This window comes from Streptomyces sp. R-74717 (assembly GCF_047305335.1).
Classification (GTDB): Bacteria; Actinomycetota; Actinomycetes; order Streptomycetales; family Streptomycetaceae; genus Streptomyces; species Streptomyces atratus.
The window spans coordinates 6,737,993-6,794,733 of sequence record NZ_CP102361.1 but is presented as its reverse complement, the minus strand read 5'-3'; the positions used below and the strand labels follow the sequence as shown (position 1 = coordinate 6,794,733).

51 protein-coding genes, 3 tRNA genes and 2 pseudogenes (2 of these 56 running past the window's edge) are annotated in these 56,741 nt (G+C 70.1%); 31 read left to right on the top strand and 25 right to left on the bottom strand.

All coding sequences use genetic code 11. The features are described from left to right. From NRF20_RS31130 to NRF20_RS31120, 3 genes are all read right to left on the bottom strand, one after another. On the bottom strand, positions 1-492 hold the 5' portion of the coding sequence (locus NRF20_RS31130) for a TerD family protein (RefSeq protein ID WP_327119004.1). 84 nt of this gene lie to the left of the window's left edge; the window shows 492 of its 576 coding nt (coding positions 1-492); it begins with the start codon at positions 490-492; its stop codon lies beyond the left edge, outside the window. A 147-nt stretch (positions 493-639) separates the two neighbouring features. Beyond that, complete coding sequence (locus NRF20_RS31125; protein WP_093895495.1) at positions 640-1,098, bottom strand: peroxiredoxin; 459 nt, start codon at positions 1,096-1,098, stop codon at positions 640-642. A 207-nt stretch (positions 1,099-1,305) separates the two neighbouring features. Further along, the gene (locus tag NRF20_RS31120) at positions 1,306-1,743 is read right to left on the bottom strand and encodes a DUF3052 domain-containing protein (protein ID WP_114244351.1); all 438 of its coding nucleotides are present in this window, start codon (positions 1,741-1,743) and stop codon (positions 1,306-1,308) included. 469 nt (positions 1,744-2,212) lie between these two features. Here NRF20_RS31120 and aceE point away from each other — a divergent pair, with 469 nt between their 5' ends. Then, positions 2,213-4,954 carry a pyruvate dehydrogenase (acetyl-transferring), homodimeric type gene (aceE, locus tag NRF20_RS31115; protein WP_398634231.1) on the top strand — a complete coding sequence of 914 codons (2,742 nt, stop codon included), beginning with the start codon at positions 2,213-2,215 and terminating at the stop codon, positions 4,952-4,954. 65 nt (positions 4,955-5,019) lie between these two features. On the opposite strand, the gene NRF20_RS31110 is transcribed toward aceE, so the two are convergent. Together NRF20_RS31110 and NRF20_RS31105 are read right to left on the bottom strand one after the other, a co-directional pair. Continuing rightward, positions 5,020-5,382, bottom strand: a complete 363-nt coding sequence (locus NRF20_RS31110) for a peptidase inhibitor family I36 protein (protein WP_398634232.1) — start codon at positions 5,380-5,382, stop codon at positions 5,020-5,022. Positions 5,383-5,557: 175 nt separating this feature from the next. Then, the gene (locus NRF20_RS31105; protein WP_398634233.1) at positions 5,558-7,168 is read right to left on the bottom strand and encodes an MFS transporter; all 1,611 of its coding nucleotides are present in this window, start codon (positions 7,166-7,168) and stop codon (positions 5,558-5,560) included. Between the two features lie 117 nt (positions 7,169-7,285). Between NRF20_RS31105 and NRF20_RS31100 the strand changes: the two genes are divergently transcribed. The 6 genes and pseudogenes from NRF20_RS31100 (at position 7,286) to NRF20_RS31075 (ending at position 14,156) form a co-directional block, all read left to right on the top strand. Beyond that, positions 7,286-7,957, top strand: a complete 672-nt coding sequence (locus tag NRF20_RS31100; protein ID WP_398634234.1) for a TetR family transcriptional regulator — start codon at positions 7,286-7,288, stop codon at positions 7,955-7,957. Positions 7,958-8,189: 232 nt separating this feature from the next. Further along, entirely contained in the window at positions 8,190-9,401 is a 1,212-nt protein-coding gene (locus NRF20_RS31095; RefSeq protein WP_398634235.1) for an alpha/beta hydrolase, read from the top strand. Positions 9,402-9,486: 85 nt separating this feature from the next. Next, positions 9,487-10,449, top strand: coding sequence for a DUF4429 domain-containing protein (locus NRF20_RS31090; protein WP_266361688.1), 963 nt, complete (start codon positions 9,487-9,489; stop codon positions 10,447-10,449). Positions 10,450-10,554: 105 nt separating this feature from the next. Next, the gene (locus NRF20_RS31085; RefSeq protein ID WP_398634237.1) at positions 10,555-11,877 is read left to right on the top strand and encodes a sensor histidine kinase; all 1,323 of its coding nucleotides are present in this window, start codon (positions 10,555-10,557) and stop codon (positions 11,875-11,877) included. Further along, positions 11,874-12,557 carry a response regulator gene (locus NRF20_RS31080; RefSeq protein WP_413753703.1) on the top strand — a complete coding sequence of 228 codons (684 nt, stop codon included), beginning with the start codon at positions 11,874-11,876 and terminating at the stop codon, positions 12,555-12,557. Before NRF20_RS31085 ends, NRF20_RS31080 begins: the two co-directional genes overlap by 4 nt. Before the next feature lie 556 nt (positions 12,558-13,113). After that, positions 13,114-14,156, top strand: a pseudogene (locus NRF20_RS31075) (alpha/beta hydrolase). A gap of 61 nt (positions 14,157-14,217) precedes the next feature. Here the strand turns inward: NRF20_RS31075 and NRF20_RS31070 are convergent. Both NRF20_RS31070 and NRF20_RS31065 read right to left on the bottom strand, forming a co-directional pair. Further along, a complete protein-coding gene (locus NRF20_RS31070; protein WP_413753702.1) occupies positions 14,218-15,234 on the bottom strand; it encodes an aldo/keto reductase in 1,017 nt (338 codons plus the stop codon). Further along, positions 15,234-15,695, bottom strand: a complete 462-nt coding sequence (locus NRF20_RS31065; protein WP_398634241.1) for a MerR family transcriptional regulator — start codon at positions 15,693-15,695, stop codon at positions 15,234-15,236. Before NRF20_RS31065 ends, NRF20_RS31070 begins: the two co-directional genes overlap by 1 nt. A gap of 117 nt (positions 15,696-15,812) precedes the next feature. On the opposite strand from NRF20_RS31065, the gene NRF20_RS31060 reads away from it, so the two are divergent. Continuing rightward, the gene (locus NRF20_RS31060) at positions 15,813-16,634 is read left to right on the top strand and encodes a serine hydrolase domain-containing protein (protein WP_398634242.1); all 822 of its coding nucleotides are present in this window, start codon (positions 15,813-15,815) and stop codon (positions 16,632-16,634) included. 6 nt (positions 16,635-16,640) lie between these two features. Here the strand turns inward: NRF20_RS31060 and NRF20_RS31055 are convergent, their stop codons facing one another. Then, positions 16,641-17,078: an ATP-binding protein gene (locus NRF20_RS31055; RefSeq protein WP_413753701.1), complete on the bottom strand. Its 438-nt coding sequence runs from the start codon at positions 17,076-17,078 to the stop codon at positions 16,641-16,643. Positions 17,079-17,162: 84 nt separating this feature from the next. Here NRF20_RS31055 and NRF20_RS31050 point away from each other — a divergent pair, with 84 nt between their 5' ends. Next, positions 17,163-18,011: a helix-turn-helix domain-containing protein gene (locus tag NRF20_RS31050; RefSeq protein ID WP_413753700.1), complete on the top strand. Its 849-nt coding sequence runs from the start codon at positions 17,163-17,165 to the stop codon at positions 18,009-18,011. Then, entirely contained in the window at positions 17,971-18,234 is a 264-nt protein-coding gene (locus NRF20_RS31045; protein ID WP_413753699.1) for a DUF397 domain-containing protein, read from the top strand. The genes NRF20_RS31050 and NRF20_RS31045 overlap by 41 nt, the downstream gene beginning before the upstream one ends. A gap of 89 nt (positions 18,235-18,323) precedes the next feature. On the opposite strand, the gene NRF20_RS31040 is transcribed toward NRF20_RS31045, so the two are convergent. Together NRF20_RS31040 and NRF20_RS31035 are read right to left on the bottom strand one after the other, a co-directional pair. After that, positions 18,324-18,998, bottom strand: a complete 675-nt coding sequence (locus NRF20_RS31040) for a C39 family peptidase (protein ID WP_398628623.1) — start codon at positions 18,996-18,998, stop codon at positions 18,324-18,326. 183 nt (positions 18,999-19,181) lie between these two features. Further along, a complete protein-coding gene (locus tag NRF20_RS31035) occupies positions 19,182-20,186 on the bottom strand; it encodes an ArsR/SmtB family transcription factor (RefSeq protein ID WP_398628624.1) in 1,005 nt (334 codons plus the stop codon). Positions 20,187-20,535: 349 nt separating this feature from the next. Between NRF20_RS31035 and NRF20_RS31030 the strand changes: the two genes are divergently transcribed. Beyond that, a complete protein-coding gene (locus NRF20_RS31030; protein WP_398628625.1) occupies positions 20,536-21,126 on the top strand; it encodes a GNAT family N-acetyltransferase in 591 nt (196 codons plus the stop codon). A 26-nt stretch (positions 21,127-21,152) separates the two neighbouring features. Here NRF20_RS31030 and NRF20_RS31025 read toward each other — a convergent pair whose 3' ends face one another. Then, positions 21,153-21,809, bottom strand: coding sequence for a pirin family protein (locus tag NRF20_RS31025; RefSeq protein ID WP_398628626.1), 657 nt, complete (start codon positions 21,807-21,809; stop codon positions 21,153-21,155). Between the two features lie 115 nt (positions 21,810-21,924). Here NRF20_RS31025 and NRF20_RS31020 point away from each other — a divergent pair, with 115 nt between their 5' ends. The 5 genes from NRF20_RS31020 (at position 21,925) to fabF (ending at position 26,795) form a co-directional block, all read left to right on the top strand. Next, the gene (locus NRF20_RS31020) at positions 21,925-23,124 is read left to right on the top strand and encodes a PucR family transcriptional regulator (protein WP_093895541.1); all 1,200 of its coding nucleotides are present in this window, start codon (positions 21,925-21,927) and stop codon (positions 23,122-23,124) included. Between the two features lie 89 nt (positions 23,125-23,213). Further along, a complete protein-coding gene (locus NRF20_RS31015; RefSeq protein ID WP_266361672.1) occupies positions 23,214-24,128 on the top strand; it encodes an ACP S-malonyltransferase in 915 nt (304 codons plus the stop codon). Positions 24,129-24,141: 13 nt separating this feature from the next. Continuing rightward, positions 24,142-25,143, top strand: a complete 1,002-nt coding sequence (locus NRF20_RS31010) for a ketoacyl-ACP synthase III (RefSeq protein WP_266361671.1) — start codon at positions 24,142-24,144, stop codon at positions 25,141-25,143. Positions 25,144-25,206: 63 nt separating this feature from the next. Continuing rightward, entirely contained in the window at positions 25,207-25,455 is a 249-nt protein-coding gene (locus tag NRF20_RS31005) for an acyl carrier protein (protein ID WP_024490626.1), read from the top strand. Positions 25,456-25,532: 77 nt separating this feature from the next. Beyond that, positions 25,533-26,795, top strand: a complete 1,263-nt coding sequence (fabF, locus tag NRF20_RS31000; protein WP_398628628.1) for a beta-ketoacyl-ACP synthase II — start codon at positions 25,533-25,535, stop codon at positions 26,793-26,795. Between the two features lie 264 nt (positions 26,796-27,059). Here the strand turns inward: fabF and NRF20_RS30995 are convergent, their stop codons facing one another. Further along, positions 27,060-27,554 (bottom strand): DUF3145 domain-containing protein, encoded by a 495-nt coding sequence (locus NRF20_RS30995; RefSeq protein ID WP_114244370.1) that lies wholly within the window; start codon positions 27,552-27,554, stop codon positions 27,060-27,062. A 351-nt stretch (positions 27,555-27,905) separates the two neighbouring features. On the opposite strand from NRF20_RS30995, the gene NRF20_RS30990 reads away from it, so the two are divergent. Both NRF20_RS30990 and NRF20_RS30985 read left to right on the top strand, forming a co-directional pair. Beyond that, the gene (locus NRF20_RS30990) at positions 27,906-28,823 is read left to right on the top strand and encodes an SGNH/GDSL hydrolase family protein (RefSeq protein WP_413753698.1); all 918 of its coding nucleotides are present in this window, start codon (positions 27,906-27,908) and stop codon (positions 28,821-28,823) included. Positions 28,824-28,834: 11 nt separating this feature from the next. Then, a complete protein-coding gene (locus NRF20_RS30985) occupies positions 28,835-29,833 on the top strand; it encodes an aldose epimerase family protein (RefSeq protein WP_413753697.1) in 999 nt (332 codons plus the stop codon). 71 nt (positions 29,834-29,904) lie between these two features. Here the strand turns inward: NRF20_RS30985 and NRF20_RS30980 are convergent, their stop codons facing one another. Continuing rightward, on the bottom strand, positions 29,905-32,376 hold the full coding sequence (locus tag NRF20_RS30980) for a beta-glucosidase (protein ID WP_413753696.1): 2,472 nt from the start codon (positions 32,374-32,376) through the stop codon (positions 29,905-29,907). 151 nt (positions 32,377-32,527) lie between these two features. On the opposite strand from NRF20_RS30980, the gene NRF20_RS30975 reads away from it, so the two are divergent. Beyond that, on the top strand, positions 32,528-33,124 hold the full coding sequence (locus NRF20_RS30975) for a TetR/AcrR family transcriptional regulator (RefSeq protein ID WP_398628632.1): 597 nt from the start codon (positions 32,528-32,530) through the stop codon (positions 33,122-33,124). Between the two features lie 119 nt (positions 33,125-33,243). Then, complete coding sequence (locus NRF20_RS30970) at positions 33,244-35,202, top strand: flavin monoamine oxidase family protein (RefSeq protein ID WP_398628633.1); 1,959 nt, start codon at positions 33,244-33,246, stop codon at positions 35,200-35,202. 37 nt (positions 35,203-35,239) lie between these two features. Here the strand turns inward: NRF20_RS30970 and NRF20_RS30965 are convergent, their stop codons facing one another. The 4 genes from NRF20_RS30965 to NRF20_RS30950 all read right to left on the bottom strand — a co-directional run bounded on the left by NRF20_RS30965 (position 35,240) and on the right by NRF20_RS30950 (position 38,297). Continuing rightward, on the bottom strand, positions 35,240-35,851 hold the full coding sequence (locus tag NRF20_RS30965) for a LysE family translocator (protein ID WP_398628634.1): 612 nt from the start codon (positions 35,849-35,851) through the stop codon (positions 35,240-35,242). A 15-nt stretch (positions 35,852-35,866) separates the two neighbouring features. Then, on the bottom strand, positions 35,867-36,652 hold the full coding sequence (locus tag NRF20_RS30960) for an EI24 domain-containing protein (RefSeq protein WP_398628635.1): 786 nt from the start codon (positions 36,650-36,652) through the stop codon (positions 35,867-35,869). A 107-nt stretch (positions 36,653-36,759) separates the two neighbouring features. Next, positions 36,760-37,188, bottom strand: a complete 429-nt coding sequence (locus NRF20_RS30955) for an organic hydroperoxide resistance protein (protein ID WP_266361662.1) — start codon at positions 37,186-37,188, stop codon at positions 36,760-36,762. 89 nt (positions 37,189-37,277) lie between these two features. Then, positions 37,278-38,297: an NADP-dependent oxidoreductase gene (locus tag NRF20_RS30950; protein WP_413753695.1), complete on the bottom strand. Its 1,020-nt coding sequence runs from the start codon at positions 38,295-38,297 to the stop codon at positions 37,278-37,280. 151 nt (positions 38,298-38,448) lie between these two features. On the opposite strand from NRF20_RS30950, the gene NRF20_RS30945 reads away from it, so the two are divergent. Further along, entirely contained in the window at positions 38,449-38,892 is a 444-nt protein-coding gene (locus NRF20_RS30945) for a MarR family winged helix-turn-helix transcriptional regulator (RefSeq protein WP_398628637.1), read from the top strand. Positions 38,893-38,933: 41 nt separating this feature from the next. Here NRF20_RS30945 and NRF20_RS30940 read toward each other — a convergent pair whose 3' ends face one another. Continuing rightward, positions 38,934-39,605, bottom strand: coding sequence for a hypothetical protein (locus tag NRF20_RS30940; RefSeq protein ID WP_413753694.1), 672 nt, complete (start codon positions 39,603-39,605; stop codon positions 38,934-38,936). A 171-nt stretch (positions 39,606-39,776) separates the two neighbouring features. Here NRF20_RS30940 and NRF20_RS30935 point away from each other — a divergent pair, with 171 nt between their 5' ends. The 3 genes from NRF20_RS30935 (at position 39,777) to NRF20_RS30925 (ending at position 43,175) form a co-directional block, all read left to right on the top strand. Next, a complete protein-coding gene (locus tag NRF20_RS30935; RefSeq protein ID WP_398628639.1) occupies positions 39,777-40,343 on the top strand; it encodes a hypothetical protein in 567 nt (188 codons plus the stop codon). 148 nt (positions 40,344-40,491) lie between these two features. After that, the gene (locus NRF20_RS30930; protein ID WP_398628640.1) at positions 40,492-41,529 is read left to right on the top strand and encodes a rod shape-determining protein; all 1,038 of its coding nucleotides are present in this window, start codon (positions 40,492-40,494) and stop codon (positions 41,527-41,529) included. 125 nt (positions 41,530-41,654) lie between these two features. Then, positions 41,655-43,175, top strand: a complete 1,521-nt coding sequence (locus NRF20_RS30925) for a GAF domain-containing protein (protein WP_398628948.1) — start codon at positions 41,655-41,657, stop codon at positions 43,173-43,175. Here NRF20_RS30925 and NRF20_RS30920 read toward each other — a convergent pair. Continuing rightward, positions 43,153-43,584 (bottom strand): Lrp/AsnC family transcriptional regulator, encoded by a 432-nt coding sequence (locus NRF20_RS30920; RefSeq protein ID WP_093897145.1) that lies wholly within the window; start codon positions 43,582-43,584, stop codon positions 43,153-43,155. The genes NRF20_RS30925 and NRF20_RS30920 overlap by 23 nt on opposite strands. A 146-nt stretch (positions 43,585-43,730) precedes the next feature. Here NRF20_RS30920 and NRF20_RS30915 point away from each other — a divergent pair. The 3 genes and pseudogenes from NRF20_RS30915 to NRF20_RS30905 all read left to right on the top strand — a co-directional run. Then, positions 43,731-43,853, top strand: a pseudogene (locus NRF20_RS30915) (MFS transporter); the annotation flags it as partial. A gap of 130 nt (positions 43,854-43,983) precedes the next feature. Further along, positions 43,984-45,369 (top strand): acyl-CoA synthetase, encoded by a 1,386-nt coding sequence (locus NRF20_RS30910; RefSeq protein ID WP_398628949.1) that lies wholly within the window; start codon positions 43,984-43,986, stop codon positions 45,367-45,369. Further along, entirely contained in the window at positions 45,362-46,723 is a 1,362-nt protein-coding gene (locus NRF20_RS30905) for a carboxyl transferase domain-containing protein (protein ID WP_398628641.1), read from the top strand. The genes NRF20_RS30910 and NRF20_RS30905 overlap by 8 nt, the downstream gene beginning before the upstream one ends. 4 nt (positions 46,724-46,727) lie before the next feature. Here NRF20_RS30905 and NRF20_RS30900 read toward each other — a convergent pair whose 3' ends face one another. The 6 genes from NRF20_RS30900 to NRF20_RS30875 all read right to left on the bottom strand — a co-directional run bounded on the left by NRF20_RS30900 (position 46,728) and on the right by NRF20_RS30875 (position 51,299). Beyond that, on the bottom strand, positions 46,728-47,993 hold the full coding sequence (locus NRF20_RS30900) for an MFS transporter (protein ID WP_398628642.1): 1,266 nt from the start codon (positions 47,991-47,993) through the stop codon (positions 46,728-46,730). 125 nt (positions 47,994-48,118) lie between these two features. Beyond that, positions 48,119-50,005, bottom strand: a complete 1,887-nt coding sequence (locus tag NRF20_RS30895) for an ABC transporter ATP-binding protein (RefSeq protein ID WP_398628950.1) — start codon at positions 50,003-50,005, stop codon at positions 48,119-48,121. Positions 50,006-50,133: 128 nt separating this feature from the next. After that, entirely contained in the window at positions 50,134-50,340 is a 207-nt protein-coding gene (locus NRF20_RS30890; protein ID WP_398628643.1) for a hypothetical protein, read from the bottom strand. A gap of 500 nt (positions 50,341-50,840) precedes the next feature. Next, positions 50,841-50,914: transfer RNA gene (locus tag NRF20_RS30885), tRNA-Ile, on the bottom strand. 234 nt (positions 50,915-51,148) lie between these two features. Then, positions 51,149-51,221, bottom strand: a tRNA-Asn gene (locus NRF20_RS30880). A 5-nt stretch (positions 51,222-51,226) separates the two neighbouring features. Beyond that, positions 51,227-51,299, bottom strand: a tRNA-Asn gene (locus NRF20_RS30875). A gap of 181 nt (positions 51,300-51,480) precedes the next feature. Here NRF20_RS30875 and NRF20_RS30870 point away from each other — a divergent pair. From NRF20_RS30870 to NRF20_RS30855, 4 genes are all read left to right on the top strand, one after another. Beyond that, complete coding sequence (locus tag NRF20_RS30870) at positions 51,481-51,780, top strand: YtxH domain-containing protein (protein WP_383962527.1); 300 nt, start codon at positions 51,481-51,483, stop codon at positions 51,778-51,780. Between the two features lie 70 nt (positions 51,781-51,850). Further along, on the top strand, positions 51,851-53,296 hold the full coding sequence (locus NRF20_RS30865) for an FGGY family carbohydrate kinase (protein WP_413753693.1): 1,446 nt from the start codon (positions 51,851-51,853) through the stop codon (positions 53,294-53,296). Between the two features lie 169 nt (positions 53,297-53,465). Further along, complete coding sequence (locus NRF20_RS30860) at positions 53,466-55,199, top strand: ABC transporter ATP-binding protein (RefSeq protein WP_398628645.1); 1,734 nt, start codon at positions 53,466-53,468, stop codon at positions 55,197-55,199. Further along, on the top strand, positions 55,199-56,741 hold the 5' portion of the coding sequence (locus tag NRF20_RS30855; protein WP_413753692.1) for an ABC transporter ATP-binding protein. Its footprint extends 389 nt past the window's final position; 1,543 of the gene's 1,932 nt are visible here — the first part of the coding sequence; it begins with the start codon at positions 55,199-55,201; its stop codon lies off the right edge, out of view. The genes NRF20_RS30860 and NRF20_RS30855 overlap by 1 nt, the downstream gene beginning before the upstream one ends.

Sequence of the window (56,741 nt, the reverse complement as noted above, 5' to 3'; positions counted from 1 at the left end):
CCCATTGCGGTACAGCTCGCCGAAGACCATGGCGGTCTCCGTCGAGGCGTCCTCGCTCAGGTCGTAACGCGCCAGCTCGGTGTTGTCGGCCTGGTTGACCACGCGGATGTACGCGTTGCGCACCTGGCCGAAGCTCTGCTGGCGGGTCTCGGCCTCGTAGATCGAGACCGGGAAGACGATCTTGTCGACATCGGCCGGAACGCCGGCCAGGTTCACCTTGATGACCTCGTCGTCGCCCTCGCCCTCACCGGTGAGGTTGTCACCGGTGTGCTCGACGGATCCGTCGGGGCTCTTGAGGTTGTTGAAGAAGACGAAGTTGCCGTCGCTGCCGACCTTGCCCTCGGCGTTCGTCAGCAGGGCGCTGGCGTCGAGGTCGAAGTCACCACCGGTGGTGGTACGAGCATCCCAGCCCAGACCCACGATGACCGCGGTCAGGTTGGGCGCGGCCTTGGTCAGCGAGACGTTGCCGCCCTTGCTGAGGCTGACTCCCACGAGTCCTCCCATTGGTTTCCTTGGGGGCCGGCGGGCGCCGGCGCCTCCACGTTGCGTTGGCATCCGATGAACGAGTGGATCCTAGTGACCGGTTCCCGGCCAAAGCAGGCTTTTGGCCAGGACGCCCGCAGATCCTCCGCTCCCGGATCAGAGCGTGTCGAGCGCCTTGATGTAGTCGTTGAGGTCGCGCGCGTCGGGCAGACCGTTGACGACGGTCCAGCGCACCACGCCCTCCTTGTCGATGATGAAGGTGCCGCGCACCGCGCAGCCCTTCTCCTCGTCGAAGACGCCGTATGCCCGCGAGGTCTCGCCGTGCGGCCAGAAGTCCGAGACCAGTGGGTACTCGAGACCTTCCTGCTCGGCGAAGACGCGCAGGGTGTGGATGGAGTCATTGGAGACGGCGAGCAGCTGCGTGTCGTCGTTCTCGAACTTCGGCAGCTCGTCGCGGAGCGCGCAGAGCTCACCCGTGCAGACGCCGGTGAAGGCGAACGGATAGAACAGCAGCACGACATTCTTCTCGCCGCGGAAGTCGGAGAGCTTCACGGTCCGGCCGTGGTTGTCCTTCAGCTCGAAATCCGGGGCCTGGGTGCCGACCTCGATCGCCATGAAACGCGTCCCTTCGCTACGTTCACCGGGCTGGGCTGTCCGGGTGGCTCCCACCCTACGCAGAGCCCGCAGCAGGCCACGCAGCGCCCGCACGGGGGCAACCTGCACCCCAGCCGTACGGACAGGGCGCCCGGCAAGCGCACGAAGAAGGCCCCCGGCGGCTCATGCCGTCGGGGGCCTTCAGGGCGAGTGCGTGGCGAATGCGGTTCAGCGCTTGGCTTTGGCCGCCTTCGGTGTGACCAGACGGCTTCCCGTCCAGTCCTTGCCCGCATTGATGCTCTTGGTCTGGGAGAGACCGGCCGTCTGTGCAGCCTCGTTGATGTCGCTCGGTTCGACGTATCCGTCACGGCCGGTCTTCGGCGTCATCAGCCAGACCGCACCGCCGTCCTCGATCAGACCAATGGCATCCACCAGCGCGTCCGTAAGGTCGCCGTCCTCGTCGCGGAACCACAGCAGGACGACGTCTGCGACGTCGTCGTAGTCCTCATCGACGAGATCCTGGCCGGTAGTGGCCTCAATGCCCTCACGGAGCTCCTGCTCGACGTCGTCGTCGTAGCCGATCTCCTGGACCACTTGTCCGGGCTCGAACCCCAGGCGTGCTGCCGGGTTGGTCCGCTCCTCCGCGTGGTCCGCGGTCGCGCTCACGGGTTGCCTCCTGATCATGTTTCGGAAAATGCTTCAGCCACGCGCGTGCGCGGGGCGTTGGCCGTAGTCCACACGGGAGCGGCGGATCGCGCAAGTACCCAGCGTGCGAGACCGCCTAAACGGTGACGTTCCCTGCCACGTCGCCGCACTGTCGGCAGGTCCCCTGCGGGGGCCGGCGCTACCGTCACACCCTTTACGTCCTTCCACAGCTTATGCCGTTTCGGTCCGCCATTCGGAGTCGGACATCCTTTGGGAACGCTTGGACGGGTTGGGCGTATGGTTGCGGTTTGGACCAGCCCATCCCCGCGCTACGGACGCGATGTCTCGCAACACGGCGGTTACCCCTCGGTAGAGATGACGTTTGCGCCTCTGCGGTACACGATGGTGATGGCGTACATGCATACATCCCGGGGGCATGTTCTCCCGTAACCAGGCCCCGTAGAGCAGCACCTAATAGCGAAGGAACAGCGTGGCTTCCGGATCCGATCGCAACCCGATCATCATTGGCGGCCTGCCGAGCCAGGTCCCGGACTTCGATCCCGAAGAGACCCAGGAATGGCTCGACTCGCTCGACGCCGCCGTCGACGAGCGAGGCCGTGAGCGGGCCCGTTATCTGATGCTCCGGCTCATCGAGCGTGCGCGCGAGAAGCGCGTCGCCGTGCCGGAGATGCGCAGCACGGACTACGTGAACACGATCGCCACGAAGGACGAGCCGTTCTTCCCCGGCGACGAGGAGATCGAGCGCAAGATCCTCAACGCGACCCGCTGGAACGCGGCCGTGATGGTGTCGCGCGCCCAGCGTCCGGGGATCGGTGTCGGCGGCCACATCGCCACCTTCGCCTCCTCCGCCTCGCTGTACGACGTGGGCTTCAACCACTTCTTCCGGGGCAAGGACGACGGTCTGGGCGGCGACCAGATCTTCTTCCAGGGGCACGCGTCCCCGGGTATCTACGCCCGCGCCTTCCTGCTCGACCGACTGAGCGAGGCGCAGCTCGACGCCTTCCGCCAGGAGAAGTCGAAGGCGCCGAACGGCCTGTCCAGTTACCCGCACCCGCGGCTGATGCCGGACTTCTGGGAGTTCCCGACCGTCTCGATGGGCCTCGGCCCGCTCGGCGCGATCTACCAGGCCCGGATGAACCGCTACATGGAGGCGCGCGGCATCGCCGACACCTCCCAGTCCCACGTCTGGGCATATCTGGGCGACGGCGAGATGGACGAGCCCGAGTCGCTCGGCCAGCTCTCCATCGCCGCCCGTGAGGGCCTGGACAACCTGACCTTCGTGGTCAACTGCAACCTGCAGCGCCTCGACGGTCCGGTACGCGGCAACGGCAAGATCATCCAGGAGCTGGAGTCGCAGTTCCGCGGCGCCGGATGGAATGTCATCAAGCTGGTCTGGGACCGTTCCTGGGACCCGCTGCTCGCGCAGGACCGCACGGGCATCCTGGTCAACAAGCTGAACACCACGCCGGACGGCCAGTTCCAGACGTACGCCACCGAGTCCGGCTCGTACATCCGTCAGCACTTCTTCGGGGACGACCCGCGGCTGCGCGACATGGTCAAGGACATGACCGACGACCAGATCCTGCACCTGGGCCGCGGCGGCCACGACCACAAGAAGGTCTACGCGGCCTATGCGGCGGCCAAGGCCCACAAGGGCCAGCCGACGGTGATCCTGGCGCAGACGGTCAAGGGCTGGACGCTGGGGCCGAACTTCGAGGGCCGCAACGCGACCCACCAGATGAAGAAGCTCACGGTCGAGGACCTCAAGAGGTTCCGCGACCGGCTGCACATCCCGATCACGGACAAGCAGCTGGACGAGGGCTACCCGCCCTACTACCACCCGGGCCGTGACTCGGAGGAGATCCAGTACATGCACGACCGCCGCAAGGGTCTGGGCGGTTACGTCCCGACCCGTGTGGTGCGCGCGAAGCCGCTGGCCCTCCCCGAGGACAAGACGTACGCGACCGCGAAGAAGGGTTCGGGCCAGCAGTCGATCGCCACGACCATGGCGTTCGTCCGCATCCTGAAGGACCTCATGCGGGACAAGGAGATCGGCAGGCGTTTCGTGCTGATCGCACCCGACGAGTACCGCACCTTCGGTATGGACGCGTTCTTCCCGAGCGCGAAGATCTACAACCCGCTGGGTCAGCAGTACGAGGCGGTGGACCGCGATCTGCTGCTCGCGTACAAGGAGTCGCCGACCGGTCAGATGCTGCACGACGGCATCTCCGAGGCCGGCTGCACGGCGTCGCTGATCGCCGCGGGTTCGGCGTACGCCACGCACGGCGAGCCGCTGATCCCGGTGTACGTCTTCTACTCGATGTTCGGTTTCCAGCGCACCGGCGACCAGTTCTGGCAGATGGCCGACCAGCTCGCGCGCGGCTTCGTGCTGGGTGCGACCGCCGGTCGTACGACGCTGACCGGTGAGGGTCTCCAGCACGCGGACGGCCACTCGCAGCTGCTCGCCTCGACCAACCCGGGCTGTGTCGCGTACGACCCGGCCTTCAGCTACGAAATCGCGCACATCGTCAAGGACGGTCTGCGGCGGATGTACGGCGGGACCCCCGACGAGAACGAGGATGTCTTCTACTACCTCACCGTCTACAACGAGCCGATCCAGCACCCGGCCGAGCCCGAGAACGTGGATGTCGAAGGCATCCTCAAGGGCGTGTACCGCTACAAGAGCGCCGAGCGGGGCGAGATCCCGGCCCAGATCATGGCGTCCGGTGTGGCGGTCCCGTGGGCGGTGGAGGCTCAGCGGATCCTCGCCGACGAGTGGAACGTCAGGGCGGACGTCTGGTCGGCGACCTCCTGGAACGAGCTGCGCCGCGAGGCCGTGGACGTGGAGCGGTACAACCTGCTGCACCCCGAGGAGGAGCAGCGCGTCCCGTACGTCACGCGGAAGCTCTCCGGCTCCGAGGGCCCGTTCGTGGCGGTCTCGGACTGGATGCGTTCCGTACCGGACCAGATCGCGCGCTGGGTGCCCGGTGCGTACCAGTCGCTGGGTGCGGACGGCTTCGGCTTCGCCGACACCCGTGGTGCGGCCCGCCGGTTCTTCCACATCGACGCGCAGTCGATCGTCCTCGCGGTGCTCACCGAGCTCGCGAAGGAGGGCCGGATCGACCGTTCGCTGCTGAAGACGGCGATCGACCGGTACGAGCTGCTGGATGTGACCGCGGCCGACCCGGGCGCGGCCGGCGGCGACGCGTAAGCACGACGAACCACGGTTGAAGGGCGGCGGGATCTCCTGGTCCCGCCGCCCTTCGGCGTGTCCGGTCAGTTCTCCCAGACCTTGAAGGCCCTGACCTGGTACGGGGACCGGGGCACCCAGGTGCCGCCGCCCGGATAGGTCTCGAACTCACCCGTCTCGGCGCACTCCGCCGACTGGTACGTGGTGACGGGCCGGCCCGTGCGGTTGGCGAGCGCCTGGACCTGGCTGCCCGCCGGCAGCGGGACACAGCTCTCGATGTCGATCGTGGACAGCTCGTGGATCTGCCGGGCGCCGGTGAAGTCCGGCTTCTCCCAGAGACAGAGCTGACCGCTTCCACAGGCCCCGGGCCGGGCGGGTGCGGAGTGGGCCGCGGCTTGCGGAATCAGGGCGGTGGCGGCCAGGGCGGCGGCAAGAACGGTCGTACGCATGGAAATCGACCCCCGTGGTGGTGCGAATCAGTTGCATGCACCCTGACCTGCGGGGCGACGCCTGGGGAAGGGGCTGCGGGTCACACCACCCTGATAGGCGACAGCCCCGCCGGAACGGTCCGACGGGGCTGTTGTACGCACTGTGTTGACGCCTCGGGGGCATCGCGACGAGTGATCAGATGTGACCAGCGCCCGCGCCCGCCTCGGCATTCGCACCGCGCTTGGTGAGCGTGGCGACCAGCGCGGCGACCACCGCGACGATGCCGGCCACCATGAACGCCGTGCTCATGCCCGACACGAACGTGTCATGGGCGACACCCGCGATCTGCGCCGCGACCTCCGGCGGAGTGTTGCCGTCCACCGGCGGTACGCCGACCTCGACGGCCGAGGACGCAGCGTCCAGTTGCTCCGGCGTAAGGGGCGGAAGCTTCGCGGCCGTCCAGTTGTCGGCCAGCTTCGAGTCGACCTGGGAGGCCATGACCGCGCCCAGCACCGCCGTGCCGAGGCTGCCGCCGACCTGCATGGCGGCCTGCTGCAGACCGCCCGCGACACCGGAGAGCTCCATCGGGGCGTTGCCGACGATGACCTCGGTGGCGCCGACCATCACCGGGGCGAGGCCGAGGCCGAGCAGACCGAACCAGATCGACATGGTCAGGGTGCTGGTGCCGATCTCCAGCTGGGACATGCCGAACATGGCGACCGCCGTGCACACCATGCCGCCGACCAGCGGAACCCGCGGGCCGAACTTGGTGATCATGGCGCCCGCGAGCGGCGAGGCGACGATCATCATTCCGGTCAGCGGCAGCAGGTGCAGACCGCTGTCGACGGGGCTCAGACCGTGCACGTTCTGGAGGTAGAAGGTGACGAAGAACAGCCCGCCCATGAAGGCGAAGGCCATCAGCACCATCAGGACCGCGCCCGCGGACAGCGGCACGGACCGGAACATCGCCAGCGGGATCAGCGGCTCCCTGACGTTCTTCTGGGAGAAGGCGAAGACCACGAACAGGGCCACGGCGGCGCCCAGGAAGCCGAGCGTCTTGTAGTCGCCCCAGCCCCACTCGGCGCCCTTGATGAGCGCCCAGATCAGGCAGAACATCGCCTGTGACAGCAGCACGATGCCGCCGATGTCGAAGGAGCGCGGCGCGTTCTTGGCGCGGTGGTCCTTGAGGATCACCAGGCCCAGCAGAAGCGCGATCACACCGACCGGCACGTTGATGAAGAAGACCGACTGCCAGCTGACGTGCTCGACGAGCACACCGCCGAGGATCGGGCCGCCCGCGGTGGAGGCGCCGATCACCATGCCCCAGATGCCGATCGCCATGTTCAGCTTCTCGGCCGGGAAGGTGGCGCGCAGCAGGCCGAGCGCGGCGGGCATCAGCAGGGCGCCGAAGAGGCCCTGGAGCACCCGGAACACGATCACCAGTGCGACGCTGTCGGAGAGGCCGATGGCCCCCGATGCCGCGGCGAAGCCGACGACACCTATGAGGAAGGTCTGGCGGTGGCCGAACCGGTCACCGAGCTTGCCCGCGGTGATCAGGGAGACCGCGAGGGCGAGCATGTAGCCGTTGGTGATCCACTGGACGTCGGCGAGCGAGGCGCCCAGGTCCTGCTGGATGGCGGGGTTGGCGATCGCGACGATCGTGCCGTCGAGCGCGACCATCATCACGCCGATGGCCACGGAGAAGAGCGTCAGCCAGGGGTGGCCGCGCAGCCCCTTGGCAGGTGCGGGCACGGCGGTGTCCTGCGGCTCCCGCGACGCCTTTTCGACGGTGGTCTGACTAGTCATGCCCGGGAGATTAGTGTCAGCCGCTGACAGTTGACAAACCATTTCACAAGCCGGTAACTGTCACGTAGCTCACAGGTGCGCTGAGCTGGACAAAGCAGGGGAAAGAGGACCACTTCAGTGACCGATGGGCAGCGGGCCGTGTATCCGACCGGACTGCGCGAACGGAAGAAGCGACGCACCCGGGACGCCCTGCTGCACGCCGCCCTCGATCTTTTCACCGGACAGGGATACGAGGAGACCACCGTCGACGAGATCGTCGACGCCGTCGAGGTCTCCCAGCGCACCTTCTTCCGCTACTTCGCCAGCAAGGAGGAGGCCGCCTTCGCCATCCAGGAGATGGTGGAGTCGCACTTCCTCTCGGAGCTGCGCCGGCGTCCCGCCTCGGAAGCCCCGTTCGAGGCGCTGCGCAGCGCGGTCCTCTGCGCCTGGAACAGTATCGGTGAGGCGATCGAGGCGATCATCACGGTCGAACTCCATATGCGCACGTACCGGATGATCGAGTCGACGCCGTCGCTGCTCGCCGCCCACCTGCGGCGCAGCATGGATCTGGAGAACCAGATCGCGCAGCTGATCGCCGAGCGCGAGGGGCTCGACGTGAGGACGGACCCCCGGCCGAGGGTCGCCGTGGCCGCGTTCTGTGGGGTGATGCGGGTGACCGGGCAACTCTGGGGGCAGGGGCGGGACACCAGCGTGGACTCGTTGCGCGCGCTGACCGAGGCGTACCTGGACCAGCTCGGACCGGCACTGGCCGGGAACTGGCGGGCGGGGGCCGGCGCCGGGCCCGGATAGCGACATGGAAACTCCGTCCGATGTGCTGCACGCCTCACTGCCGCGGCATGACCGACTTCACAACCGCCGTGCCCCGATGGCCATATGCGACGCTCCGGGAGCATTCCGCGCGCCCGAGTGTGTGCGCCGCACCAACACAGCGTGAAATGAGCCGCCTTGAATTCCCGACAGCCGGGTGATGTGCGTCACCCTCTTCACGGCTGCCGTCGCGCGTCTCCTAATGTGGGCCGAAGTGACTTCCTTCGACTCCTCCCCCACGCTCACCGCATGGCGCGCGCTGCTCGCCGTCGCGGTTGTGTTCGTGATGCTGGCGACCACTGGCTGGACCGCCGTACGTCACCCACACTCCGACGAGCCACGCACCGTCGCACTCGCCTCCTGGGCGCGGGGCCACGTGGCGGGTCGTGCGCTGCCGGACGCCGACGCACCGCCGCACCGCCTGGCGCAGTTCTTCGCCACGCTCACGGCCGTGCAGCGCACCGGTCTCGCCGACAAGTACCCCTTGGTCGTGGGCAATCTGAACGGCGCCCCGGTCACCCTGCGCTACCACGCCAACCGGCTGGCCCTGGTGCAGGCGCGGAAGGTCGAGCGGCAGCGCATGCACGACGCCAGGCTCTCCCCCGACGGCCGCGCCGAGGCGCTCCGCCGGATGAACCGCTTCCAGGCCATGCTCGCCGAGGGACGGCACATCCTCACCTTCGACCCGTCCGGAAAGGGCCGGGCCGCAGAGGTGTTCGGTGATCTCGACCGGGCCGAGCGGGTCTCCGTGATCGTGCCCGGCGTCGACACCAATCTGCTGACGCTGGAGCGGTCCGCCCCCAAGGTGAATGCCGCGCCGGTCGGTATGGCGAAGTCGCTGTACGCGGCGGAGCGCGCCGCGCGCCCCGGCATCCGTACCGCCGTCATCGCCTGGGCCGACTACACCACGCCCGCCGGAATCGGTATGGACGCGGCCCTGGGAAACCTCGCCGAGCGCGGGGCGGTGCGGCTGAACGCTCTGGTGGGCGCGCTGCCCGGGGACGCCCCCATCTCGCTGTTCTGCCACAGCTACGGCTCGGTGCTGTGCGGTGTCGCCGCACATGAACTGCCCTCCAGGGTCGCCGACATCGCGGTCGCGGGCAGCCCCGGCATGCGGGTGGAGAACGCGGGGCAGCTGCGCACCGGGGCCAGGGTGTGGGCGATGCGGGACCACGACGACTGGATCGAGGACGTACCGAACCTGGAGCTGGGCGGTCTCGGGCACGGTGCCGATCCGGTCGACCCGGGCTTCGGCGCACGCATCGTCTCGGCGGGCGGCGCGGTCGGGCACAGTGGCTATTTCGAGCCGGGCACCGAGAGCCTCAGCAACTTCGCCTCAATCGGTGTGGGGGCCTACAGCTCGGTCAACTGTGCGAACTCCGACAGCGCCTGCCACGACGGAGTCACCGGCAGCCAGGGGATCTGACGGACACAGCGAGCCGTGGTCGGCCGCATATCGGGACTTACGCCGAGGGGGGACGTGCGGGCAAGTGCCGCATACGATGAGGCACATGGGTGATGTGCTGGCCGGAATTCATGCCACCTGGGAGTTCGACACCGACTCCGTGCTCATCCGCTTCGAACGGGGAATACGCACGCCGAAGCTCTACCAGAGCCTGCGTGAGCGCCGCGTCCCGCACGCGGCGCTGTCATCGGTGACGCTGACCCCGGGCAAGCGGGGCACGGTGGTCCTGCACGCGGTACCGAGACCCGGTGCCGACCCGTTGCTGGAGGCTGCGGCCGGGCAACTGAAGGACGGCTGCGATCCGTACCGGCTGGTGCTCCCCGCCGAGCGCGAGACGCTCGCCGAGTACTACGCCGACGAACTGCGCGCCCTGCTCGGTCCCGACGCCGCCGAGCCCGCCGACCGGTTCCTGGTCGCGGCCCCCGAGGCGCCGATGCAGTTCAAGGCGTACGACGGCCGGGCCGGCTTCGACGGGGACCGGGTCTCCTTCCGGTGGTTCTGGACGGGTGCCTCCACGGCGAAGTGGAAGGCCGGCGACCAGACGTTCCCGGTGACGGAGCTGAGCGGCGTCGAGTGGCGCTCGCCGGAGGCCTTCGAAGGCTATCTGCGGCTGGTGCCGAGAGGCCAGGAAGGTGCGGCTCCGGGCCCGGGGGCCGGCCTCGGCATGGGTACGGAGCCGGTCACGAGGCTCGGTTCAGGCACGGTGCAGAGCGCACAGCCGATGGCCCCCCGCCCCGCCCGGGCCGACCAGGACCCGGCCGCCGTGGTCTTCGGTCTCGGCTACGGCCCGGTGCACGAGTCGCTGCCGTTCGCCGCGGCCGTACTGGAATCCGTACGCAGGAAGCAGCCGGCTCCCGCCGCGCCGGCCGCCGTACCGGCAGGCGTGGGGCGGCGCGATCCCGCGGACATCGCGGAGCGGATCCGGCACCTCGGGGAACTGCACCGGGCGGGCCTGGTGACGGACGACGAGTTCAGTGCGAAGAAGGCCCAGTTGCTCGCCGAGCTGTAGGTGTGTCCGGCCCGCCGGTAGTACTCCCGTACGAGAAGCATGGCGGCGGACCGAAACCCGGGTATGAAGACACCGGGCCGGTCCGCTCCCTACGCTGATCGGGCCATGACCACTTCCCCGCCGCCCACTCCACCCGCCGCCGACGGCCTGCTGAGCGCCGCCCGGCGCAATCTGCGCGAGATCGCCCACGGGCTCGCCCACCCGTCCCATCCCGCGACGCCATTCCTGGCCCACGCACCGAAACACCGGCAGCGGCTGCTGCCGTACGTGGTCGTCCTCGCCCTCGCCGCGATCTTCATCCCGGTCACGATCAACGTCCTGACCGAGCAGTACGGCGTGATCGGAGGACTGGCGGGAATTCTGGCCGTCGCGCAGGCCGCACCGCTGCTGATGCTGGCGCACCGGCCGCTGCAGGCCTGGTGGATCGTCTTCCCCGCCGACATCCTGGGCGCGGCCGTGCTGCTCGGGTATCCGGTCCACGAGTACGAGATCTGGCCATGGCCCCCGCCCACCCTGATCGGCTATCTCTTCCTGCTGCTCGCGCTGGCGCTGCGCGAGACCCGGCGGACCCTGGTCGCGGTCTGGGTGGCGACGGGTGCGGCGAGCCTGATCCTGCAGCTGATCTCCCCGGGCCGCAGCAACGGCAGCGCGCTGCTGCTCGTGATCCTCGGCGCGGTGGTCCTGCTGATCGGTGCGGCAGTACGGGAACGTGGCGACGCGCAGCGTCGGCTCGCCGAGCAGGAGACCATCAGTGAGGCCGAGCGGGCGCGGCGGACACTGCTGGAGGAGCGCACCAGGATCGCCCGTGAGCTGCACGACGTGGTCGCGCACCACATGTCCGTGATCACGGTCCAGGCCGATTCCGCGCCCTACCGGATCAGCGGGCTGCCCGAGGAGGCGCGCGAGGAGTTCGGTGCGATCGCGGCGAGCGCTCGGGAGTCCCTCGCGGAGATGCGGCGGCTGCTGACGGTGCTGCGCAGTGAGGGTACGGAGGGCGAGCGCGCGCCGCAGCCGGGGCTCGACCGGGTCCAGCAGCTGGTGGAGGCGACGGTACGGGCGGGGCTGCCGGCCGAGCTGTCGCTGGCCGCCGGTCTGCCGGACGTACCGCAGGCGGTGGATCTGTCGGCGTACCGGATCGTGCAGGAGGCCCTGGCGAACGTGGTCCGGCACGCTCCCGGAGCGCGGACCCGGGTGTCGATCACGTCCGACGGCGAGCACCTGACCGTGCTGGTGGTCAACGACCGGGCGGAGCAGCCCGGTTCGCCGCTGGAGACGACCGGGACCGGGCACGGCCTGGTCGGCATGCGGGAACGCGTACGGTTGACGGGCGGCACGCTGGACACCGGCCCCCTGCCCGACGGCGGCTTCCGGGTGGCGGCGCGGCTGCCGCTCGCCCCCGTTCCGCCCCCGACCTCGGAGGACTCTTGACCATCCGCGTGATCATCGTCGACGACCAGGCCATGGTGCGGGCGGGGTTCGCGGCACTGCTCGCGGCACAGAGCGACATCGACGTGGTCGGCGAGGCGCCGGACGGGCGCCAGGGCGTCGATGTCAGCCGGAGCGTCCACCCGGACGTGGTTCTGATGGATGTCCGGATGCCCGAGATGGACGGCCTGGCGGCGGCCCGCGAGCTGTTGAACCCACCGGTGGGGGTGGTGCACCTGCCCAAGGTGCTGATGCTCACCACGTTCGACGTGGACGACTACGTGTACGAGGCGCTGCGCGCCGGGGCGTCCGGTTTCCTGCTGAAGGACGCGCCGCCGGCGGATCTGATCTCGGCGGTGCGGGTGGTCGCGGCGGGCGAGGCGCTGCTCGCACCGTCCGTGACGCGCCGCCTGATCGCGGACTTCGCCCGGCAGGGGCCGTCCGGGGCCGCCCGGAGCGGGCAGGCGTTGCGGCTGAACGGGCTGACTCCGCGCGAGACGGAGGTGCTGGAGCTGATCGCGCGGGGCCTGTCCAACCAGGAGATCGCGGGGCGGCTGGTGCTGGCCGAGCAGACGGTGAAGACGCACATCGGGCGGGTGCTGGCGAAGCTGGATCTGCGGGACCGGGCACAGGCGGTGATCTTCGCGTACGAGGCGGGAGTGGTGGTGCCGGGCGAGGGGTGAGGGTGCGGACCCAACGCCTCCCGGATCCGCACCGCCATCGTCCCCTTCGGGAACGCTGCCCGCACCACCCGGGCCGTCAGCTCCGGCACCCCACGATCAGCCCGTGGCTCCAGCGACATCTCTCTCGGCCCTCCCGCCCACGACCACAACAGTCGTGGAGGACCAACGACCCAGCCCTGCCCGAATCACGCATTCCTCAGCAGAGTCCTGAAGGGCGGAGCACTGGCCAAGATCAGAGGTAGACCGATGCCGTCACCTGCCACAACGCCGAACTCCTGGCACAGAGAAGGCTGCCAGAGCCGACCCACCTCACCGTATTAGCCGCTGCCAGTCATCCTGCATGTCGCCCCGGGGGGGCCGAACCGGCAGGCGTTCGGATCCTCTGGTACCCGTTTGCCCGGAGCCCATACTCCGCTCCCTACCCCGGTATGACCTGGCACTTGGCCCCCTGGTGTGACGCCCTCGGACCCACCCTCTCCCTACCTTCCGCTCCGTCGCGCCGAACGGCGTGCGGGAGCCGGAACAGCCGGATCAGCCGGAGAGGGAGGACGACGGGATGCGCCGTTACGCGAGGACCCTGGTCGCCGTCGCGATGGCCACCACCATGGCGGCGGGGACGGCCGGCTGGGCGTCCGGGAATGCGCAGCAGGCCCTCACCGGGCCGCCCCCGGGCACGGCGGCCTGGCGCGCCGATCATGCGCTGGGTTGGGAGCTGCCCGATCCCGGGCGGAGCACACCGGCAGAAGTCGCCGCATTCTTCCGGGGGTTGAGCGCCGCGCAGCAACAGGCCCTGGTCGTACGCCACCCGCTCGTCGTCGGCAACCTGGACGGCGCTCCGGTCGAGCTGCGTTACCAGGCCAACGCCCTTTCCCTGCAAGCCAGTCACGATCCCCGGTACGCGCATCTCAAAGAGGCCCAGAGGCGGCAGATCCTCGCGTTCGACCCACGCGGACGCGGCCAGGTCGCCGAGGTCTTCGGCGACCTGCGTACCGCGCGCCATATCGCGGTCGTGGTGCCGGGCTCGGACATCGACGCCGGGACCTTCGACCGTACGAACGATGTGTACGGCACTCCGGCCGGCATGGCGAAGGCCCTGTATGCAAAGACCGGACGCGACAGCGCCGTCGTCGCCTGGGCCGGGTACACCACTCCCGTGGGCGTCGGCATCGATGCCGCGACCGGCTCGCTCGCCGAGGCGGGGGCCGGCTGACCCGGTTCGCGGACGGGCTGGCCGCCGACGGCGTGCCCGCGCCCGCCGTGTTCTGCCACAGCTACGGCTCCGTCGTGTGCGGACTCGCCGCACCCCGACTGCGCGCCGCGGACCTGGTCGTCCTCGGCTCGCCCGGGATGCGCGCCGACGACGTCGCGGATCTGCACACCACCGCCCGGGTCTGGGCCGCCAAGGACGCCACGGACTGGATCGACGACGTGCCGAACGTCGAGGTGGCCGGGCTCGGCCACGGCCCCGACCCCGCTGCCCCGGAGTTCGGCGCACGCCGCGTCCCGGCCGACGACGCCCGCGGGCACACCGGCTACTTCGTCCCGGGCACGGACTCGCTCCGCGCCCTCGCCGCAATCACCGAGGGGAAAGCGCGGTGAGCTCCGGACGGAGGGCGCGGTGAGCCCCGGGACGCGGGCGCGGTGAGCCCCGGGCGGCCGGTTACTCGCGCGCGGCGGACGTCGAGCTCATGTCCGGGTACCGGTCCCCCGCCACCCGCCCCGCGATCGGCTCCAGCAGTGCCAGCTCCTCGGCGGTCAGCGTGAGCCGGGTGGCGGCCACGTTCTCCAGCAGCCGGCTGCTCTTGCGGGTGCCCGGGATCGGCACCACGGTCAGACCGTGCACCTGGGCCCGCTGCTGCACCCAGGCGAGCGCCACCTGCGCGGCCGACGCCCCGTGCGCCGCCGCGATCTTGTGGACGGGCTCCAGCAGGGCGGCGTTCGTCTTCGCGTTGTCGCCCGTGAAGCGCGGCTGGAACTGGCGGAAGTCGCCCTTCGACAGGTCCTTGGCCGCGTCCGTGAACGCCCCGGTCAGGAAGCCGCGGCCGAGCGGGGAGTACGGCACGAAGGTCACACCGAGCTCGACCGCGGCGGGCACGGCGCTGCGCTCGACGTCCCGGCTGAAGAGCGACCACTCGGACTGCAGGGCGGCGATCGGGTGCACGGCGTACGCCTCGCGCAGCTCCGCGCCGGTCACCTCGCTCAGCCCGAGCTGCTTGACCTTGCCCTGCTGAACCAGCTCGGCCATCGCGCCGACGGACTCGGCCAGCGGAACGGCCGGGTCACGGCGGTGCATGTAGTACAGGTCGATGACGTCGGTGTTCAAGCGACGAAGACTGTCCTCGACGGCCTGGCGGATGTACGCGGAGTCGTTGCGCACGCCCCGGTACTGCGGGTCGTCGTCCTTCCGCTCGATGGCGAACTTCGTGGCGAGCGTGATCTCGTCGCGGTGCGCTCCGACGAACGGGGCGAGAAACCTCTCGTTGGCGCCGCTCCCGTAGACATCGGCGGTGTCGAAGAGGGTGACACCCGCCGTCAGCGCCGTCTCCAGCGTCTCGCGCGCCGAGGACTCATCGGTGTCCCCGTAGAACTCGCTCATGCCCATGCAGCCGAGTCCCTGGACGCCGACCTGCGGGCCGCCGTTTCCGAGCTCCACGGTGGTGATCTTGTTGTCAGTCATCAGGCACAGGGCCTTTCCGGCGCCCGTCGGGCACTCGCATAGAAGTCGATCTTGTGGTCGAGGACGGCGAGGGTGTCCTGGAGCTCCGTGATCCGCGTCTTCACGTCGCGGCGGGTCGCCTCCAGCAGCTCCTGCCGTTCCTCGAAGGTGTGCTCGCCCTCGCGCAGCAGCTCCGCGTACCGGACCATGTCGGCGACCGGCATTCCGGTCAGCCGCAGCTTGCCGACGAAGACCAGCCAGTCCAGATCACGGTTGGTGAAGCGGCGCTGGCCGGTGTGCGAACGGTCGACGTGCGGCATCAGCCCGATCCGCTCGTACCAGCGCAGGGTGTGCGCGGTGAGCCCGGTGAAGGCGGCGACCTCACTGATGGTGTAGCGGTCCTGGCCCTCGGGGCGCGGATGCGCCCTGGGTGCCGATGCGCATGCGTCCGTCGTTACGGAAGTGCTCTCCATCACCGTCATGACCTCCACGCTAGAACCTTGGAGTGCACTCGAAGCAAGCGCAAACGGCGACGGGTTTCGGCGGCGGCCGGACGACCCCCTCCGAGCCGTGCAGGACGGCCCTTTAGGCTCATACGTATGCAGAGCCTGGCGATGATCGACAACTGGCCCGTCCCCACCGCGGCGGCGGCCGTCGTACGAGCGGACGGATCCGTCGTCGGTACGCACGGCCCGACCTCGCACCGTTTTCCGCTCGCCTCCGTCACCAAGCCGATCGCGGCCTACGCGGCGCTCGTGGCGTACGAGGAGGGCGCGGTCGAGCTCGACGAGCCGGCCGGGCCCGAGGGTTCCACCGTCCGGCATCTGCTCGCGCACACCAGTGGCCTCGCCTTCGACGAGCACCGGACGACGGCCGCACCCGGCACCCGGCGGCTCTACTCCAACGCGGGCTTCGAGGTCCTCGGCGACCACATAGCCAAGGCCACCGACATCCCGTTCCCGGAATACGTGCGCCAGGCGGTGCTGGAGCCGCTGGGGATGACGTCCACCACGGTGGACGGCTCGCCCGCCAAGGACGGTGTGTCCACCGTCGACGACCTGGTGCGGTTCGCGGCGGAGGTACAGGCGCCGCGGCTGCTCGACCCGCGCACGGTGCTGGCCGCGCAGACCGTCGTCCACCCCGGCCTGAAGGGTGTGCTGCCGGGCTACGGCCACCAGAATCCCAACGACTGGGGGCTCGGCTTCGAGATCCGGGACCACAAGTCGCCGCATTGGACGGGCAGTTCCTCGTCCCCGGCGACCTTCGGGCACTTCGGGCAGTCCGGGACCTTCCTGTGGATCGACCCGGTGGCGGGCGCGGCGTGCGTCGCGCTCACCGACCGGGCCTTCGGCCCGTGGGCGGTCGAGGTGTGGCCGGCGTTCACGGACGCGGTGCTTGCGGAGCTCGGCTCCGGCCGCTGAGAGAGGTCACCCGTCGGCCGCTTTTGCGGCCAGGCACTCGAACCACACCGTCTTGCCGCGGCCGTCGCGGCGCGGCTCCACGCCCCAGCCGTCGGTGACGGCATCGACCAGCATCAGCCCTCGCCCGCCCTCGTCAAACACATCACCCATGACCGCGCGGGGCAGTTCCGGGGAGGCATCCGCCACCTCGACGCGCACACCCCCGGCCGGGAGCAGGAAGATGAACGTCTGGCAGCGATGGCCGGGGACATGCCGTACGACATTGGCGATCAGCTCGGTGAGCGCCAACTCGGCCGCATCGGCCACGTCGAGGAGCCCCCAGGCGGTGAGGTAGAGGCGCAGGATGTGGCGCAGATGCCGGGCCGAGTGCTCGCCCATCGCGAAGTCGGCGCGGTAGGTCGCCTCCAGCAGATCGTCGGCCTGCGGATCAATTACGTGATTCATGTCACCAGAGTGCAGCGACGTGATTACTCTCGGCTACGTATGGAAACGAACGCCGCGAGGCGTTGAATGCCGGAGGTGCCCGCCGTGGCCAACATCCAGTCGCTCGACCCCAGCGCTTCCCCGTTGGACTACTACGGCTGGGAGCTGCGCCGCCAGAGAGAGGCCAACAACCTCAAGCAGGGCCAGCTCGGCGACATCATCTTCTGCACCGGCTCCCTGATCGGCCAGATCGAGACCACGAAGAAGATCCCCACCCGCGACTTCTCCGAGCGGGTGGACGCGGCACTCGGTACGGGCGGCGTGTTCTCGCGCCTCGTCGGCCTGGTCCTGCGCAGCCAGCTGCCGACGTGGTTCCAGCCGTACGCGGACATGGAGGCCCGTGCGGCGTACATCTCCACGTACCAGGCGCAGTTGGTGTACGGGCTGTTGCAGACGGAGGATTATGCGCGGGCGGTGCTGGCCACCGGTATGCCGGACGACCTCGAAAACCTGCTGGCGGCCCGGATGGAGCGCCAGCGGATCCTGGAGCGGGAACGGCCGCCGCTCGCCTGGGCCGTTCTCGACGAGGCCGTGCTGCACCGGCCGATCGGGGGCCGCGAGGTCATGCGGAAGCAACTCCAGCGGCTGTTGGACGTCGCCGATCACCGCTGGATGCAGATCCAGGTACTGCCCTTCGCGGCCGGTGAACACGCCAGCCTCGACGGCTCGTTCACCACGATGCGCTTCGACGACGACCCCGACATCGTCTACACGGAGGACATCGTCTCCGGCCATATGACGGCCAACCCCGACACGGTCAGGGAGTCCTCGCTCCGTTACGCTCGCTTGCAAGCCGCCGCCCTCTCCGTCGAGGATTCCGCGGCTCTGATCACCCGCGTGATGGAGGAGCGATATGAAGACCGGTCCCGAGCTGAAGAACGCGCGGTGGCGTAAGTCCAGCTACAGCGGAAGCACCGGCGGCGAATGCGTGGAGTGCACCGTCACCGGCGGTGCGGCCTGGCGTAAGTCCAGCTACAGCGGAAACACCGGCGGCGACTGCGTCGAGGTGGTCGACGGCCTCCATTGCGCCGTCCCCGTGCGCGACAGCAAGAACCCGGAAGGGCCCGTCCTCATCGTCGGGGCAAACGCCTGGCAGACCTTCGTGGACGGGCTCTGAGGTCGCCGGAAGCTCGTACGGCGGAGGGGGCTCGGGACGACCGGTGGTCGTCCCGAGCCCCTTCTGTTCCCCCGTGACCGGCTGCGGCGCTACGCGGAGTAGCCCTTCGACGCGATCCACGTCGCCAGCTTCTTCGTGGTCATCGTGTACCGGTGCCGACTGGAGGACTTAATCGCGATGTCCTCGATGACGGCGTGGTCACCGTGCTTGGCGTAGCCGACCACGGTGAGGTAGTGGCCCTGGTTGTACGCGTGCTGCCTGCCCTTGGTGTCGTACGCCGTGCCGTAGACGTTGGCCACGATGGCGTAGCCGTTGTTGATGTTGTCCTTGATGTCCTTCTTCAGACGCTTGACCTGGGCCGACGTGGCGTCGTTGCCCGGGATCCACCTGTTCTTGTACGGGGAGCCCTTCAGGCGCTTGTTGAGGACCTTGGTCACCAGGCCGATGTTGTCGGTCTGCTGGCCGTTCTGCTCGACCTTCAGGTCACCCGCCAGGGTCTTCTGGCTGACCTTCTTGCCCCGCTGGGTCAGCGCGAGACGGGTGGCGGCCGGGCCGCAGTAGTAGTCCTCCTTCTGCTTCTGGAACTTGTACGCCGACAACGTCTTGCTGGTCGGGATCACACGGTCGGACGTCGGGTACTGAGCCGCGGCGCTGCCCGCCGGGACGAGGATGCCGACCGTGGCCAGCGCGGCGACCGCCGCGGCGGCGAGCCGTACGCGGCGGCGCGAAGCGCCCGCCCGGTTCTCCGTGACTGCCGTGTTCATGATTGGGTTTCCTTCCCCCGTGCCGCACCACCGACCTGAACGGTGGCACAGCGAGCCTGTGTTACTCGGTGCGGCGGCGGGGGCCACCTTCTGCCTGGTCGTCACCCCCGCGGCTGCCGTACCAGCATCGGCTCGGTGCGTGCCGTGTGACGACGGCGTTCGGGCAGGGCCGAATTCTGCTGCTCAGGCCGGGCCGGGGCGGTGCGGGTCGCCGTGCAGCAAGGCCGTTCCGAGCGGGGTGAGGCTGTGGATGAGGCGCCCGCCCACCCGGTTGCCGTGGACGAGTCCGGCCTCCCGCAGTGCGCGGACGTGCTCGCTCGCCGAGGCTGCGGAGATGTGCAGCATGCGCGCCAACTCGCCGGTCGTGGCAGAGTTCTGAAGTGCGGTCAGCACGCGCGCGCGGGTGCGGCCGAGAAGTCCCGCGAGCTGCTTCCGCCGCCGGTCCGCGCCGACCGGTGACACGTCGGGGCCCTCCGTCCGCGCGATCGGGTAGACGAGCACCTGCGGCAGGGTCGGGTCGGCCAGTGCGACCGGGCTGCTGTGGCAGAAGAAGGAGGGGATGAGGCAGAGGCCCCGGCCGTCGAGGTGGATGTCGCGGCCCTCGGGGTAGCGCACGTACAGCGTCGGAGGCCGCCAGTCCAGTGCGGGTCGCAGCGACTCCAGCAGCCCGGCAACGCCTCCGTCGCACAGGGCCCGCGCCCGCACCATCCGGTCGGCCTGGACCGTCGCGGCCACACACGTCCAGTCCGGGCGGATGACGGTGTCGTGCACACGCCGGATGGCATCGGTCAGTTCGTCGAGATGGCTCCGCTCACCGGCGGCGAGGCCGGCGAACCAGCGCGGCAGGCGCCGGGTGCGCGCCGTGAGCGCCAGCTCCCGGCGCAGTCGGGCCGACGGCGTGGCCCGCAGTGCGTCCAGACCCGCCGACAACCCGTGACCGCCTTCGGCAGGTGTCAGGAAGTCCGGGAAATAGCTCGCCGGTGGCGCCACGGCGCCCACCAGCCGGGCCGGGCCGTCGGCGCCCTTGCGCTGGAGCTCCGTACGGGCCCGCCGCCGCCACTCGCCGAAGGAACGCGGACCGTGCCGTGACAGCAGTTGCACCCCGAGGACCGTCTCCCAGAGCGGGTCCGGACCCGACGCGACCCAGACCTTCGCCAGGTCGGCGTCCGTGAAATGTAAACGCAGCATCCTGCCCCCCGATTTGCCGTGATTCCACAGGGAGCAGGAATCCGAATGGACCGCTCTGTCCCCGTAGTTGAGGATCCCGGGTCCACCGCTCCCGGTTCCCGTGGCGGGCGAGAAAGCACTCACTCGGGGGATGGGGAGGCCCTCGTAGGGCGGCGTCACCGGCGGGAATCGTGCAGAGGCGGCCTGTGCCGCGCTCACCGACCGGGCCTCGGGCCATGGGCAGGGAGGTGTGGCCGCCGTTAACGGACGCGATGCTCGCGGCCCGAGGGACCGGCGCCGCGGCACACGGTCGGCGGATGTCCGTCGACGCCCGTGTCCGCGGCCCGGGGAACCGCTACTCTCCTCGCCCATGGCCGACATAGTCCGCGCTGCCGCCTCCGACGTCCCGGCGCTCGCCTCCGTACTCGCCAGCGCCTACGCCGAGGACCCCGTCTGGTCCTGGCTGATGCCGCACGACCGGGACCGGAGGCTGCGGCTGCTGTTCACCGCGCATCTGGCGCAGCAGGTCCCGGCGGGCCGGGTGTGGACCGATCCGGAGCGCACGGTGGCGGCGGTGTGGGCGGAGCCCGGGAAGTGGAAGCTGCCGGTGAGCTATCTGCTGCGCAACGCGGGCACGCTCCTGCGGGCGGGGCGGGCCCAGCTGCCCAGGACCGGAATGCGGTTGCTCGCACTGGAGCACCGCCACCCGGCCGACCCCTCGCACTGGTACGTCGAGTACATCGGCACCCACGCGGACGCGCGCGGTACCGGGCGCGGGTCGCAGGTGCTCGGCGGGTTGCTGGCGCAGGCGGACGCGGACGGGCGGCCGGTTTTCCTGGAGTCGAGCAACCGCCGCAATCTGACCTTCTACCGGCGCCACGGCTTCGCGGTGCAGGAGGAGATGACGTTCCGGGCGGGGCCGCCGATGTGGTCGATGTGGCGCCGGGACACCGGTCGATAGCCGAGGCCGATGCCCAGGCCGGTGGCTCAGGCCGACAGTTCCCAGATCAGCACCTCGGCCGTCCCGGCCGCCAGCAGCTCCAGCCCCTCCTCCCCGGTGATCCGCACCGAGTCGCCCGCCTCCAGCTCCTCGTCGCCGAGCCGTACGCCCCCGGCCACCACATGGACGTACACCCGCGCCGCGCCCGGCACCGCCGTGCGCTCGCCCGCGGCCAGCCTGTGCACATGCAGCATGGCGCCCGCTTCCGGGAGGGCGTACGGAGTGGAGTCGGCGATGCCGGGAACGATCGTGTACGAGGGTTCGCCGCCCGGTTCGAGCGGTGCCAGCCACATCTGAATGAACGTCAGTGGACCGTCTCCGTCGTTGCGCTCGACGTGACGCACCCCGGCCGCCGCGCTGAGGTGCTGGAGGTCCCCGGCCCGTACGACCGTGGCGTGCCCGGCCGAATCGCGGTGGGTCAGCTCGCCCTCGACGACCCAGGTGACGATCTCCGTGTGGCTGTGGGGGTGTTCGTCGAAGCCCGCGCCGGGCGCCAGCCGTTCCGAGTTGCACGCCAGGATCGCGCCGAAGCGCAGATTGTCCGGGTCGTAGAAGCTGCCGAAGGAGAAGGCGTGCCGGGACAGGACGCCGGCGGCCCGGTCCCCGCCCAGGAAGCGGTCTTCGGCGCGGTGTACGGAAATCACCCGCCCACGGTAGCCCTGCCGGGGCACGCCCGGACCCCCGGCCGCTACCCGGCAGTACGACCCGCCACCGCCCCGGCCCTCCGTGCACGCGGCCGGATAAGGCAGTCTTGTGTTCGTGCCCCGACCCGATCCTGAGCAGCCCGCTGCGAACGCCGCCCACCTGCATGCCGCGACCCTGAAACGGCTGGAGCAGTCCTCCGGCCGGCTGGCCGCCAATGCGATCGCCCGCATGGACGAGTCACTGCCGTGGTACCGGGCGATGCCACCGGAGAACCGGTCCTGGATCGGCCTGGTGGCCCAGGCCGGGATCGCGGCGTTCACCGAGTGGTTCCGGCATCCGGAGACCCCGCAGGCCATCTCCACCGATGTGTTCGGTACGGCTCCGCGCGAGCTGACCCGGGCGATCACCCTGCGGCAGACCGTCGAGATGGTGCGTACGACGATCGAGGTCATGGAGGCCGCGATCGAGGAGGTCGCCGCGCCCGGCGACGAGTCGGTGCTGCGGGAGGCGCTGCTCGTCTACGCGCGGGAGATCGCCTTCGCGACCGCCCAGGTGTACGCGCAGGCCGCCGAGGCCCGCGGCGCCTGGGACGCCCGGCTGGAATCGCTGGTGGTGAACGCGGTGCTGTCCGGCGAGGCCGACGAGGGCGCCGTGTCACGCGCCGCGGCGCTCGGCTGGAACTCCCCCGAGCACGTGTGTGTGCTGCTCGGTACGGCCCCGGACGGCGACAGCGAACTGACGGTGGAGGCGATCCGGCGGGCCGCCCGGCACGCGAAGCTCCAGGTCCTGACCGGGGTGCTCGGCAACCGGCTGGTCGTCATCGCGGGTGGCAGCGACAACCCGCTGCAGGTCGCGAAGGCCCTGATCGGGCCGTACGCCGCAGGTCCGGTCGTTGCCGGGCCCGTGGTGCCCGACCTGCTGGCGGCCACCCGGTCCGCACAGGCGGCGGCCGCCGGGCTCAGGGCGTGCAGTGCCTGGCAGGACGCCCCGCGACCGGTGCTGGCCGACGATCTGCTGCCGGAGCGCGCGATGGCGGGCGACCCTGCCGCACGGGACCAATTGGTGGAGGAGATCTACAGACCGCTGGAAGAAGCGGGTTCTGCGCTCCTGGAGACGCTGAGTGTGTATCTGGAGCAGGCGAGCAGCCTGGAGGGTGCGGCCAGGATGCTCTTCGTCCACCCCAACACCGTGCGCTACCGGCTCCGACGTGTGACTGACGTCACCGGATGGTCGCCTTCCGATGTCCGCTCGGCGTTCACTCTGCGAATCGCCCTGATTCTGGGGCGCTTGGCCGCGAGAGATCCGCAGTCCTAGACTTTTGTCGGACATCAACAATTCCCCATACGGTTCTTCGTCCCTGTCCCCACGGGTGTTCCGGACCGTCCACAAGAGAGAGTGTGAGGGTGCTCGTACTCGTCGCTCCCGGCCAAGGCGCTCAGACGCCAGGCTTCCTGACTCCCTGGCTCGAACTCCCCGGTGCCGCCGACCGCATCGCGGCCTGGTCCGACGCCATCGGGCTCGACCTCGCCCACTACGGCACCGAGGCCGACGCCGAGGCGATCCGTGACACTGCGGTGGCGCAGCCGCTGCTGGTCGCCGCCGGTCTGCTGTCCGCCGCCGCGCTCAACGCGTCGCCCGACGTCGTCGCAGGTCACAGCGTGGGGGAGATCACCGCAGCCGCCCTGGCCGGAGTCATCGGCGACGAGGCCGCACTCCGTCTCGTACGTACCCGTGGGCTCGCCATGGCCGACGCCGCGGCGGTCACCGAGACCGGCATGGCGGCGCTGCTCGGCGGCGATCCCGAGGTGACGGTCCCGCACCTGGAGAAGCTCGGACTGACCCCGGCCAACGTCAACGGTGGCGGCCAGATCGTCGCCGCCGGCACCGCCGCGCAGATCGCCGCGCTGACCGAGGACAAGCCCGAGGGCGTACGCCGCGTGGTGCCCCTCAAGGTCGCCGGCGCCTTCCACACGCACCACATGGCGCCCGCCGTCGACCGGCTGCGCGAGGCCGCCCTGGCGCTGAAGATCACCGACCCGGCCGTGACATATGTCTCGAACGCCGACGGGAAGCCCGTGGCCATCGGCGACGAGGTCATCTCGCGGCTGGTCGGCCAGGTGGCCAACCCGGTCCGCTGGGATCTGTGCATGGAGACCTTCAAGGAGATGGGCGTCACGGCTCTCATCGAGGCGTGCCCCGGCGGCACCCTCACGGGTCTCGCCAAGCGCGCGATGCCCGGTGTGCAGACCCTCGCGCTCAAGACCCCTGACGACCTCGACGCGGCCCGCGCGCTCATCTCCGAGCACGCGGGCGCCTAAGGAGCCCGAGAGCATGTCGAAGATCAAGCCCAGTCAGGGCGCCCCGTACGCACGCATCATGGGTGTCGGCGGCTACCGTCCGACCCGTGTCGTGCCCAACGAGGTGATCCTCGAGACGATCGACTCGTCCGACGAGTGGATCCGCTCGCGCTCCGGCATCGCCACCCGCCACTGGGCCTCCGAGGAGGAGACCGTGGCGGCGATGTCCGTGGAGGCGTCAGGGAAGGCCATCGCCGACGCCGGGATCACGCCCGAGCAGATCGGCGCCGTGATCGTCTCCACCGTCTCGCACTTCAAGCAGACCCCGGCCATCGCGACCGAGATCGCCCACAAGATCGGCGCGGGCAAGCCCGCCGCCTTCGACATCTCGGCCGGCTGCGCGGGCTTCGGCTACGGACTGACCCTCGCCAAGGGCATGATCGTCGAAGGGTCGGCGGAGTACGTTCTCGTCATCGGCGTGGAGCGGCTCAGCGACCTCACCGACAAGGAGGACCGCGCGACGGCCTTCCTCTTCGGCGACGGCGCCGGCGCGGTCGTCGTCGGCCCCTCCAAGGTGCCGGCCATAGGCCCCACCGTCTGGGGCTCCGAGGGCGACAAGTCCGAGACGATCAAGCAGACCGTGGCGTGGGACGAGTTCCACGCCGAGCGCCCGGAGAAGTTCCCGGCCATCACGCAGGAGGGCCAGGCGGTCTTCCGCTGGGCCGTCTTCGAGATGGCGAAGGTCGCCCAGCAGGCGCTGGACGCGGCCGGGATCGCACCGAAAGACCTGGACGTCTTCATTCCGCACCAGGCCAACATGCGGATCATCGACTCGATGGTGAAGACCCTGAAGCTGCCGGAGAACGTCACGGTCGCCCGTGACGTGGAGACCACCGGCAACACCTCCGCCGCCTCGATTCCGCTCGCTATGGAGCGGCTTCTGGCGACCGGTCAGGCGAAGAGCGGCGACACCGCGCTCGTCATCGGCTTCGGGGCGGGTCTCGTCTACGCCGCGACGGTCGTTACCCTCCCCTAGGCACACCAGGCCTTTCGGCCCGGACGCCCGAACCCTGCAGATAAACACCGAAGGAGCGCCAACATGGCCGCCACTCAGGAAGAGATCGTCACCGGTCTCGCCGAGATCGTCAACGAGATCGCCGGTATCCCGGTCGAGGACGTCCAGCTGGACAAGTCCTTCACCGACGACCTGGACGTCGACTCGCTGTCCATGGTCGAGGTCGTCGTCGCCGCCGAGGAGCGCTTCGACGTCAAGATCCCCGACGAGGACGTCAAGAACCTCAAGACGGTCGGCGACGCTGCCGACTACATCCTCAAGCACCAGGCCTGATCAGGCCGGCTCCTGTGTCGCCACCCGGCGGTGGCGCCGCTGATTCACGACCCTCTACACGTGGAGAAGATTTTCCAGTGAACTCGACCAATCGCACCGTGGTCGTCACCGGTATCGGCGCAACCACTCCGCTGGGTGGCGACTCGGCGTCGACCTGGGAAGGTCTGATGGCCGGTCGTTCCGGCGTCAAGCCTCTCGAGGGCGAACGTTTCGCCGAATTGCCCGTCCGGATCGCCGCGATCGCGGCCGTCGACCCGGGCGACGTCCTGCCCCGCCCGCTCGCCCGCAAGCTGGACCGCTCGGCGCAGTTCGCGCTGATCGCGGCCCGCGAGGCATGGGCGGACGCCGGCTTCACCGGCAAGGCCGGTGAGGACGACACGATCCAGCCCGAGCGGCTGGGCTCGGTCATCGCCTCCGGTATCGGCGGCGTGATCACCCTGCTCGACCAGTACGACGTGCTCAAGGAGAAGGGCGTACGCCGCGTCTCCCCGCACACCGTGCCCATGCTCATGCCCAACGGCCCGGCCGCCAACGTCGGCCTGGAGGTCAACGCCCAGGCCGGTGTGCACACTCCGGTCTCCGCCTGCGCCTCGGGCGCGGAGGCGATCGGGTACGCCGTCGAGATGATCCGCACCGGCCGTGCCGATGTGGTCCTCGCCGGTGGCACCGAGGCGGCGATCCACCCGCTGCCGATCGCCGCGTTCGCCAACATGATGGCGATGTCCAAGCACAACGAGGAGCCCGAGAAGGCCTCCCGTCCGTACGACACGGGCCGTGACGGCTTCGTCCTCGGCGAGGGTGCCGGGGTCGTCGTCCTGGAGTCCGCGGAGCACGCCGCCGCGCGTGGCGCCAAGGTCTACTGCGAGGTGCTGGGCCAGGGTCTGTCCGCTGACGCCCACCACATCGCGCAGCCCGAGCCGACCGGTCGTGGCATCGCCGCCGCGATGCAGAACCTGCTGGACCAGACGGACCTCAAGCCGTCCGAGGTCGTGCACCTCAACGCGCACGCCACGTCGACGCCGCAGGGCGATGTCGCGGAGCTGAAGGCTCTGCGCAAGGTTCTGGGCGACGACCTCGACCATGTCGCGATCTCCGCGACGAAGTCGATGACCGGTCACCTCCTCGGTGGCGCGGGCGGCATCGAGACCGTCGCGACGGTCCTGGCGCTGCACCACCGGATGGCTCCGCCGACGATCAACGTGGAGCACCTCGACGAGGCGGTGGAGGCAGACATCGTGCGCGATGAGCCCCGGCCGCTGCCGGAGGGGTCGATCGCCGCGATCAACAACTCGTTCGGGTTCGGCGGTCACAACGTGGTCCTGGCGTTCCGCAGCGTCTGACCTGCGGTCCGCGGCCCGGTATCCACGCCGAAGCCCGCCTCCCCGAGTGGGGAGGCGGGCTTCGGCCGTGAAATCCAGCGCTTGAGGCGCGGGGCGTTTCAGGGGGCGCTGCCCCCGGACCCCCGCTCCTCAATCGCCGGAGGGGCTTGATTTTGCCGGGTTCAGCTTGGATTTGCCGGATGCAGGGTGAATTTCAGCCTCGCCGGCGTTTGAGGAGCGGAGGTCCGGGGCGGAGCCCCCCGGGCAGCGCCCCCGGTCACGGGCTCACACCACCTGGTGCAGCCACCGCACCGGCGCGCCCTCTCCCGCGTGGCGGAAGGACTCCAACTCGTCGTCCCACGGCTTGCCGAGCAGCTTGGCGATCTCGGCCTCCAGGTCGGTCTCGCCCCGCACCGACCGCGCCAGCGCCGCCCGCAACCGGTCCTCGGGCACCAGAATGTCGCCGTGCATGCCGGTGACGGCGTGGAAGATGCCCAGTTCGGGCGTGGAGCTGTAGCGCTCGCCCTCCGACGTGGGACTCGGCTCAGCCGTCACCTCGAAGCGCAGCAGATCCCAGCCGCGCAGCGCGGAGGCCAGCTTCGACGCCGTGCCGGGCCTGGCCTGCCAGGAGAACTCGGACCGCCAGGTACCGGGCGCGGCCGGCTGTCTGATCCAGTCCAGCTGGACCCGCACACCGAGGACACCCGCCACCGCCCATTCGACATGGGGGCAGAGCGCGCGCGGTGCGGAGTGAACGTACAGAACTCCACGTGTCGTCACCGGGACCTCCAGTGTGGGACGAAGTTCGCCTTACCCAGCGGCCTCGCGCCCGTACCGTCTCTTCTCGGCCGGTTCCCGAGGTTGTCATCAGTAAACAGCATCGGGGTGAATCTCCTGAAAAGGGACAGTATGTGACGTGATGTGATTTACAGAAAGCCACCCGAATAGAGCCGGGTGAGGGGAAGCGCCGCTGGTTCGACGAGGAAAAGCTACCGCGCGGCGGCGCCCGAGGTGTGACGTACCGTCGGTCCCGGGCCCATCATTCGCTCAGCTTTCACCCTGCAGGGCGGCCGGGCCTTCCGACCGGTGCCACGAGGGGTTGCCGGGGGCATAACCGAGGGGAGCCAAGGGATGCAGGATCGTTCCGCCCGCCACCGTTCGCGTACCGCGGCCGCCGTCCTGACGGCCGTCTCGTTGCTCGGCACGGCCGCTCTGGCCGGCTGCGACGCCGGCCGGGACGGGACGACGAAGGGGGCGGCGGCCGAAAAGCAGCGGCCGCCCGCCAAGCCGGGCCCGCTCTGGGACCGCAGACCGGGGTCGGTGGCCGCCGTCGGTGACTCCATCACCCGCGGCTTCGACGCCTGTTCGGTGCTGACGGACTGCCCGGAGGTGTCCTGGGCGACCGGCACGGACAGCGGGGTGCGCAGCCTCGCCGTGCGGCTGCTCGGTGAGTCGGGGGCCGCCGAGCGCAGCTGGAACCATGCCGAGACGGGGGCCAGGATCGCGCAGTTGCCGGAGCAGATGGCGCTGGCCGCGAAGGAGAATCCGGATCTGGTGACGGTGATGATCGGCGCCAATGACGCCTGCCGGGACTCGGCGCGGTTCATGACTCCGGTGGCGGATTTCCGGGCGTCGTTCGAGGCTTCGATGCGTCAGTTGCGCGCCGGGGCGCCCAAGGCGCACGTGTATGTGTCGAGCGTGCCGGATCTCAAGCGGCTCTGGTCGACGGGGCGCGGCAATCCGCTGGGCAAGCAGATCTGGAAGCTGGGGATCTGTCAGTCGATGCTGGGTGACGCGGACGACATGGGCGCGCGCGCCGTGGCCCGGCGCACCTCGGTGCAGGAGCGGGTCGTGGCGTACAACGACGTGCTGCGGAAGGTCTGTGCGAAGGACCGGCGCTGCCGTTACGACGGCGGGGCGGTTTTCGACTACCGGTTCACCGGCAAACAGCTCAGCCAGTGGGACTGGTTCCATCCGGGGCGGAACGGGCAGGCGCGGCTGGCGGAGATCGCGTACCGCAATGTCACCTCGGCCCGGCCCCCGACGTAGTGTTTGTGATCATGGACACAGGTTCGGGCACGGCGCTGCGTACGGAAGAGTTCGGCACCCTCGCGGACGGCGCCGTGGTACACCGCTGGACGCTGGAGCGGGACGGTACGCAGGTGCGGGTCCTGACGTACGGCGGCATCGTGCAGTCGGTCGAGGTGCCCGGCCGGGACGGGGTGCGGGCGGGTGTGACGCTCGGGCTGCCGGATCTCGCCGGGTACGAGACATATTCGGGTCCGTATTTCGGCGCGCTGGTGGGGCGGTACGCGAACCGGATCGGTGGTGCCCGTTTCGAACTGGACGGGCAGACGCACCGGGTGACGCGCAATGAGGGGCGCAACCATGTGCACGGCGGGGCCAGGGGCTTCGACAAGCGCGTGTGGCAGGCGCGGGAGGTAACGGACGGTGTCCGGCTCTCCCTGGTCTCCGAGGACGGCGAGGAGGGCTTCCCGGGGCGTCTGACGGTGTCGGCGACGTACACCCTGGACGCGGGCGGAGCGCTGCGGATCGCGTACCGGGCGACAACGGATGCCCCGACGGTGCTGAACCTGACGAATCACACGTACTGGAATCTCGCGGGCGGCAACAGTGGCAGCGCGCTCGGTCAGGTGCTGCGGATCGCGGCCGGGCAGATCACTCCGGCGGACGCCGAGTCGCTCCCGACGGGCGAGTTCCTGCCGGTGGACGGGACCCGGTTCGACTTCCGTGACCCGAAGCCGGTCGGCGCGGGCTACGACCACAACTTCGTGCTGGACAGCGCCGGCTCGGGCCCGGCGGCCGAGCTGTACGACGCGGTGTCGGGGCGCGTCCTGACCGTCACCACGACGGAGCCCGGGATGCAGCTGTACACGGCGGACCACCTCGACGGGCGGCCATTCGGGCCGTGCGCCGGGATCGCGCTGGAGACCCAGCACTTCCCGGACTCCCCGAACCGGCCCGAGTTCCCGAGCGCGGTGCTGCGGCCGGGCGAGGAGTACGTCTCGACGACGGTGTACGGATTCGCGGTGCGCTGACGGCATGAATCGGCACGGGAGAGCCCCGGAGCGGGGTCAGGTACCGCGCCGGGGCTCTCCCGTACCGCGGGCTACTCCTTGATGTCCACGGCCGTCGTCAGGCGTACGTCACCGAGCGACCGGGCCGCCTGCACCTCGTACGTGCCGGGGACGAGGGTCCAGTCGTACGCCGTCTCGTCCCAGATCTCGTAGGCGCGCCGCTCCAGCGGAATCACTGCCTCGGCGCTCTCGCCGGGGGCCGCCTCGACCCGTGCGAAGCCGGCCAGCCAGCGGACCGGGCGTTCGGTGGTGTCCTCCTGGGGCGCCAGGTAGAGCTGGACGGTCTCGGCTCCGGGCCTGGTGCCGGTGTTGCGGAGGCGGACGGTGGCGGTGTCGGGGCCGGCCACCAGGCTCTCGTACTCCCAGGTGGTGTAGCCGAGTCCGTGGCCGAAGGGGTAGGCGGGCGTGGTGCCGGCCTTCTCCCAGGCCCGGTAGCCGACGAAGACACCCTCCTCGTAGTGGAGTTCGCCGCCCGTGGGGGTGGTGGAGGAGACCGGGACGTCGGCGAGCGCGACCGGCCAGGTGGTGGGGAGGCGGCCGCCCGGTTCCTCGGCGCCGAGCAGGACATCGGCAAGGGCGTGACCGGCCTCCTGGCCGGGGAACCAGCTGAGCAGGACCGCGGCGACCTCGTCGCGCCACGGAAGCTCCACCGGGGAGCCGGAGTTGACGATCACGACGGTGTTCGGGTTGGCGGCGGCGACGGCGCTGACGAGGTCGTTCTGGTGGCCGGGGAGCTTCAGGTCGGTGCGGTCGAAGCCTTCGGACTCGACGCGTTCGGTGGTGCCGACGACGACGATCGCGGTGTCCGCGGCGCGGGCCGACTCGACGGCCTCGGCGATCAGCTCCTGGGGGTCGCGGCGCGGGCCGAGGTGGCAGAAGGAGAACGAGACGCCGGGGATCGGTGCGTCGTCGCCCAGGGTTTCGGGGATCTGCCGCAGGGAGACCTCGACGGGTTCGCCCGCGGTGAGGGCGATCCGGCCGCGCTCCAGTGGGTTGCCGAAGAACGCCTCGCCGGGGTCGGCGGAGCCGGTGACCCGGTGGACCTCGTCGTACAGGGTCTCGCCGGCGACGGTGAGGCTGAGCGCTCCGGTGCCGCGGGTGCCGAAGATGTGCTCGCCGCCGTCGCGCGGGACGAAGGTGCCGGTGATCTCGACGCTGTGCAGCGTCTCGCGGGTCACACCCTCGGGGAAGTCGGCGCCGATCCACTGGACGGTGCCGCTGTGCAGCGGGGCGGAGCCGATGACGGTGCCGGAGGCGTCGTAACAGACGGCCCTGAGCTCGAAGCCCTTCTCGGCGGGGGTGAGTTCGTTGTTCGGGTCGGCGCCGACACGGTAGTCCAGGACGTCCTCGGGGAGGGCGGCGATGAGGCCGTCCAGCGGCGAGACGATGTGGTGCGGGAAGACCTGGGCGGAACCGCCGCCGAGGACCCGGGCGTCCCGGGCGAGCGCCCCGCTGAGCGCGACCTTGCGGACGGCGGCCGGGTCGATGGGGAGCACGGCGCGTTCATTGCGTACGAGGACGAAGGAGCGGCGGGCGATCTCGCGGGCCAGTGCGTCGCCGTCGACGGTCTCGGGGCGTGCGGCCTCGTCGACGACGGGCGGGGCGCCGTCCAGGATGCCGACGCGGGCAGCCAGCCGCAGCACATTGCGTACGGCCCCGTCGACGACGGACTCCTCGACCTCACCGGCCCGTACGGCGTCGGCGAGCGCCTTCCCGTACACGGTCCTGGGGCCCGGCATGGCGACGTCGAGGCCGCCGTTGACGGCGGCGACGGTGGAGCGGGCGGCCAGCCAGTCGGAGACGATGTAGCCGTCGAAGCCCCATTCGCCGCGCAGCACCGCGTTCTGCAGATAGCGGTGCTCGGTCATGGTGGAGCCGTTGACCTGGTTGTACGCGGCCATGATGCCCCACGGGTGGGCGTTCTTGACGATCCTTTCGAACGGGGCGAGATAGATCTCGCGCAGGGTTCGCGGGGCGACGATGTTGTCGACGGTGAAGCGGTCGGTCTCGGCGTCGTTGGCGACGAAGTGCTTGACGGTCGTACCGACGCCGCCGTCCTGTACGCCCCGCACATAGCCGGTGCCGATCTCGCCGGTGAGGTACGGATCCTCGCTGTACGCCTCGAAGTGGCGGCCGCCGAGCGGGGACCGGTGGAGGTTCACGGTCGGGGCGAGAAGGACGTGCACCCCCTTGCGGCGGGCCTCCTGGGCCAGCAGCCGGCCGGCCCGGCGGGCCAGGGCCGGGTCCCAGGTCGCGGCGAGCGCGGTGGGCGAGGGCAGTGCGACGGACGGGTCGTCGGCGGTCCAGGCGACCCCGCGGACGCCGATCGGCCCGTCGGACATCACCAGGGAGCGCAGCCCGACGGCGGGGAGTTCGGGCAGCGACCACATGTCCTGGCCGGCCAGGAGCCGCGTCTTGTCGTCGAGCCCCAGTGCGGCCAGCGCCGCATCGACCGCGGCCTCGCGGGCCGCATCGGGATTGATGGATGTGGACGCGCCTGCCACGGCCGTACCTCCTCGTCGGTTCCTGCACTGAATGTCTCCATAGTGACTCCGCCACCGGTAGAGCAGTAGGGTTCGTTATCGGTCTGTAATCTGTGGGGATGGCGTACGGTCCTCGGAGCGGAACCGATGGAGCACCGGAAGGGGCCGGGAGATGGTGCGGGCCAGAAGCGCGGAGCGGCGGGCGGAGATCCTCCGCGCCACTCTCGAAGTGATCGCCGAGCGCGGTTATCGCGGCGCCTCGCTGAGTGCTGTCGCCGAGCGGGTCGGCCTCAGCCAGCAGGGGCTCCTGCACTACTTCCCGACCAAGGAGGCGCTGCTCGTCGCCGTGCTGGAGGAGCGCGACCAATGGGACACGGGCGGCGGCACCCGGAGCGACGGCACATGGCGGATCGATCTGCTGGCCTCGCTCGTCGAGTACAACGCGATGCGGCCCGGCATCGTCCAGACGTTCTCGGCGCTGCTCGGCGAGAGCGTGACGGAGGGTCATCCCGCGCGGGAGTTCTTCACCCGCCGCTACACCCAGGTCCGGGCGAGCATGGCGGCGATGCTGCGCGCCGAGTACGGCGAGCGGCTGCCGGGCGGCCTGACTCCGGAGCGCGCGGCGCCGCTGCTGGTGGCGATGATGGACGGGCTTCAGTACCAGTGGCTGCTGGACCCGGATTCGGTGGACATGCCGGCGGCTTTCCAGGATTTCCTGACGCTCTTGCGGTCGACGGAACCGAGCACCCCCGAGAACCCTCCATCATGACATGACCTGCAACGACACCTGTACGACAAGATCGACAATCCCCACCTGCGGGTGATTTCCGAACGATCTACGCGCGTCCGGGCAGAGGTCACCGTCCCTGGCGCCCCAGGGTGGGGCGCATGACTTCCAAGCCTGCCGGCCCTTCCTCCGGCCTGCCCTCCCGGCGCACCGTGATCACAGGTGCCGCCGCCGGTGCCGCCGCCCTTGCCACCACCGCCGTGGGCTCCGCAAGTGCCGCCGCGCCGGGCGCCCTTGGTGCACCCGCCGCATCCGCAACCTCGCTCGCGCCCGCGGCCGCCCCCGCCTCGGACTGGGACGCCTGCTTGAACATCGCCCGCGCCATCCTCGTACGCGACGAACAGGACCAGCCGCTGGTCCCCCTCTACCGCGACATCCTGCTGTCCAAGGGCCTGCCGCGCAGCCGTAAGGCCCCCAAGAAGGTGCTGGTCGTCGGCGCGGGCCCGGCCGGGCTCACCGCCGCCCATCTGCTCCGCAGCGCCGGGCACACCGTCACCGTGATCGAGGCCAACGGCAACCGTGTCGGCGGCCGGATCAAGACCTTCCGCAAGGGCGGCCACGAGAACGCGAAGGCGCCGTTCGCCGACCCGAAGCAGTACGCCGAGGCCGGCGCCATGCGGATCCCCGACAGCCACCCGCTCGTCACCGGGCTCATGGACAGTTTCGACCTGAAGCGCCGCCGCTTCTACCTGGTCGATGTCGACACCGAGGGCCGGCCGGTCAACCGCACCTGGATCCACGTCAACGGCATCCGGATGCGCAAGGCCGACTACGCGAAGAAGCCGCAGGCGATCAACCGCTCGTTCGGGGTCCCCGCGGAGTTCGAGAACAAGACCGCCGCGACGATCGTGCGGGAGGCCTTCGCACCCGTGCGCAAGGAGTTCGAGGGCAAGGAGGGCCGCGAGCTCGTCGAGGGCTGGGCGCGGGTCATCCAGCGGTACGGACACTGGTCGATGTTCCGCTTCCTGACCGAGGCGGCCAAGCTCGACGAGCGCACCATCGACCTCATCGGCACCGTCGAGAACCTCACCTCCCGGCTCCATCTCGCCTTTGTGCACAGCTTCATCGGGGCCTCCCTGATCAGCCCGGACACCGCGTTCTTCGAGCTGCCGGACGGCACGGCCACCCTTGCCGACGCGATGTACAAGCGGGTGAAGGACATCGTGCGGCTGGACCGCCGGGCCACCAGGATCAGCTACGGCGCGGACCGCGTCCGGGTCGAGACGGTCTCCGAGGGCCGGGACGGCAAGCCGCTCGTGCGCGAGACGTTCACCGGCGACCGGGCGGTCATCACCGTGCCGTTCTCCGGGCTGCGCCACATCCCCGTCGCTCCCGCGCTCTCGTACGGGAAGCGGCGCGCGATCACCGAGATCCACTACGACGCGGCGACCAAGGTGCTGCTCGAATTCAGCCTCCGCTGGTGGGAGTTCGAGGAGAAGGACTGGAAGACCGAGCTGGACAAGGTCCGGCCCGGTCTGTACGAGGCCTACCGGTTGGGCAGGGCGCCGGCCGACGGTTCGCTGCTGGGCGCCCACCCCTCCGTACCGCCCGGTCATCTCCCGCCCAACCAGCGCGTGCACTACGCGGCGTACCGGGCCACCGCCCGCAACCAGCCCGAGGCGGCGCATGTCATCGGCGGCGGATCGGTCACCGACAACCCAAACCGCTTCATGTTCCAGCCGTCCCACCCGGTCGAGGGGAGCGCGGGCGGCGTCGTCCTCGCCTCGTACAGCTGGGCCGACGACGCGCTGAAGTGGGACTCGCTGGACGACGACGAGCGCTATCCGCACGCCCTGGGCGGGGTGCAGGACGTGTACGGGCAGCGCATCGAGGTCTTCTACACGGGCGTCGGCGCCACCCAGTCGTGGATGCGCGATCCGTACGCGTACGGCGAGGCGTCGGTGCTGCTGCCCGGCCAGCACACCGAACTGTTCGCCGATGTGCGCTCGGTCGAGGGGCCGCTGCACTTCGCCGGCTGCCACACCTCGATCAAGCCGGCCTGGATCGAGGGGGCCCTGGAGTCGGCGGTCAGGTCCGCGCTGGAGGTGCACAGCAGCTGACCCGGGTCGGCGGGCGTCGCTCAGCGGGCCAGGACCTTCAGTGCCCTCCCAGGCCCAGGGTGACGCCCAGCCCGACGAGCACCGATCCGATGCCCCGGTTGAGGACCTTCTGCCACCTCAGCATCGCGGTGCGCAGACGCGGGTTGGAGAAGAACAGCGCGACCAGCCCGAACCAGCCGAGATGGGCGACGGACATGAACAACCCGTAGCCGGCCTGATGCCACAGGCCGGTTGTGGGCCCGACGACCTGGGTGAAGGTCGACACGACGAAGAGCGTGGTCTTGGGGTTCAGCGCGTTGGTGAGGAAGCCGGTGCGCAGGGCCCCGAGCCGGGTCAGCTGCGGCTTCGAGTCCAGGTCGACGCCGAGATCGCTGCGGGCGAGGAAGGTCCGCACCCCGATATAGACGAGATAGGCCGCGCCGACCAGTTTGATCGCGGTGAACAGGGCCGTCGAGGACGCGATCAGCAGCCCGACGCCGAGCATCGTGTACGTGACATGGACGAGCACGCCTGCGGCGACTCCGACGGCGGACAGCAGCCCCGTCGTACGGCCGTGGAGACAGCTGTTGCGGACGACCATCGCGAAGTCCGCGCCCGGACTGATGACGGCGAGGACGGTGATGACGGCGACAGCGATGATCTCGGTCATGGGCGCGGAATCTCGTCAGCCCTTGTCGAGGGTGTACGGGGCGGGGGCCACGTTCTCGTCCTCGTCGGACGCCACCAGGTCCCGTGCCAGCAGGGTGGCTCCGGCGACGGCTCCCGGCATCAGGAACACGGCGACGAACGGGACGAGGAAGGCGAGTCCCAGCGGTACGCCGAAGCCGAGGGTCAGCATGCGGCGCCCGCGCAGCAGGACGAGCCGGTCCTTCAGGACGATGCCGCGGCGCTGGAGCGCGACGGCGGTGAGCTCCTCGGCGAGGAAGTAGCCGGTGACGCAGAAGCCGATCACGGGGACGACGGTCTGGCCGACGACCGGAATGAATCCGAGGGCGAAGAGCAGCACCGAGTACAGCCCCACCCGCACCAGGATGCGGACGCTGTCGCGGGCGGATATCCACAGCTCCCGCCAGAGCGGCAGCCCGGACTCGGGAACCTCGCCGCCTTCCGTACGGTCGACCTGCTCGGAGAGCGACTCGTAGAAGGGCTGGCCGACCAGCAGCGTCACGGCGGTGAACGTGATCACGGCGAGGAAGAGACCGAGGGCGAAGACCAGCACGGTCAGGGTGTTACGGAGCAGGCCGAGCCAGGGCGATGACCAGTCGTCGGCGAAGGGAGTCGCCCAGGTCACCAGGTTGTCGGCGCCGTAGCCGAGGCCGACGAACGCCGCCGCATACAGGACGAGGGTGATGAGTCCGGGCAGCAGCCCGAAGCCGAACCAGCGTCCGTGCCTGCCGACCCATCGCTGTCCCTTTATCAAATAGCCGAAGCCCACCCCTAGATCACGCATGGCGTCAGCGTACTGGTGGGGGCCGGGGCCTTTCCCGCCGCGGTGTGTGGTGCACGGCCGAGGGCCGCACCCCTGCGGGGGTACGGCCCTCGGCCGGTTTCGAGCGGTCAGGCGACCGACAGCTCGACCTTGATGTTGCCGCGTGTGGCGTTCGAGTACGGGCACACCTGGTGGGCCTTCTCGATGAGCGACTGCGCGGTTGCGGTGTCGACGTTCGGGATGGTGGCGGTGATCGCGACCTCCAGACCGAAGCCGCCCTCGGCGGTCTTGCCGATGCCGACCGCGGCGGTCACCGTGGAGCCGGAGATGTCGGCCTTCTCCTGACGGGCCACGACGCCGAGTGCGCCCTGGAAGCAGGCGCTGTAGCCGGCCGCGAAGAGCTGCTCCGGGTTGGTGCCCGCGCCGCTTCCGCCCATGGCCTTGGGCGGGTTGACGATGACGTCGAGATTGCCGTCGTCGGACGAGACGCGGCCGTCGCGGCCGTTCTCGGCGGTGGCGACGGCGGTGTAGGCAACAGTGATGTCCTGAATGGCCATGCCGGAAATTCCTTCTGCTGTGCGTCGCGACTCGCGCCCACGATCGCGACGGCCTGTGGAGGAGCCTAACGGGTGCACCCGAGCCTCTGTCAGGCGAGGGAAACGATCATCTTTCCGGTGTTCTCGCCACGCAGCAGCCCCGTGAAGGCGTCGAAGCCGTTCTCGATGCCTTCGACGAAGGTCTCCCGGTACTTCAGCTCGCCCGAGGCCAGCCAGCCGGCGACCTCCTGCACGAACTGCGGCTGGAGCGCGGCGTGATCGCCGACGAGCATGCCCTGGATGCGCAGCCGCTTACCGATGACCAGGGCGAGGTTGCGCGGACCGGGGGTCGGCTCGGTGGCGTTGTACTGGGCGATCATTCCGCAGACGGTGACCCGGCCGTGCACGTTGAGCAAGGAGATCGCCGCTTCGAGGTGCTCGCCGCCGACATTGTCGAAGTAGACGTCGATGCCGTCGGGGGCGGCCTCGCGCAGCTGCTCGGCGACCGGGCCGTTCTTGTAGTTGAAGGCCGCGTCGAAGCCGTACTCCTCGACGAGGAGCTCGACCTTCTCGTCGGAACCGGCCGAGCCGATGACCCGCGAGGCGCCCTTGAGCTTCGCCATCTGGCCGACCTGGCTGCCGACCGCACCGGCGGCGCCGGATACGAAGACGGCGTCGCCCTCCTTGAAGGAAGCGACCTCGAAGAGGCCGGCGTAGGCGGTGAGGCCGGTCATGCCGAGCACGCCGAGATAGGCGGAGAGCGGGGCGAGCGACGCGTCGACCTTCACGGCGTGCTTGGCCGGGACGTCGGCGTACTCGCGCCAGCCCAGGCCGTGCAGGATGTGGTCGCCGACCGCGATGCCCTCCGCGTTCGAGGCGATGACCTCGCCGACCGCTCCGCCTTCCATGGGGTGGTCGAGCTTGAAGGGCGGGGTGTACGACTTCACGTCGTTCATCCGGCCCCGCATGTACGGGTCGACCGAGAAGTACAGATTGCGGACGAGGACGCGGCCCTCGCCGGGAGCGGTGACCGGGGCCTCACGCAGCGCGAAATCCTCGGCCTTCGGCCAGCCGTGGGGGCGGGCTACCAGGTGCCATTCACGGCTGGACGTGGGAAGTGCTGCAGACATGGGCTCGGGGTCTCCTCGATGCCTTACGGGGTGGGGGAAGCTTCGCCCGGGCCGGTGGGGGCCGACAGGGGAAGCCGAAATGCTTCATTACGTGAAACAACCATGCTCCTGAATATTTCACCTTGTCAAGTAACCGGTTATCCTGGGCGTCATGGCCACCACTCGTACAGACCCTCTGACCCTCGAAGTCGTCGAGCTCATCGGTACCGTCGTGGCGCGTTACTACGAGGAGTACGACGAGGCCGCGGCGGCCCACTCCCTCACCGGCGCCCAGGCGCGCGTCCTCGGGCTGCTCTCCCTGGAGCCGATGCCCATGCGCAAGATCGCCCAGAAGCTGAAGTGCGAGCCGTCGAATGTCACCGGCATCGTCGACCGGCTGGAGACGCGCGGCCTGGTGGAGCGCAGGCCGGATCCGGCCGACCGGCGGGTGAAGCTGGCCGCCCCGACGGAGAAGGGTGCGCGGACGGCGCAGCAGCTGCGCGATTCACTCACTTTCGCCCGGGAGCCGCTGGCCGAGCTGTCGGACGGGGACCGGGCGATGCTGCGGGACCTGCTGCGGCGGATGCTGGGCGATTCAGGCCCGCGCCGCGACTGAGGACACGGGGCGGCCGGGGGCGACGCGACCGGGCGAACCGCTCACTGGCAGAACCACGGGATCCACCAGCACGACTCGGACTCGGTCGGCGTGGGCCTGGGAGTGGGCGAGGCCGGGGGCGTCGACTTCGTCGGTTCGTCGCTGGGCCGGGCGGAGCCCGAGGGGTCGCCGGGCGTTCCGCCAGCGGCGGGACCGGAGGACGGCTCCGCGGAGGCGGAGGGCGCGGTGGAGGCCGGTGCCGACGCGGCGGAACCCTCGGGGCGGGCGCTGCCGGTGGCCGCGCCCGCACCCGTGGCATCGGCCGGATGGGAATCGGTGGCCGGGAGCACGGATGGACCGCCCACCGGACCGGGCGGCTCGACCGCGTCGCTCGCCGAGGGGTCAGGGGCCGGCTCGGTCGTGACCGAGGTCGATTCGCGTACGTAGTCCGAGGCGCCGTCGTCGCCCTTCGGCTCGATGGCCAACTCGGCCAGGCTCAGCGCCCCGGCCGCGAGCACCACGCCGAGCACGACGAGCAGCGCCGTCCGGCCGCGACGGCGGTGCGTACGCCGGCCACGCCCCTGCGCCCCGGCCCTCCGGTCCGGCCTCTGGGAACCATGTGTGCCGCGCGCAGGCTGGGCGGCACCGCGCTCCCGGCGGCGTCGGCCCCCGGGCTGGGACGGTGCGGGCGCCTCGCGCTCCGCATCCGGTTCGTGACCGGAGAACGCAGGCATCGCGTAGTGGCTCAGCGCCTCGGCGGGAGTTCCGCATCCGGCACAGGCCAGGGCACCGTTGAGATGCCGCTGACACGGGTGGCAGTAATCCATGGCGCCCGCAGATTAGATGCCTGCAGGACAGCGTAGATAGCCGCTCAGGTGAGGATCCTGTGTGGAAACGTTGAATCCATGACCTCGCCCACGCATTTCGGTCCCCGTGAGTTCCAGCTCGTCCTGTTGCGCCGGATGGCCGACCATCAACCCGCCCTCGTCGACGACGCCCGGCAGGAACTGAGCGCCTCGCTCGCCGAGATGCGGGAGGCCAACCGTCGTTGGCAGGCCATGGTGCGGGCGCCGCGCGGGCGGGGCGCCCTGCGCCGCTACCGTTCGGTGCTCGGCGAGCCCGAGTCGTCCGTACAGCGCACCATCGGCGACCTGGAGTGCGACGCGCTGCTGTGGCCGGTGCCGCTCTGGCCGGATCTGCGGTTCGAGGTGATGGTCGCGCCGGGCGGGGCCGTATGGAACGAATGGCTGGTCCGGGCGCCGGGAGCGCCGGGCCCCGAGCTGCGTACGGTCGAGGATCTGCGCCCCTGGTCGGGCACGGTGGACGAGGTCGCACGGGCCTTCGCGCCGGCCCGCCCCATGGAAGGCAGCGCACCGACCCGGTGGGCGCTCGCGATCACCGCGCCCGGGACGGGTGATCCGTATGTCGCCGAATTCACCTGGGGGCTGTTCCAGCGGCTGCTGCCCGGCTGACTTCCCCGTACCGCACTTTTCTGTCGGTTCGTCAGCCATGTACCTCCTACGGCCCATCCCGACGCGCGCAATGACTCCGAACGGCGCACGATGCGAAGAGAGCCGGCTGCCGCCGGTACCCCAATCAGCGCTCTCGGGAGAACCTGCCGTGACCGTCAGCCTTGAGCAGTTGCGCCGTTGCCATGTCGCCGTCGACCTCGGGGCCGCCCGGACCCGTGTGTACGTCAAGGGGCTCGGGCTCGTCGTCGACGAACCGAGTGCCGCCGCCATGAACACCCGTACCGGCTCGCTCATCGCCGTCGGCACGCTCGCCGAACAGATGACGGGCCGCACCCCCGACTACATCCGGGTGGTCCACCCGGTCACCGGCGGAACCGTCATCGACATCGAGATGGCCCAGCGCATGCTCCGCCAGTTGCTCGGCGACAAGCTCCGCCGCCAGCTGCGCCGCAAGCCACGGCTGCGGGCCGCCGCCTGCACCCCGCACGACAGCGATCCGCTCGCCCAGCGGGCCACCATCGAGACCCTGGTGGGTCTGGGGGCCCGGCGAGTCGAACTGGTCGACACCCTGATCGCGGCGGCCGTCGGCTGCGGGCTGCCCGTCGAGCAGCCGACCGCCTCCATGATCATGGTGTGCGGGGCGGCGACCACCCAGATCGCGGTGCTCTCGCTCGGTTCGATCGTGACCGCCGCACGCATCCCGGTCGGCGGCGACGCCATCGATCACGCGGTGATCCAGCACCTGCGCCAGCACCACGAGCTGATGCTGCCGAGCCAGTCCGTACGCCCGCTCCAGCTGGCGCTCAACGGCGGCGGTCTGAACGCGCACGCTCCCGCCACGACCGAGATCCACGGCCGGGACGTGGCGACCGGCCTGGCCCGCTCGGTGCAGGTCGACACCGCCGCGATGCGTCAGGCGATCCACGCGCCGCTGACCGCGGTGCTCGACGCCCTCGGCAAGATCCTGCGCGACTGTCCGCCCGACCTGGTGGCCGACATCGCCGACTGCGGGATCATGATGGTCGGCGGCAGCGCGCTGCTGCCCGGTCTCGAACAGATGCTGCGGAATGCCACGGGTGTGCCCGTGCACATCGCCGAGCGGCCCGACGTGTGTTCCGTACTGGGGCTCGGTGCGATGCTGGACGGGAAGATCGAGCCGTTGGTTCTCGACCCGCTCGCCTGCTGACCACCGCGGGGGTGCGGCGTATGACCGAAGAGACAGCGAACACGGCGGCGGCGAACACGGCCGCCGGGCCCCGGGACGAGGAGACGGCCGCCGCGTCCGGCACTCCGCAGGCACCCCGGCTGCCGATGCTCCTGGAAGCGGTGCTGAGCGTCGGCACCGATCTGGAACTGAGGGCCACCCTCCAGCAGATCGTGGACGCCGCCGCCGCACTGACCGAGGCCCGGTACGGTGCGCTCGGCGTGCTCGACCCCGAGCGCGGCATCATCAGCGAACTGTTCACCACGGGCCTCGACGACACCGAGCGGCAGCGCATCGGCCACTTCCCGGACGGGCACTCGGGGATGCTCGGCGTCCTCATCGACGAGCCGGAGCCGCTGCGCTCGGACGATCTGACCACCGACCCGCGCTCCTGCGGGGTGCCGCCCGGCCACCCGCCGATGCACTCCTTCCTCGGGTCGCCGATCCGGGTGCAGAACCAGGTGTTCGGCAATCTCTACCTCACCGAGAAACGCACCGGCCACTTCACCGATACGGACATGGCGCTGCTGCGGGTGCTGGCCTCGCAGGCCGGAATCGCGATCGGCAATGCCCGGCTGTACGAGGCCGCCCGGCAGCGGGAGCGCTGGATCGAGGGGGCGGCCGCCGTCACCACCACCCTGCTGACCGGCGAGAACGCGGCCGACGCGCTGATGACCGTCGCCGAGGGGGCCAGAGCCCTCGCCGACGCCTGTGCCGGGGTGATCCTTCAGCCGAACAAGCAGGGCGGGATGGAGATCGTCACCGCGTCCACGCTCGACGATCCGGCCGGGATCGTCGGTACGACCATCGAGCCCGGCTCCGCCTTGCTGGTCCAACTGCTGGGTGGCGAACCGGTGTTCATCGAGGACTCGGCGACCGATCCGCGGATGACGACGCATGTGCGGACACGGTTCGGCCCCAGCATGATGCTGCCGCTGCAGAGCGGCGGGCGGCTGATCGGCACCCTTGCTCTGCCCCGGCGGCGCGGCGACCGCCCGTACACGGCCGAGGACCGGCTGCTGGCCGCCCAGTTCGCCTCGCAGGCCGCGCTCGCCCTGGTCCTGGCGGACGCCCAGCACAACCGGGAACAGCTCGCGGTGTACGAGGACCGGGACAGGATCGCCCGCGATCTGCACGACCTCGTCGTCCAGCGGCTGTTCGCGACCGAGATGATGCTGGAGTCGACCCGCCACAGGGCCACCGCCCCGGAGACGGACGAGCTGCTCGGCACGGCCGTCGACGAACTGGACTCCACCATTCAGGAGGTACGGACGGCGATCTTCACCCTCCAGCAGCCACCCTCCGAGGCCCCCGCCACGTTCCGCGGCCGGGTGCTGCGGGAGACCAGGGGCGCCGCGGCCGTCCTCGGCTTCCAGCCGTCGGTGCACTTCAACGGGGCGGTCGACACATTGGTCCGGGACCCCGTGGACCGGCGGCTGCTCACCGCGCTGCGGAGCACCCTCGCGGCCGCGCACCGGCGGGCCGGAGTATCGGCGATCGAGGTGGAGGTGGATGCGGCGGCCGTGCTGCCGGACGGGCGGGCCGCCGTCCGGCTGGCGGTCGCCGACGACGGCCGGGACGAGGACGGCTCGCGCTCACCGACCTTCATCTGGCAGGCGCCGCTCTGAGCGCGACGCGGGTGTTGGAGTGGGCGACGCCGGCCTCCCTCTTGAGCCTGCGCAGCAGTCCGTCCAGCGCTGCGGTGTCGGCGACGGCGGCCCGTACGAGGTAGTCGTGGCCGCCGGTCACATGCACCACTTCGGTGATGCCGGGCAGGGCGAGCACCGCCCGCTCGAACACCTCGTTCGTCGTGTCCATCCGCAGCGACACGTCGATGAAGACGACAAGACCCGTACGGGTGTCGGCGGCCGGGTCGATGATCACGGTGAAGCCGCGGATGACCCCGTCGCGCCGCAGCCGGCGCACCCGGTCGGCCGCGGCGTTGGCGCTGAGCCCGACCCGTACGCCCAGATCGCGGTACGAGATCCGGGCATCCTCCTGCAGGATGCCGAGGATTTCCCTGTCCAGACGGTCCATACTGCGATTGTCGCAGCTTTGTCCGGATTGCGACTTCGCAAGGCGCATCCTGAGCTCTCTGCCCTCCCCGCGCGCGGTTCCCGGCCGGGTCCCCGCATGGCGCATCCCCACGGGCCCATGGCTTGTGCCCGCCCTTGACTGAACGGGTGGATGCAGCCGTCAAGCAGCCTCTTGTCCCGGTCGGCGCACCGTCCGCGGCCGCCTGTCGCAACGTCGTGATGGCCACGATCGGTTTCGGGCTGACCTTCTGGGCCTGGAATCCGATCGCACGGCTCTGAGGGCGAACCGGTCGGCGGACGGGACCAGGGGTGCCGGGCTAGGGTGCGGCAGGTGACTCCTCTTCTGTTTGTGCCGGATGACGGTTCCGCCCGGGAAGCCACCCGATTCGGCGAACACACCATGACGTACGACCGGTTGACCGCCGCCTCCACCGCGCTCGCCGCGCGTCTCAGCGGTGCCGGACGAGTCGCCGTCTGGGCCACGCCCACGCCCGAGACCGTGGTCGCCGTCGTGGCCGCGCTGCGGGCCGGGGTGCCGGCGGTGCCGCTCAACCCGAAGACGGGCACGCGCGAACTCGCACACATCGTGGCCGACAGCGAACCGACCGTGGTGCTGGCCGGGGCGGGGGACGTGCTCCCGCCGGTGCTGGACACGCTGGACCGTATCGATGTCGACACGGCCCCGGACGGCGAGGGCGGCGGCGCCGCGCTCCCGGAGCCCTCCCCCGAGTCCCCCGCGCTGATCGTCTACACCTCCGGCACCACGGGCCCGCCCAAGGGCGCGATCCTGCCGCGGCGGGCGATCGCCGCGTCACTGGACGCGCTGGAGGACGCCTGGCAGTGGACCGGCGACGACGTACTCGTCCACGCCCTGCCGCTGTTCCACGTGCACGGTCTGATCCTGGGCGTGCTCGGTCCGCTGCGCCGTGGCGGATCGGTGCGGCACCTGGGCAGGTTCTCCACCGACGGTGTGGCCCGGGAGCTGTCGTCCGGCGGCACGATGCTCTTCGGCGTACCGACGATGTATCACCGGCTGGCCGAGGCCCTGGACGGCTCCGCCCCCGGTGCGGCCGAGCTGGCGAAGGCGCTGGCCGGGGCCCGGCTGCTGGTGTCCGGGTCTGCCGCACTGCCGGTCCACGACCACGAGCGGATCGCGGCGGCGACCGGCCGCCGGGTCATCGAGCGGTACGGCATGACGGAGACCCTGATGAACACGGGCGTCCGGGCCGACGGCGAACCACGCCCCGGCACGGTCGGCGCACCCCTGCGCGGCGTCGAGCTCCGCCTGGTCGAGGAGGACGGCACCGTACTCACCGGTCCCGACGCCATCGGCGAGATCCAGGTGCGCGGTACGAACCTCTTCACCGGCTATCTGAACCGCCCCGACGCCACGGCCGCCGCGCTCACCGAGGACGGCTGGTTCCGTACGGGAGACATGGCCACCCGTGACACCGACGGCTATGTACGGATCGTCGGCCGCAAGGCCACGGATCTGATCAAGAGCGGCGGGTACAAGATCGGCGCCGGTGAGATCGAGAACGCGCTCCTCGACCACCCCGGTGTCCGCGAGGCCGCCGTCACCGGTGAGCCGGACCCGGATCTGGGCGAGCGGATCGTCGCCTGGGTGGTGCCGGCCGACCCCGCCTCGCCCCCGACGGAGGACGAGCTCGCGGACCATGTGGCCGCCCAGCTGTCCCCGCACAAGCGCCCGCGCACGGTCCGCTACCTGGACGCACTGCCCCGCAACGACCTGGGCAAGATCATGAAGCGGTCGCTCCATGCGTGAGCGGCTGACGGCGAGGGCGGCGATCGCGGCCCTCACCACCGAGTTCGAGGAACTCGTCGAATCCGGCGTGGCCGACCACGACACGGATGGGGACGGGCCCCTGTCCTGGGCCGGGTACGCGGACTCCCGGGCCCGCGCCGCCGCTCGTACCGGCGAGGAGGAGTCCGTCGTCCACGGCCTCGCCTCCGTCGGCGGCCGGAGCTGTGTCCTGGTCTCGTTCGAGTTCGGATTCCTGGGCGGCTCACTCGGGCAGCGCACCGGGGACCTGCTGGAGGCCGCGTACGAGGCCGCCCGGACCCGGGGGCTTCCGCTGGTCTCACTCATCGCGACGGGCGGCAGCCGGATGCAGGAGGGCATGGTCGCACTGACCCAGCTGCAGCGCGTGGCCCGCGCCTCGGCACGGCTGCGGGCGGCCGGCCCCGCTCAGCTCGCGGTCCTGCGTGATCCGACGACGGGCGGCGGCTGGGCAACGCTGGGCGCGGGCGCCGATGTGATCCTGGCGCTGCCGGGCGCCCAGGTGGGGTTCGCCGGGTCCCGGGTGCGGCCTGCGGACGCGGACCCCCACGCGTACACCGCCGAGGGCCAGCTGGCCGCGGGCCAGATCGACGCCGTCGTCCCGCCGGACGAGCTCCCGGAGGCAGTGGCCCGCTGGCTGCAGGCGCTCCACGCACCCGGTTCCCCGGCCCCCGGCCCCGCTCCGGTGCCGGACGCCCTGTCCGCCACCGGTCTCCCGGTGACCGGCTGGGATGCGGTCCGGCAGGCCCGCTCCCCCTCCCGGCCACGCGCCGACGCGTATCTGGACGCGTATTTCGACCACCGGCTCGCGCTCGGCGGCGACCGCTGCGGTGGCACGGATCCGGGGCTGCGCTGCGGTTTCGGGCGGCGCGACGGCCGGACGATCGCGTACGTCGCCCAGTGCGGCACCGCGACCCGCCCGGCCGGATACCGCACGGCGGCCCGGGTGATCCGGCTGGCCGACCGGCTCGGTGTTCCCGTGCTCACCCTGATCGACACCCCCGGCGCGGCGAACGACGCCGAGGCGGAACGGGCGGGCGCGGGCGCGGCCATCGCCGGCGCCTTCGCGGCGATGGCCGAGGCCAGGGTCCCCGTCACGACGCTGGTGATCGGCGAGGGCGGTTCGGGCGGCGCACTGGCCCTGACGGCACCGGGGAACACCTATGTCACCCAGGACAGCTACTTCTCGGTGATCGCCCCGGAATCGGCGGCGGCGATCCTGAAGCGCACCCAGGACGAGGTGCGTGCCACGGCCGACCAGCTGCGGCTGCGCCCCCAGGACCTGGTGGAGCTCGGCATCGCCCGCGCCGTGGTGCGGCCGGAACCGTCCGGGGACTGAACCGTCAGGGCTGCGGGTCCTTCGCGTCGTACCGCGCGAACCCGCGCCACCGCAGCCCCAGCAGCGATACGGCGACGACACAGGCGATCCCGCCGCCGGTCACTGCCAGGCCGGGCGAGGCCAGATCGGCGACCGATCCGGCCAGAAAGTCGCCGAGCCTCGGTCCGCCCGCCACGACGACGATGAACACGCCCTGCAGCCGTCCTCGCATCTCGTCCGGCACGGCCGCCTGGAGCATGGTGTTCCGGAAGACCATCGACGTGGTGTCCGCACACCCGGCGAGCGCGAGGAAGATCAGCCCGAGCCAGAGCTGACGGGTCAGCCCGAAGAGCGCGATGGCGGTGCCCCAGGAGGCGACGGCCAGGAGCACGGCGAGGCCGTGGCGGCGGATGCGTCCCAGCCATCCGGAGAACACCCCGCCGAGCAGCGCCCCCAGCGCGGGAGCGGCGACCAGCAGCCCGGTGGTCTTCGCGTCACCGCCGTACCAGACCACGGCGACGACGGGGAACAGCGCCCGGGGATGGGCCAGCACCATGGCGCACAGGTCGGTGAAGAAGGTCATCCGCAGATTGGGCCTGGTCCCGAGGAAGCGCAGCCCGTCCGCGACAGATGCCCGTTTGCCGCCCGCGCCCTCCTCCCGCTCCGGAAGCATCGAGGGAAGCCGCCACATCGCGTACAGCGAGGCGGTGAAAGTGATCGCATCGACGGTGTACGCGGCCCGGTACCCCCACCAGCCGACGATGAGCCCGCCGAGCATCGGCCCGACCAGTGTGCCGGTGGTGCTGGTCATGGAGTTGAGCGCGTTGGCGGCGGGCAGTTGCTCGGCCGGGAGCAGCCGGGCGATCATCGAGCTGCGGGCCGGTGAGTTGACGGCGAAGCAGGCCGCCTGCAGGGCGACGATCGCGTACAGCAGCCCCACCTGTTCCACCCCGGCGACGGTGGCGGCGACCAGCCCGACGGAGAGGACGAACGACCCCGCGGAGCTGGCCAGTCCCAGCTTGCGGCGGTCGATGGTGTCCGCGACGGCCCCGCCGTACAGCCCGAAGACGACCAGCGGCACGAACGAACAGAACCCGATGAGGCCGACCGAGAAGGCGGACCCGGTGATGTCGTAGACCTGGAGCGAGACGGCGAGCGCCGTCATTCCCTGCCCGATCCAGGAGACCGTGTTCCCGAACCAGAGCCGCCGGTAGTCGGGGGAGGTCCGCAGCGGCGTCAGATCGGCGAGTATTCGTGTGTGGTGTGCAGGTTCTTCGGCTGTTTCGGTCACAGCGGATGGTAACGACCGGCGTGTGTCCGGTGGTCCGGCCCCCATCGGGCACAGCCTGTTCCCGGCCACGTCTCCGCGTCAGGAGGCGTGACCGGCCGCGCAGTTCGGCGCCCGCTTCCGCCCGCCTACCGCCAGTGGATTCCTGACGGGCGGGCAGGCGAGTACACAGTGCCGTTATGTGGTTGTTGGGCACGGCGCTCGAACAGAGTGGCGTACAGACCTCTCCGGCCCAGGAGTTGGGTATGCGTGCCCGACTCCACCAGACGTCCCTCGTCCAGAACAAGGATGCGGTCGGCGTCCGCGGCAAGGGCCAGGTCGTGCGTGATCACGATGGTGGTGCGTCCCTCGGCGAGGCGCCGCAGCGGCGCGAGGATACGCTGTGCGGCCATTCTGTCCAGTCCGGTGGTGGGTTCGTCGAGGAGGAGGACGGGCGCGTCGCGCAGCATGGCGCGGGCGATCGCGATGCGCTGCAGCTGGCCTCCGGAGAGCCGCGAAGTGCCGGTGGAAATGACAGTGTCATATCCCTCCGGCAAGGCGCGGATGAACCCGTGGGCGTCGGCCGCCTTCGCGGCTTCCACGACGTCACGGTGGCTCGCATCCGTGCGCGCGCAGCCGATGTTCTCCTCGATGGTGTCGTGCAGGACGAGCGTGTCCTGGGGCAGCAGCGTGATGTTCCGGCGGAGGTAGGTCAGCGGCAGCTGGTCCACGGACACGCTGTCCAGCCGGACACTGCCGGCATCCGGGTCGTAGAACCTCAGCAGCAGAGCCGCCAGGGTCGACTTGCCCGCGCCACTGGGGCCGGTGATGACCAGCAGTTCCCCGGGGCTCGCGGTGAACGAGAGGTCCCGGAGCACCGGCTCACTGCTGCCGGGGTAGCGGAAGGTGACCTGACACGCCTCCACCTCGCCGAGCGCGCGGTTGCGGGGCGGGGCGGGCACGGAGGCGGCCGGATCGGTGACGGCGGGCTCGGCGTCGAGGATCTCCAGCAGCCGTTCGGCTCCCGCGGTCGCGGCGGTGGCCGTCAGACCGAGTTGGCCCAGGGAACGGATCGGGGGGTAGAGGTAGCCGATGAAGGCGGCGAAGGCCAGAAGCTGTCCGAGGGTCATCCGTCCCGCGGAGATCTCCCACGCCCCCAGGCCGATGATCGCCAGGACGCACAACGTTTCGAGGACCTCGACGAGTTGCTCGTAGAACTCGGTGAGGCGAACCGCCTTCACCGCTGTCTTCAGCCGGATCCGTGCCTTGTCGAGGAGCCGCGTCTCCTCGTCCTGCTGCCTGTTGTACGCCTGGGTCATGACGACGTTCACCAACGTCTCCTCGACCACTGCCGTGATGGCACCGTCCGCCGCGCGGCCGCGCCGGGAAACAGCGCGCAGGGGCCCGGCGAAACGGGTGGTCGTGAACCAGAAGAGCGGCACCATGACAAAGGTGGCGAGGGCAAGATCCCAGCGCAGCCAGAGGGCGGCGGCGGCATAGAAGACCGTGCCGAACAGGGCGGAGGCAGCCCCGACGATGCCGGAGACCACGAGCGCTTCGATGGCTTCCACGTCGCCCGTCAGCCGCTCCACCAGGTCACCGCGGCGATTGCGCTGGTAGAAGTGCGGCGGAAGCGTCTGAAGATGACTGAATACCCGTGCCCGCAGCCTCATCACGAAGCGTTCGGCGACCCAGGCGGCGAGCGAGTTGCCCAGATACCCCACCACCGCACCGATGACGGCCACGGCGACCCACTGGCCGGCGGGCTTCCAGAAGGCGCTGACGGAGCCGGTCTGCAGAGCGGTGTCGGTGAGTTTTGCGAAGAGCAGGACCGTGATGGTCTCGGCGATGGCGGCCAGGACGGCGCACAGGAAGATGAGGACGAGCCAGCGCCGGTCACCCTTGGTCAGGGGCCAGAAGCGCCGGAACGCCATGACGATGCTGATGGGATCCGTGCGGATCGGAACATCCGTCACCGAGTCCTGAGAAGTCTCTTCGGGGGGCGCTGGGCGCCGGGATGAGCTGCGCAGGCGCATGGGCGTCACGTCACAGAGGTGCTCGGACTATGGACCATCTCCATAGGCGCGGACCCCCAAACCGCGAGGCCGACCCGCGCCGGAGCGCGAGCCTGCCTCGCTTTGGGGATGGTGTCGGGGATGTCGGGTCAGCGGCCGTAACCGCCACCGCCGCCGCCACGGCCGTAACCGCCACCGCCGCCGCCGCGTCCGTAACCGCCGCCGCCGCGTCCGTAACCGCCGCGGCCGTATCCGCCACGGCCGTAGCCGCCGCGTCCATAACCGCCACGGCCGTAACCGCCGCGTCCACCATCACCGTCGTGGTCCCTGTGGTCGAAGATGCTGCGTACGTTCATCTTCGTCTCCTTCGGAGGGTATCTGCGCCGCTCCTTGCTCTTGCTGCGGCACTTTCGACACTACGACCACCCCCTACGACCAACAAGTCGTACAAGCCCCGATTCGGGTAAAAGTCATGAAATGCCGTAAACCTTCGGAGCGTTGTCACAAGTGACTCTCTGGACACCCGCCAGAGCCAGGACACAGACAACCCTTCAGCGACTGAACACCTTTGCCTACGGCAAAGCTCACCACCAGAACCTTGAAGCAGGTCATCGCGCAGACGGCACGGGCCTGACGGGGACCTGACGGCCCCTTCGCGGCCGCACGCCGTCACGCACAATCGGGCCTGCCCGCAAGACCTCTGACGGCGTGAGAGGGCCGACCGGCGACGCGCCGGGCCGCGGCGCGGACACTTGATCTTGGTCCGGGGCTATGGTGAGGGCCCCCACGGATTCCATGAGGGCCCTGCCGCCTGCATATGCGCAGGTCATAACGATTCTGCCGGGAACAGCGGCAGTGGGGCGGGTGGGACTCGAACCCACGGCCGACGGATTATGAGTCCGCTGCTCTAACCGGCTGAGCTACCGCCCCTTTTCGGCGTGGCGCGTACAAGTGTGCGCGCCGTCTGCCGCAGCATAGCCGGTCATACGATCTCTCGCTCCGGATGGTCGGCTTCGCATGACCATGAAGACCGTGCTGCTCCCCGCCCGGTTCCGAACGGAGCGAAGTAGACGCGGAAAAGTCACGTGTACCTCACACGCACCACGGCGAAGGGCCGACGGCAGGCACGCGAAAAAGGACCCCGCAGGGTCCTCTTCCGTTCCGCTCCCCCGACTGGACTCGAACCAGTAACCCTCCGGTTAACAGCCGAATGCTCTGCCAATTGAGCTACAGGGGATCGCGCTCCCCCGACTGGACTCGAACCAGTAACCTGCCGGTTAACAGCCGGCTGCTCTGCCAATTGAGCTACAGGGGATTGCTGCGTTTGCACCGAACCCTACCTGCCTGGCTCCTGCCGGGCGGCGCGCGTTCGCTGCGACACATACATTAGCGCAAGCAGGGGGGTGCTTTGCCAATCGGTATCGCCCGGGGTGATCTCGGGTGCCCGCGGGTAGGCGGGCAGCACACGTCGCACTGAGCAAGGAAGGGTGGCAGCCATGCGGTACCGGCTCACGTTCATCGCCGGACTGGCCCTCGGATACGTGATCGGCACGCGGGCCGGGCGCGAGCGTTACGAGCAGCTGAAGAAGTCCGCACGTCAGTTCGCCCAGAATCCGGCCGTGCGCAATACCGCCGAGTCCGCAGCCCAGAGCGGCCGCGATCTGGCCGGCAAGGCTTACCACGCGGTCAGCGACAAGGTCGGCGAGAAGGTGCCCGCCTCGGTGGCCGACCGGGTGCGCTCGCTGCGGGACCGCGGCCAGAACGGCGAGGACGACTGGGGCACCACCAACACCTAGTCGGGGGCCGCCCGCCCACTGCCGCGCCACCGGTACGGAAACGCCCCGGCGGTGCGGCAGAATCTTGGGCATGGGCATAGTCGCCGGCTTGGACAGTTCTTCCGCCTTCACACACATCGTCGTCTGCGATACGGACACGGGCGCCGTGCTGCGCCGGGGGTACGCCGCACACCCCGTCGAGGCGAAGGCCACCGCGGTCGACCCGCAGGCGTGGCTGCTCTCGCTCGGCGAGGCCGCCACCGGAGGGCTGCTCGAAGGCGTGCAGGCCATCGGTGTCTCCGCGCAGCAGCACGGTCTGGTGCCGCTGGACCACCAGGGCAATCTCGTACGCCCGGCGCTGCTCGGCAATGACAGGCGAGCGCAGGTCGCCGCGGCCGATCTGATCGACGGGCTCGGCGGGCGGCAGGCATGGGCCGAGGCGGTCGGGGCGGTGCCGCAGGCCGCGCAGCCGGTGTCGAAGCTGCGCTGGCTGGCTCGGACCGAGCCGGAGGCGGCCCAGCGCGTGGCCTCGGTGCTGCAGCCGCACGACTGGCTGGTGTGGCAGCTGCTGGGGCGGCCGGTCCGGCGGACCACCGACCGGGGCGCCGCGTCCGGCACCGGTTACTGGTCGGCGGGCAGCGGTGCCTACCGGCCCGACCTGGTGGAGCTCGCGCTCGGGCACCAGGCGGCGCTGCCCGAGGTGCTCGGCCCCTCCGATGCGGCCGGGACGACGCCCGAGGGGCTGCTGATCTCCGCGGGGACCGGCGAGACGATGGCGGCGGCGTTCGGGCTCGGGGTCGGGGCCGGCGATGCGGTGGTGTCGCTGGGCGCATCGGGCTCGGTCATGGCGGTGCACCACGAGGCGCTGTCCGATCCGAGCGGGATGATCACTTCGTTCGCGGACGCGACCGGGATGCATCTGCCGGTGGTGCACACGTCGAATGCGGTACGCGCATTGCGCGGGTCCGTCGAGATGCTGGGCGTGGAGGGGCTGGAGGAGCTGTCCGCGCTGGCGCTGAAGTCGACGCCGGGCGCCTCCGGGCTCGTACTCCTGCCGTATCTGGAGGGTGAGCGCACCCCGCATCTGCCGCACACGGCGGGGACGCTGTGCGGGCTGCGGCGCGAGTCGATGAAGCCGGAGCATCTGGCGCGGGCGGCGTTCGAGGGGATGCTGTGCTCGCTGGCCGACGCGCTCGATGTTCTGCGCGGCCGCGGTGTCGAGGTGCGGCGGGTGTTCCTGCTGGGGGCGGCGGCCGAACTGCCCGCGGTGCAGGGGCTCGCGCCCGCGCTGTTCGGTACGCAGGTGGTCGTGCCGCAGCCCGCCGAGTACGCGGCGCTGGGCGCGGCCCGGCAGGCGGCCTGGGCTCTGGGGGTCTCGCAGGGGACGGCCGATCCCCTCACTCCCCCGGCCTGGCAGGGGGCCGCGGCGCAGGTGCTGGAGCCGGGCGAGGAGCTGGCGGCCGGCCGGGCGGTGCGCCAGCAGTACGTGGCCACGCGCGACCAGATTCATCCGGGGGCGTTCGACTCCGCGCCCTGAGCCGCCCACCCTGCGTGACATGACCGGGTACACCTGACGGAGATCGATCTTCCGCACGTGTACTCGGTCTTTTTTTTGACCTGGTCTTGAATAAAATCGTTCGCAGCCCCAGTCGGGGGTACCGGAAAATGGGTGGACTCCCGACCTCTGCCGACTCCGAGAGACACGCGTGCTCATAAAACTCCTGCGGGCCTATCTCGGTCCGTACAAGAAACCCATCCTGATCCTGGTCCTCCTCCAACTCCTGCAGACCTGCGCCAGCCTCTATCTGCCCACCCTGAACGCCGACATCATCGACAACGGTGTCGTCAAGGGGGACACGGGCTACATCCTGGAGTTCGGCGGCATCATGATCGCCGTCAGCATCGCCCAGGTGGTCTGCAACATGGGGGCCGTCTACTACGGCGCCCGCACCGCGTCCGCCCTCGGCCGCGATGTCCGGGCGTCGGTCTTCGACCGGGTGCAGTCGTTCTCGGCGCGTGAGGTCGGGCGGTTCGGCGCACCTTCGCTGATCACGCGTACGACCAATGACGTCCAGCAGGTCCAGATGCTCGTGCTGATGACGTTCACCCTGATGGTGTCGGCGCCGATCATGTGCGTCGGCGGCATCATCATGGCGCTCGGCCAGGACGTCCCGCTCTCGGCCGTGCTGCTCGCGGTGGTGCCGGTGCTCGGCATCGCGGTGAGCCTGATCGTCAAGCGGATGCGGCCACTGTTCCGCACCATGCAGGAGCGGGTCGACACCGTGAACCGGGTGCTGCGCGAGCAGATCACCGGCAACCGCGTGATCCGCGCCTTCGTCCGTGATCGTTACGAGGAGGAGCGTTTCCGCGGCGCCAACAACGAGCTGACCGATGTGGCGCTGTCCACGGGCCGGCTGATGGCACTGATGTTCCCGGCCGTGATGACGGTCGTGAATGTGTCCTCGATCGCCGTGGTCTGGTTCGGTGCCCACCGCATCGACAGCGGCGGCATGGAGATCGGCGCGCTGACCGCGTTCCTCGCCTATCTGATGCAGATCGTCATGTCGGTGATGATGGCCACCTTCATGTTCATGATGGTGCCGCGCGCCGAGGTCTGCGCCGAGCGCATCCAGGAGGTCCTGGAGACCGAGTCGAGCGTGGTTCCGCCGGTCAAGCCGGTCAGCGAGCTGCGCGCCCACGGTCATCTGGAGGTCCGCGGCGCGGACTTCCGTTACCCGGGCGCCGAGGAGCCGGTGCTGCGGTCGGTGGATCTGGTGGCCCGTCCCGGCGAGACCACCGCGATCATCGGGTCGACGGGCAGCGGCAAGTCGACGCTGCTCGGACTCGTACCGCGGCTGTTCGATGTGACGGACGGCCAGGTGCTGGTCGACGGCACGGACGTACGGACGCTGGAGCCGGCGCTGCTGGCGAAGACCGTGAGTCTCGTTCCGCAGAAGCCGTATCTGTTCTCCGGGACGGTCGCGACGAATCTGCGGTACGGAAACCCGGACGCCACCGACGAGGAGCTGTGGCACGCGCTGGAGGTCGCGCAGGCCAAGGAGTTCGTCGAGGCGCTGGAGCACGGCCTGCACGCGCCGATCGCGCAGGGCGGCACCAATGTCTCCGGCGGACAGCGGCAGCGTCTGGCGATCGCCAGGACGCTGGTGCAGCGGCCGGAGATCTACCTCTTCGACGACTCGTTCTCCGCGCTCGACTACGCGACCGACGCCGCACTGCGCGGGGCGCTCTCGCAGGAGACGGCCGAGGCGACCGTGGTGATCGTGGCGCAGCGGGTGTCCACCATCCGTGACGCCGACCGGATCCTGGTGCTGGACGAGGGCCGGGTCGTCGGCTCCGGCACCCATCACGAGCTGATGGACGGCAATGACACGTACCGGGAGATCGTGCTCTCCCAGCTGACGGAAGCGGAGGCCGCGTAATGGCCGGGCCTGGCGGACGCATGATGGCGGGCGGGGCGCCGACCGACCGGTCCATGGACTTCAAGGGGTCATCGAAGCGGCTGCTGAAGCGCTTCGCCGCGGAGAAGACCCCGCTGTACGTGATGCTGGCGGCCAGTGTGCTGAGCGTCGGCCTGTCGGTGGTCGGACCGAAGATCCTCGGCAGGGCGACCGACCTGGTGTTCGCCGGGGTCATCGGCCGGAGCATGCCGGAGGGAACGACCAAGGAACAGGCCGTCGAGGGCCTGCGCAGGAACAACAGCAGCCTCGCCGACATGCTCTCCGGGGTGGATTTCACACCGGGTCACGGCATCGACTTCGGTGCGGTGGGTGACGTACTGCTGGTGGCACTGGTGGTCTACGTCGGTGCCGGGCTGCTGATGCTGGTGGCGACGCGGCTGTCGATCCGGATCATCAACCGGATCGTGTTCCAGCTGCGCGAGGACATCCAGACGAAGCTGTCGCGGCTGCCGCTGTCCTACTTCGACCGGGCCAAGCGCGGCGAGGTGCTCAGCCGGGCGACGAACGACATCGACAACATCTCGCAGACGATGCAGCAGACGATGGGCCAGCTCATCAACTCCCTGCTCACCATCGTCGGCGTACTGATCATGATGTTCTGGGTCTCCCCGCTGCTGGCGCTGGTCGCGCTGGTGACGGTGCCGCTCTCGGTGGTCGTGGCTACGAAGGTCGGCAAGCGGTCCCAGCCGCAGTTCGTGCAGCAGTGGAAGGTGACGGGCAAGCTCAACGCCCATATCGAGGAGATGTACACCGGGCACACCCTGGTGAAGGTCTTCGGCCGGCAGGAGGAGTCCGCGAAGGACTTCGCCGAGCAGAACGAGGCGCTGTACGAGGCCGGTTTCAAGGCACAGTTCAACAGCGGGATCATGCAGCCGCTGATGATGTTCATCTCCAACCTGAACTATGTGCTGATCGCCGTCGTCGGTGGTCTGCGGGTCGCTTCGGGTTCGCTGTCGATCGGTGATGTGCAGGCCTTCATCCAGTACTCGCGGCAGTTCTCGATGCCGCTGACCCAGGTCGCCTCGATGGCGAACCTGGTGCAGTCGGGCGTCGCGTCGGCCGAGCGGATCTTCGAGCTGCTGGACGCCGAGGAGCAGGGCGCCGACCCCGCGCCGGGTACCGGCGAGCACCCCGAGGAGCTGCGGGGCAGCGTCTCGCTGGAGAAGGTGTCGTTCCGCTACGACCCGGAGAAGCCGCTCATCGACGATCTGTCGTTGAACGTCGAGCCGGGCCACACGGTCGCGATCGTCGGCCCGACCGGCGCCGGCAAGACCACGCTCGTCAATCTGCTGATGCGGTTCTACGAGGTGACGGGCGGCCGGATCACCCTCGACGGGGTCGACGTGGCGAACATGTCGCGCGACGAGCTGCGGTCGGGGATCGGCATGGTCCTGCAGGACACCTGGCTGTTCGGCGGTTCGATCGCGGACAACATCGCGTACGGCGCTTCGCGCGAGGTCACCCGGGAGGAGATCGAGGAGGCGGCGAAGGCGGCCCACGCCG

Coding starts and splice junctions, on each gene's coding strand:
- NRF20_RS31125 (WP_093895495.1), bottom strand. CDS start 1,098: ATGGCGATCGAGGTCGGCACCCAGGCCCCGGATTTCGAGCTGAAGGAC.
- NRF20_RS31110 (WP_398634232.1), bottom strand. CDS start 5,382: ATGCGTACGACCGTTCTTGCCGCCGCCCTGGCCGCCACCGCCCTGATT.
- NRF20_RS31105 (WP_398634233.1), bottom strand. CDS start 7,168: ATGACTAGTCAGACCACCGTCGAAAAGGCGTCGCGGGAGCCGCAGGAC.
- NRF20_RS31090 (WP_266361688.1), top strand. CDS start 9,487: ATGGGTGATGTGCTGGCCGGAATTCATGCCACCTGGGAGTTCGACACC.
- NRF20_RS31085 (WP_398634237.1), top strand. CDS start 10,555: ATGACCACTTCCCCGCCGCCCACTCCACCCGCCGCCGACGGCCTGCTG.
- NRF20_RS31070 (WP_413753702.1), bottom strand. CDS start 15,234: ATGACTGACAACAAGATCACCACCGTGGAGCTCGGAAACGGCGGCCCG.
- NRF20_RS31065 (WP_398634241.1), bottom strand. CDS start 15,695: ATGACGGTGATGGAGAGCACTTCCGTAACGACGGACGCATGCGCATCG.
- NRF20_RS31060 (WP_398634242.1), top strand. CDS start 15,813: ATGCAGAGCCTGGCGATGATCGACAACTGGCCCGTCCCCACCGCGGCG.
- NRF20_RS31055 (WP_413753701.1), bottom strand. CDS start 17,078: ATGAATCACGTAATTGATCCGCAGGCCGACGATCTGCTGGAGGCGACC.
- NRF20_RS31045 (WP_413753699.1), top strand. CDS start 17,971: ATGAAGACCGGTCCCGAGCTGAAGAACGCGCGGTGGCGTAAGTCCAGC.
- NRF20_RS31040 (WP_398628623.1), bottom strand. CDS start 18,998: ATGAACACGGCAGTCACGGAGAACCGGGCGGGCGCTTCGCGCCGCCGC.
- NRF20_RS31035 (WP_398628624.1), bottom strand. CDS start 20,186: ATGCTGCGTTTACATTTCACGGACGCCGACCTGGCGAAGGTCTGGGTC.
- NRF20_RS31030 (WP_398628625.1), top strand. CDS start 20,536: ATGGCCGACATAGTCCGCGCTGCCGCCTCCGACGTCCCGGCGCTCGCC.
- NRF20_RS31010 (WP_266361671.1), top strand. CDS start 24,142: ATGTCGAAGATCAAGCCCAGTCAGGGCGCCCCGTACGCACGCATCATG.
- NRF20_RS31005 (WP_024490626.1), top strand. CDS start 25,207: ATGGCCGCCACTCAGGAAGAGATCGTCACCGGTCTCGCCGAGATCGTC.
- NRF20_RS30990 (WP_413753698.1), top strand. CDS start 27,906: ATGCAGGATCGTTCCGCCCGCCACCGTTCGCGTACCGCGGCCGCCGTC.
- NRF20_RS30985 (WP_413753697.1), top strand. CDS start 28,835: ATGGACACAGGTTCGGGCACGGCGCTGCGTACGGAAGAGTTCGGCACC.
- NRF20_RS30975 (WP_398628632.1), top strand. CDS start 32,528: ATGGTGCGGGCCAGAAGCGCGGAGCGGCGGGCGGAGATCCTCCGCGCC.
- NRF20_RS30970 (WP_398628633.1), top strand. CDS start 33,244: ATGACTTCCAAGCCTGCCGGCCCTTCCTCCGGCCTGCCCTCCCGGCGC.
- NRF20_RS30965 (WP_398628634.1), bottom strand. CDS start 35,851: ATGACCGAGATCATCGCTGTCGCCGTCATCACCGTCCTCGCCGTCATC.
- NRF20_RS30960 (WP_398628635.1), bottom strand. CDS start 36,652: ATGCGTGATCTAGGGGTGGGCTTCGGCTATTTGATAAAGGGACAGCGA.
- NRF20_RS30955 (WP_266361662.1), bottom strand. CDS start 37,188: ATGGCCATTCAGGACATCACTGTTGCCTACACCGCCGTCGCCACCGCC.
- NRF20_RS30950 (WP_413753695.1), bottom strand. CDS start 38,297: ATGTCTGCAGCACTTCCCACGTCCAGCCGTGAATGGCACCTGGTAGCC.
- NRF20_RS30945 (WP_398628637.1), top strand. CDS start 38,449: ATGGCCACCACTCGTACAGACCCTCTGACCCTCGAAGTCGTCGAGCTC.
- NRF20_RS30940 (WP_413753694.1), bottom strand. CDS start 39,605: ATGCCTGCGTTCTCCGGTCACGAACCGGATGCGGAGCGCGAGGCGCCC.
- NRF20_RS30935 (WP_398628639.1), top strand. CDS start 39,777: ATGACCTCGCCCACGCATTTCGGTCCCCGTGAGTTCCAGCTCGTCCTG.
- NRF20_RS30925 (WP_398628948.1), top strand. CDS start 41,655: ATGCTCCTGGAAGCGGTGCTGAGCGTCGGCACCGATCTGGAACTGAGG.
- NRF20_RS30920 (WP_093897145.1), bottom strand. CDS start 43,584: ATGGACCGTCTGGACAGGGAAATCCTCGGCATCCTGCAGGAGGATGCC.
- NRF20_RS30910 (WP_398628949.1), top strand. CDS start 43,984: ATGACGTACGACCGGTTGACCGCCGCCTCCACCGCGCTCGCCGCGCGT.
- NRF20_RS30905 (WP_398628641.1), top strand. CDS start 45,362: ATGCGTGAGCGGCTGACGGCGAGGGCGGCGATCGCGGCCCTCACCACC.
- NRF20_RS30895 (WP_398628950.1), bottom strand. CDS start 50,005: ATGCGCCTGCGCAGCTCATCCCGGCGCCCAGCGCCCCCCGAAGAGACT.
- NRF20_RS30890 (WP_398628643.1), bottom strand. CDS start 50,340: ATGAACGTACGCAGCATCTTCGACCACAGGGACCACGACGGTGATGGT.
- NRF20_RS30870 (WP_383962527.1), top strand. CDS start 51,481: ATGCGGTACCGGCTCACGTTCATCGCCGGACTGGCCCTCGGATACGTG.
- NRF20_RS30865 (WP_413753693.1), top strand. CDS start 51,851: ATGGGCATAGTCGCCGGCTTGGACAGTTCTTCCGCCTTCACACACATC.